This window comes from Novosphingobium sp. YAF33, assembly GCF_052113265.1.
Classification (GTDB): Bacteria; Pseudomonadota; Alphaproteobacteria; order Sphingomonadales; family Sphingomonadaceae; genus Novosphingobium.
Genome location: NZ_JBFRCW010000001.1, coordinates 676,786 through 731,514, shown reverse-complemented (window position 1 = coordinate 731,514; position 54,729 = coordinate 676,786). Strand labels below are relative to the sequence as shown.

Below are 54,729 nucleotides of genomic sequence, written 5' to 3'. Positions count from 1 at the left end.
ATGGGTAGCCCCATGGCTTCGGCATGGCTGCGTGCCGAAGCCACGTTCTCGGCCGCTGCATCCACGCCCGTCACGGCCGCGCCCAGGCGGGCGAGCGGTTCGCAAAGCAGGCCGGCGCCGCAGCCCGCGTCTAGCGCGCGCTTGCCTGCAAGGGGCCGCAGCATGCGCGAGTCGGTGGAGAAGTGGCGGTCGATCTCGGCGCGGATGAAGGCCAGGCGTACCGGGTTCAGCTTGTGCAGCATGGCCGAGGAACCCTTGGGATCCCACCATTCCGCCGCCATCGCGCCGAAGTGAGCGGCTTCCTTCGGATCGATTGTTGCGCGAGAAGGCGTGTTCGAAGCAGTTGCATTATCCATGACTCCCCCCTAACAGCCCGGCCGACTCTTATCCACACGCGCATCTCTCCTGCGCACAACCCGAAGGGGGCAACGGCACCTTGGCACGTATCGTGATGAAATTCGGCGGCACCTCGATGGCCGGCACCGAGCGAATCCGGCGCGTGGCGGGTATCGTCAAACGCCAGCAGGAAGCGGGCCACGAAGTCGCGGTCGTCGTTTCGGCAATGGCGGGCGAGACCGATCGCCTCGTCAACTTCTGCCGCGAGGCGAATGCGCTCTACGATCCCGCCGAATACGACGTTGTCGTGGCTTCGGGCGAGCAGGTCACTTCGGGCCTGCTGGCGCTGACGCTGCAGGCGATGGGCTGCAAGGCACGCTCTTGGCTGGGTTGGCAGCTGCCGATCAAGACCGACGACGCCCATGCCAAGGCCCGTATCGAGGAATTCGATTCGGAAGCGCTGCTGGCCTCGATGGCGGCGGGCGAGATTGCGGTGATCCCCGGTTTCCAGGGCGTTTCGCCGGACAATCGCATCACCACGCTGGGGCGCGGCGGTTCGGACACATCGGCCGTGGCCGTGGCGGCGGCGGTCAAGGCCGACCGCTGCGACATCTACACCGATGTCGACGGCGTCTACACCACCGACCCGCGCATCGTCGCCAAGGCGCGCAAGCTGCCGCTGGTGACCTATGAGGAAATGCTCGAACTGGCCTCGGTCGGTTCGAAGGTCCTGCAGACCCGTTCCGTCTCGCTGGCCATGAAGGAAAACGTGCGGGTTCAGGTGCTGTCCTCGTTCATCGACGAGAATGCCCCGGCCGCCGATACCTTGCCCGGCACGATGATCGTGAGCGACGAGGAACTGGCCAATGCCGAACAAGAAGGAAGCGACATGGAACGCCAGCTGATCACCGGCATCGCCGCCGACAAGAACGAAGCCAAGGTTACCCTTACCCGCGTGCCGGACCGTCCGGGTGCCGTGGCCGCGATCTTCGCGCCGCTCGCGGAATCGAACATCAACGTCGACATGATCATCCAGAACGTCGCCAAGGACAAAGGCGAGACCGACGTCACCTTCACGGTGCCGCAGGCCGACCTCGTCCGCGCGCAGGCGCTTCTGGAAGAACGCAAGGAAGCCATCGGCTACTACCGCATGATCGCCGACAGCAATGTCGCGAAGATCAGCGTCGTCGGTGTCGGCATGCGCAGCCACGCCGGTGTGGCCTCGACCATGTTCAAGACCCTGGCCGACCGCGGCATCAACATCATCGCCATCTCGACCAGCGAGATCAAGGTTTCGGTCCTGATCGACACGGACGAGACCGAACTGGCCGTGCGCGTGCTGCACACCGCTTACGGGCTCGACGCCGCCGCCTGACGGGTCAGCGCGACGGCCCAGCGCCGACGGCGCACCCGATTGGGTGCGAGACATCGAACAGGAAAAGGCGGCGCGGCGAGCGCCGCCTTTTTCGTTTCAGTCTTCGGCGCGCGGCTGGACGAGTTCGAGCACATGGTCCCTGAGGTCGGCAGGCCACGGCGCGAGCGCTGCGGCCAGTTCTTCCAGCTTGTCCGCGAAGAGCAGGCGTGAGGCTTCCTCGAAGCCGGGCAGGTCGCCGCCGAGCGCGGACATCACGCGGTAGGCCCGCTCCTGCGCTGTGCGGCGCGCGGTACGTCCGCCGTCGGCCTTGCGCGCTTCATCGACGAGACGGCGCAGCGCCTGCGAGGCCCCGCCGGGCTGGCGGGACAGCCAGTCCCACTGCCGAGGCAGCAGGGTCACTTCGCGGGCGGTGACGCCCAGCCTGGGCCGGCCACGGCGCCGGGGCGCCACTTCCTGCGCAAGCGCGGGAACGCCGCGCCAGTCGAGATCGACGGCCCTGCCATCCGCATCGTCGAACACGAGCAGTCCGTCCTCGCGCCCGCGCAGCGCGGCGACGAGTTGGTCCGGGTTGCCGCGCGCTATGCGGGTCATGCCAAGAAAGGCAGTGCAGTTCCGTGTCATCGAGCCATCCTGAATGATTTTTGCCCGGGTAATTTGATTTTGCGGCCGAGTCAATTTATCCGGGTGAAAATATCGGGACTCGAGAAAGGGAAATCATGGATCGCAAGGCGGCAGTCGCGGCATATCGCCAGCGCAAACCGGAGAGGGGCATCTACGCGGTGCGCTGCGAGGCGGCGGCCCTGGTGTGGGTGGGCCGCGCGCCTGACCTTGCGACGATCGGCAACCGGATTTTCTTCAGCCTGCGCCACGGCGGTTCCCCGCACCCCGGCCTGCAGGCGGCGTGGAATGAACACGGCGCGGAATCCTTGGTCTTCGAAGTGCTGGAAGTGCTTGATAGCGAGGAAATCGGGCTCGGTTGGCAGCGGGAACTCAAGAGGCGTCATGCGGACTGGATCGTGCGGCTGGGCGCGGCGGCGATCTAGGCTCCGGCGCTCCGACATGGCGCTGGTTCGAATTCCGCAGACAAGGTCGCGGCGCGGCCGCAGGCGCGTCCTGCGGTATAGGCGCTGCCCGCGACCTCTCTTGACGGCTCCCGTCAAAGCGCCTTGGCGAGTTCGTCCCGGAATCGAGGGTCCGCCAGTCCGATCAGCAACGCGGCCCGTTCGCGCAGGCTCTTGCCGCGCAAGTTGGCAGCGCCGTGTTCGGTGACGATCCAGTGGACGTCGTTGCGGGGCGTCGTCACCGGGCCGTCGAGCCGCGGTACGATGCGGCTGACGGTGCCGCCTTTCGCCGTCGAACGGCAGGCGATGATCGAGACGCCGCCTTTCGATCCATAGGCGCCGCGCACGAAATCGAGCTGGCCGCCCGCTGCCGAGAACTGCCGCCCGCCCATGAACTCCGAATTGCAGGCGCCTTGAAGGTCGACCTGGATCGTCGCGTTGACGGAGACCACTTTGTCGTTCCGGGCGATCTCGGCGGCGTCGTTCACCACGTCGACCGGCAGCGAGTAGAGTTCGGGATTGCCGTCCATCCAGCGGTAGAACGGCGCGTCGCCCATGGCGAAAGTATAGACGCTGCGGCCGGGATGAGTGGCCTTCAGCCGGTTGGAGACGGCGCCGGCATGGACGAGCCCCGCCATCGCCGGGGTGAGCAATTCGGTATGGATGCCAAGGTCGCGTCGGCTTTCGATGCGGCGGCAGACCGCCGCGGGAAGGTTGCCGATGCCCATCTGGAGGCAGGCGCCGTCGTCGATCATGTCGGCGATGCGCGCGGCAATGGCCTCGTCCTCGGGGGCGGCCGGCGCTTCGCCAAACGATAGCAGCGGGACGGCGTTCTCGACGATGGCGGCAACCTGCGAGACGTGGAGCGGCGTCGAACAGGCCACGCGGGGCATGGCCGGGTTCACTTCGACGATCACCGTCCGGGCGCAGTGCGCGGCAACGGAGGTGTAGTCATTGGCCGCGCCGAAGCTGAAATAGCCGCTTTCGTCCATCGGCGAGACAGTGAGCACGCAGGCGTCCAGTGCGCACTCGTCGCGCAGCAGTCGGGGGGACCCGCTGAAGGCGCAGGGCACGAAATCGATGAGCGCTTCCGCCGCGGGATCGGCCTTGACGAGGGCACGCTCGACCCCGCCCATGAACAGGCAGCGCGGCCGGATCCGGTCGAGCAAGTCGCGGCGCAGGATCGTCGTTCCGGCATGGGTCTGCGACAGGAGATACCAGACCCGCAAGTCGCGCAGCGTTCCGGCTTCGGCGCGCCGGGCAAGCGCGGCGAGGATCGCGGGCGGCTCGGCGACAGCCATGCCCATGGCAAGGTCGCTGTCGCTGGCGATGGCCAGGACCGCCTCGTCGGCAGAAGTCAGTTTGGCTGCGTAGATCTGCTTGGCGTCCATGATCCCACTCTTTTTTCTATGGGTCCGGGTGTGCCATCGGCAGGAAGCAAGGGGAAGACCGGAAGCGGGGCCTGCGCGCGACATGGCCGCGTCCCGCCGGGATTGCGTCTCGTTCTGCAGAAGAAAGATCCCGCCCCCTCGGGGGAAAGGGGGCGGGATCGGGGCCGTCGCAGGGCCAAGGAGGGCCGGGCGGGGGGAACGTGCGACGGCCGGGAGGTCAGTCGGCGGTTTCGGGTACCGACGAAAGCGCGGGGTTCACGCTCATGCCCAGTGCCTTGGCGACGCCCAGGCCATAAGCCGGATGGCAGCGGGTGCAGTTGTCGATGTGGCGCTGCTTGATGAAGTCCGGCGCGTCGCCCATGGCGCGGGCGGTGTTGTCGAAAAGGCGCTGCTTCTGGTCGGCGTCGATGAGTTCGAACAGGGCGCGCGGCTGGCTGTAGTAGTCGTGATCGTCCTCGCGGAAGTCCCAGAAGTCGGCCCAAGCACCGCCAGCGCCGTCGATCTTCATGGGCGGCTCGCGGAACTCGGGTTGGCCCTGCCACTGGCCGAACGAGTTCGGGTGGTAATGCGGAAGGCCGCCATAGTTGCCGTCGACCCGGCCCTGGCCGTCGCGGTGGTTGGTGAAGACCGGGCAGCGCGCGGCGTTCACCGGAATCTGGTGGTGATTGACGCCAAGGCGGTACCGCTGCGCATCCGAATAGGCAAAGAGCCGCGCCTGGAGCATCTTGTCAGGCGAGACGCCGATGCCGGGGACAAGATTCGAGGGCGAGAAGGCGCTCTGTTCCACATCGGCGAAGAAGTTGTCCGGGTTGCGGTTCAGCTCCATCATGCCGACTTCGATCAGCGGATAGGTCTTCTGCGACCAGACTTTGGTCAGGTCGAAGGGATGGAAGCCGCAAGTTGCCGCTTCTTCCTCGGCCATGATCTGGACCATGACCTTCCACTTCGGGAAATCCCTGCGCTCGATGGCGTCGTAGAGGTCGCGCTGGTTCGATTCGCGGTCTCGCGCCACCACTTCGGCCGCCTCGGCGTCGGTCAGGTGGGCATGGCCCTGCTGGGTCTTGAAGTGGAACTTCACCCAGAACCGCTCGCCCGCCTCGTTATAGAACGAGTACGTATGGCTCGAAAAACCGTCCATGTGACGGTAGCTCTTGGGAATGCCGCGGTCGCCCATGACGTAGGTGACCTGGTGGAACGCCTCGGGCAGCAGGGTCCAGAAGTCCCAGTTGTTGGTGGCGCTGCGCATGTTGGTGCGGGGGTCGCGCTTCACGGCCTTGTTGAGGTCGGGGAACTTGCGCGGATCGCGCACGAAAAACACCGGCGTGTTGTTGCCGACCATGTCCCAGTTGCCTTCCTCGGTGTAGAACTTCACCGCGAAACCGCGAATGTCGCGCTCGGCATCGGCCGCGCCGCGCTCGCCCGCCACGGTCGTGAAGCGCGCGAAGATCTCGGTCTGCTTGCCCGCTTCACCCAGGAAATTCGCGCGGGTGTATCTGGAAACGTCGCCGGTGACGGTGAACGTGCCGAAAGCGCCCGAGCCCTTGGCGTGCATGCGCCGTTCGGGGATCACTTCGCGGTTGAGGTTGGCCAGCTTCTCCAGCAGCCACACGTCCTGCATCAGCAGCGGGCCGCGCGGACCGGCGGTCAGCGAGTTGGAATTGTCCACCACGGGCGCGCCGAAGGCGGTGGTGAGGGGGGTAGGAGTGAGCGAGGTCTCGCCGTGGGCAAAGGGGCACTTGCCGCCATTGGGTGGGGTCTCGGTCATGGTCTCACTCCTTGTCTCATCGAAATCGGGTCGATTTTCTCGGCTATGCGAAGGGCTTAACGCCTGCATGGAGATCGGTGAAACTATACGAAGATGTAAGTGTGATCGGTCCAGGCGATTAGTTAGAGGAAAGCGTGCATCGGCGGCGGCGCTTGTGCGCGGCCTTCCGCCCATCTATGGCGCACGCTCATTATGGAATTGCCGGCTATGGGAGCATCGATGGCCACCTCAAAGACCTCCGCACTGATGACGCGCGGACGCGAATTCTTCGGCACCGAATATGCCATCCTGTGCGGCGCCATGTCCTGGGTGTCGGAGCGTAATCTCGTGTCGGCGATCAGCAATGCGGGCGGCTTCGGCGTGATCGCCTGCGGTGCGATGAACCCCGAACTCCTCGACAAGGAGATCGCGGCCACCCGCGCGCTGACCGACAAGCCCTTCGGCGTGAACCTCATCACCATGCACCCGCAGCTGTTCGACCTGATCGCGGTCTGCGCGAAGCACAAGGTCGGCCATGTCGTGCTGGCCGGCGGCATTCCGCCCAAGGGCAGCCTGGAAGCGATCAAGGAATCGGGCGCCAAGGTCATCTGCTTCGCGCCGACGCTGGCGCTGGGCAAGAAGCTGCTGCGCTCGGGCGCGGACGCCCTGGTGATCGAGGGCATGGAAGCCGGCGGCCACATCGGCCCGGTCTCCACTTCGGTGCTGGCGCAGGAAATCCTGCCGGCGCTGGCCGAGGAGCACCTCGTCTTCGTGGCGGGCGGCATCGGCCGCGGCGAGGCCATGGCCGGCTATCTGGAGATGGGCGCTTCGGGCGTCCAGCTTGGCACGCGCTTCGCCTGCGCGAGCGAATCCATCGCCCATCCGGCGTTCAAGAAGGCCTTCTTCCGCGCCTCTGCCCGCGACGCCGTGACCTCCGTCCAGGTCGATCCGCGCCTGCCGGTGATCCCGGTGCGCGCGCTCAAGAACAAGGGCACCGAGGAGTTCACCGCCAAGCAGATCGAAGTCGCCAAGCGCCTTGACGCCGGCGAGGTCGACATGGGCGAAGCCCAGCTGGCGATCGAGCACTTCTGGGCGGGCGCCCTGCGCCGTGCGGTGATCGACGGCGACGTCGAGAGCGGCTCGGTGATGGCCGGCCAGTCGGTGGGCATGGTCAGCAAGGAAGAGCCGGTGACGGAGATCATTGCCGCGCTCATGGCCGAGTCCGAGGCCGCGCTTTCCAACCGTTCCGCCTGAGGACCGGGTCGATGGCCGAACCGCTGATTTTGGCATTGTCCTGCGCCGACCGTCCGGGGATCGTCGCCCGCGTCACGGGCTACCTTGCCCAGACGGGCGGCAATATCATCGAGGCGCAGCAGTTCAACGACCTTGAAGAAGACAAGTTCTTCATGCGCGTGGCCTTCGATCCCGGCTCGGCCGACCGCGAGGCGTTCGGCGAGGGCTTCGGGGCGATTGCCCACGAATATGGCATGGCCTGGTCGATGACGCGCCGCGACCGGCCGCGCCGCGTGCTGCTGCTGGTCAGCAAGTTCGACCATTGCCTGGCCGACCTGCTCTATCGCCAGCGCATCGGCGAAATGCCGATGGAAGTGGTGGGGATCGTCTCCAACCACCCGCGCGAGGCGATCAATTCGCTGATGATCGGGGACTTCCCCTTCCATCACCTGCCGATCACGCGCGAAACCAAGGCTGAGCAGGAAGCACAGATCCGCGCGCTGGTGGAGGAAACCCGGGCCGAACTGGTGGTGCTGGCGCGTTACATGCAGATCCTCTCGGACGAGATGGCCGCGTTCCTCTCTGGCCGGTGCATCAACATCCACCACTCGTTCCTGCCGGGCTTCAAGGGCGCCAAGCCCTATCACCAGGCCCATGCGCGCGGCGTGAAGATGATCGGCGCCACCGCGCACTACGTGACCGGCGATCTCGACGAAGGCCCGATCATCCACCAGGATGTCGAAGCCGTGACTCACGCGGACACGCCTGAGGACATGGTGCGCAAGGGCCGCGACATCGAGCGCCGCGTCCTGGCCGAGGCCGTGCGCCTGCACCTGGAGGACCGCGTGCTGCTGAACGGTTCCCGCACGGTGGTCTTCCGCAGCTGACCCTTGCGGCGGGGCGCGCATCGGTCGATGGTGTGTGCGTTTACGAGTCTTTGTCCGAAAATGCCCGAAGGGGCCTTTTCGTGGGCGGGTGCCGCCAAATTCGCTTTCGGCGAATTGAAACCAGGGAGAGCGGCCATGCCTGTCAGCGGCGTCGATCACGTCAATATCCTCACTGACGACCTCGAGAAGACGGCCTCGTTCTACGAGCAGGTTCTCGGCCTCACGCGGAGCGACAACCCCACGATCGCCATGGGCATCGCCGGTTACTGGATGCGCGACGGGCAGGGCAGCGCGATCGTTCACCTGGTCGACCGCACGACGGCCGGAGACCGCTACGAGGCCTATCGTCCCGGGCAGCCGACCAATGCGCTCCACCACTTTGCCCTGCGCTGCACCGGTTTTGCCGAGACTGCGGCGAAGATCGAGGAACTGGGCCTTGCCCACCGCGTGAGCGACCATCCGAAGCTGGGGCTGCGGCAGATATTCCTGGTCGATCCCAATGCGGTGAACCTGGAACTCAATTTCCCGGGCGATTGAATCTGTCCCGCCCGGCGTAGCAAATGCTCGCCTTCCCGGTCCCGGTTGGGTAGCCTTGCCGCAACAACCTGATTTTCCAAGGACCGGAGCGCCTTTCGATGTGCGATGACTTCACGGCCGAAGCTGAAGATGGCAACCTCGCGCGCCGGGGATTGAACCGGCGCGAGTTCGCGGCGCTTGGCGCCAGCGCCGCGCTGGCAGGCTGCAGCACCAGCATCATGAAGACTCATCCCGCCAATTCCGTGCAGGAGCGGATGGTCTCGATCACGACGGCGGACGGCGTGGCCGATGCCTTCTTCGTCCATCCCGCCAAGGGCAGCCACCCCGGCGTGATCATGTGGCCGGATATCGCCGGCCTGCGCGAAGCGAAGAAGATCATGGCCCGCACTCTGGCCGCGGAAGGCTATGCGGTCCTTGTCGTGAACCCCTATTACCGCGGAGAGCCCGCCCCGGTGTTCGAGAGCTTCGCCGCATTCCGCACCCCGGAAGGGCAGGCCAAAGTCGAGCCGCTGCGTGCCGCGCTGACGCCCGAGGCGATCTCCCGCGATGCCGCCGCCTATGTCGCCTTTCTCGACGAGCAGAAAGCCGTGGACCGCAAGCGCGGCATCGGCTCGAACGGGTACTGCATGGGCGGCCCGTTCACCGTGCGCGCGGCCGCGGCCGTGCCGACGCGCGTGCGCGCGGCCGCCTCTTTCCACGGGGCGGGGCTGGTGACCGACAAGGCGGACAGTCCGCACCGCCTTCTGGCGCGGACCCAGGCCTCGTTCCTCTTCGCCATCGCCCGCAACGACGATGCCAAGCAGCCGGCGCAGAAGTCCGAGCTGAAGCAGGCCGCCGCGGCCGCGGGCCGCCCGGCGGAAGTCGAAGTCTATCCAGCCGATCACGGCTGGTGCGTGCCCGATTCCCCGGCGTGGGACCCGGATGCCGCGGACAAGGCCTGGCAGCGGATGCTGGCGCTCTACGCCACGCTGTGAAGCGGCGGCTCCATGGGCGGATGTCCAGATCGTCATTTGCCCGTTAACGCCGGGTTACAATAGGCGCGTCCACGGTGTAGGAAGCGCTCGGGCCGCTTGGCCCGCTTAAGGGATTTGTACCTAGAAAATGGCCAATGATTCCGGCCGGCGCCGCTCCACCAGCGGGCCTTCCTCTTCTGCCAAGAAAAAACCCCTCTGGCGCCGAATCGTTCGCGGCGTGTTGATATGGGGCTGCGCGCTTGTCGTCCTGGGCGTGATATTCCTGGGCACCGCCGTCGTCTTCACGATGAGCGAGCTGCCGGAATACAACGCGCTCAAGAGCAGCCAGAACGGGCAGATGATCGTGGTCCGCGCGCGTGACGGCACCGAACTCGTCTCGCTCGGGCCGAGCTATGGCAAGTGGCTGAGCTACGACCAGATTCCCGAAGTGATGAAAGGCGCCATGGTTTCCGTGGAAGACCGCCGCTTCCATGAACATATCGGCGTCGACGCGCTGGGCCTGCTGCGCGCCGTCTACGTTTCGACCACGACCGGCGGCCGGGCCAAGGCAACCTCGACGATCACCCAGCAGCTGGCGCGCAACGTCTTCCTGAACAACAGCCGCTCCTTCACGCGCAAGGCGCGCGAAGCGGTGCTGGCGCTGGCGCTGGAGCGCAAGTTCAACAAGGACCAGATCCTCGAACTCTACCTCAACAAGGTCTATTTCGGCGGCGGGGCCTATGGCATCGACGCGGCCAGCCGCAAGTTCTTCGGCCACCCGGCCACCGAGCTTTCCACCGGCGAGGCGGCGATCATCGCCGGCCTGGTGAAGGCGCCTTCCAACTATTCGCCGACCGCGGATGTGGAAGCGGCGAAGGATCGCGGCGAAGTGGTGCTGGGCCTCATGGTCAAGAACGGCGCCATCAGCCAGAGCGAGGCAGACCAGGCCGACATCGCCGATGTGAAGGTGGTGAAGGAAAAGGGCCAGAACGCGGTCCGCTATTTCACGGACTGGGCGCTGCCCCAGCTCGACATGCTGCTGCCCGACACCAACGAGCCGATCGAGGTCTGGACCACGCTCGACCCGAAGATGCAGCAGGCCGCGACGAGCGCGATCACCGCCAATGCCCCCAAGGGCGCACAAGGCGCGCTGGTCAGCCTGGACCGCGACGGCGCGGTGCTGGCGATGGTCGGCGGCACGGACTACGTGAATTCGAACTATAACCGCGCCACCACCGCGCTGCGCCAGCCCGGCTCGGCGTGGAAGCTGTTCGTCTACCTTTCGGCGCTGGAAGCGGGCTACACCCCCGACGACCGCGTGGTGGACGAACCGGTGACGATCGACGGCTGGAGCCCGCAGAACGATGGCCGCAACTTCGCCGGCCAGATCGATATCCGCACCGCCTTCGCCTATTCGAAGAACACCGTGGCCGCGCAGCTCGGCAACGAAGTGGGCTTCGGCACCGTCGCCTCCATGGCGCGCCGCTTCGGCGTGACCACCCCGATCAACACCAAGCCGGCGATGGTCCTGGGCACATCCGAGGTCCACGTCATCGACATGACCCGCGCCTTCGCGGCGATCTCGGCAGGCGGCACTTCGGTGGAGCCTTATGGCATCGTCAAGGTGACGGCAGCCTCGGGCGACGTGCTCTACGAACACAAGTCCGCGCGCGGACAAGTCCTGGTGCCGCCCAATGTCGCGGCGGGCATTACCGACCTGCTGCAGACCACGGTCGCCACCGGTACCGGCCGCGCCGCGCAGATCGGCCGTCCCGTCGCCGGCAAGACCGGCACCACCAGCTCGAACAAGGACGGCTGGTTCCTCGGTTTCTCCAGCGGGATCACCACCGGCGTATGGATGGGCCGTGACGATGCCCGTCCGGTGCCCGGCCTTTCGGGCGGCCATGCCCCGGCGCGCGCCTTCTCGGACTACATGAAGGTGGCGGTGGCCAAGCGTCCGGTCGAGCAGTTCCAGACGGAAGTGAAGCTTCCCGAATGGCAGCTCGAACCTGACGACGAAGCCATGCAGGGCAATCCCAATGACTATTACTACGTCGATGAGAACGGCAACATCGTGCGCCCGGAAGACGGCGCCGGCGGCCAGGTTCCGGGCGCGCCGGGACCGGATGGCCAGCCGCGCTACGAGGATGGCTCGGTAGGACCCGGCGCCGGCCCCGGCCAGCCGCAGATGCCGGACTACGGCCCCGGCCAGACCCCGCCGGCAGCGAACGAGGACTTCCTCGACCGCGCCACCGGCCGCTCGCGCAGCGACGATCCGGGGCTTCGTGCCGGGCAGGGCCTGGGCAATGCTCCGGGGCAGCGGCAGACGGCGCCCGGCGCGCGGCCCGTACCCGCCGGCCCGCGGCCCACGGCGACCCGCACGCCGGGCGACTGACCCCGCTTCCCGTAAGAACGAAAGAGCCCGCCGCGCGTTTCGGCGGGCTTTTTTGTGGCTGCGATGTCTGCCCACCGGCTCACGGCATGTCGCTGGAAGGAAGATGGAGCGCGGGCCTCATAAAGCCCTGCCATCCGCTGCAGCGTGCCCACCGGATCTGACGCTGCCCTTCCTTCCCCGAACGAAGCGCCCGAAGGCTAGCGCGTCCTGCCCAAGAAAAAGCCCGCCGGATCGCTCCGGCGGGCTTTTCTGTTTTCGGCGGGGCCGGGTCTCAGCGCAGGCGCACCGGGACGTAAGCGGCGGGCTGGCCGCGCGGCTGGACCCGCAGCAGGATCGCGCTGCGACCGTCGGCCTTGGCGGCCTTGATCGCGTTTTCCAGGTCCGCCTGGGTGGTCACCGGGGCATTGTTGGCCGAGAGGATGATGAAGCCGCGGGCAAAGCCCTTCTGGCCGGCATCCGAGCTGGGATCGACGCCGACGATCACCAGGCCGCGGGTGCCTTCCGCCGCGCCGATCTGGCGGGCGATCTGCGGCGTCAGCGGGGTGACCGAGAGGCCCAGCGACTTCTGCACCGCGCTGTCGGCCTGCTTGGGCGAATTGCCCAGCGGATCGCTGTCCTGGTCGGTGCCCGGATCGAAGGTCTGCTGAAGCTCGTCGTCGGTCGGGCGCTTGGCGACGGTGGCGGTCACCGTCATGCGGCGGCCGTCGCGGATCAGCTCGACCGGGATGCGCGTGCCGGGCGCCGTGTTGGCGACCAGGAACGACAGCGTCTGGTCGCGGGTCACTTCCTTGCCGTTCACCTTCACCACGACGTCACCCGCCTGGATGCCGGCCTTGGCGCCGGCACCATCGGGAACGACGCTCTGGATGAACTCGCCCTTGTTGTGTTCCAGGCCCATCGAATCCGCGAGGTCTTCGTTGAGCTGCTGGATCGTGACGCCGAGATAGCCGCGCTCGATCGCCTGGCCCTTCATCAGCTTCTCGACGATGGGCGAGGCGATCTCGGCCGGGATCGCGAAGCCGATGCCGACGCTGCCGCCAGTGGGCGAGAAGATCGCGTTGTTGATGCCGATCACCTGGCCCTTCATGTCGAACATGGGGCCGCCGGAGTTGCCGCGGTTGATCGAGGCGTCGGTCTGCAGGTAGCGGTCGTAGGCGCCGCCGGCGCCGGTGTTGCGATAGACGGCCGAGACGATGCCCGCCGTGACCGTGCCGCCCAGGCCGAAGGGATTGCCGATGGCGATCACCCAGTCACCCACGCGCGCCTTGGAGCTGTCTCCGAACTTGACGTAGGGCAGGGCCTTGGGGGCGGTGATCTTGAGTACGGCCAGGTCCGACGCGGCGTCCTTGCCGATCAGCTTGGCGGGATATTCCGTACCGTCAGGCATGATGACGGTGATGGATTCCACCTCGCCCTTGCCCTCGGCCGTGATCACGTGGTTGTTCGTGACGATGAAGCCGTCCGCCGACACGATGAAGCCCGAGCCGAGCGACTGCGCTTCACGCGTCTGCGGGGTGGATCCGCCGCCGCCGCCGAACAGCCCCTCGAAAGGCGTGCCCGCGAAGGGGTTGGCGCCGCCGCCCGCCACCTGCACGCGCTGGCGCGTGGAGATGTTGACCACGGCAGGCTGAAGCTGCTCGGTCAGGTCGGCAAAGCTGTCCGGCGCGCCGGCGCGGGGCACCACGCGGGCCATCTGACTGGCTTCGTTCTGGGCAACCTGGGCTCCGGCGGGGAAGCCTGTCACCAAAGTGGCGGTCGCGCCCCCCAGCAGGAGCGCTGTGGTCAGTCCATAAGCGTATCGCACGGGCTTCACGTCCTTTAATTCCTCCGTCTTGGCGGTGCAGCGTCACCATCCGCCGACTTGTTCCGATTGAACCTGTGAGAGCTTAACCGGGTTTGAATAGGCGGCCTTTCAGCGCTTCGCGCCGGTCAGGGTTCCCTGAAGTGGTTCAGATAGGCGTTGTCGGGCGAAAGCAGGATGGTCTTCCCGTTGTCGCCCTTGGCGAATGTCACCGAATAGCTCTGCATGGACCGGTAGAAATCGTAGAACTGCGGATCCTTGCCGAAGCTGTCGGCATAGATCTTGGAAGCCTGCGCTTCGGCTTCGGCCTGGATGATCTGGGCATCCTTCTGGCCCTGCGCGGCGATCGTACGCGATTCCTCGGTACGGGCTGCCTGCATGCGGGTGAAGGCGCTTTCCAGCGCGCCCTCGGGAAGGTCAGCGCGCTTGATCCGCACGTCGACGACCTGAGCGCCATATTCGCGGGCCTCGCGATCGAGCCCGTCGCGGATGTTCTCCATGGCCTTGCCGCGCTCGGCCGTGAGCAGCGATTCGAACGTGCGCTTGCCCAGTTCCTGGCGCAGGACCGAGGAAAGGATCGGCTCCAGCTGCTGCGTGACGTTTTCGGTCGTGCCGGCGGTTTCGACCATCTTCACCGGATCGATGATGCGGTAGCGGGCATAAGCATCGACGTTCAGGCGGAGCTGGTCGGTGGAGAGCACCTGCTGCTGCTGCATGTCCACCGAGAGCAGGCGCTTGTCGATGCGGATCACGCGGTCGACGAGGGGGATGCGGAAATGCACGCCCGCCCCGGTCTGCCCGTAGTCGGCCTTGGGCTTGAAGGGGTTGTAGACGGTGATCGGCCGGCCGGTGCGAACCACCACGGCCTGCTCGGTTTCGGGCACCACAATCATGCTCATCATGAGCGCGACCACGGCCACGCCGCCCAGCATGAGGGGAAGCTTGAAGTCCTGCCAGAAGCTGTTCATCACTGGCCTCCCTTGGTGGCGGGGGTCGCGGAAGCGGCGGCAGGGCCGGCGGGCACGGTCACGACGGTTTCGTCGCTGGCGGGCGGGCGGCGCCGGACTTCGGGCAGGGGAAGGTAGGACGTCATGTTCTTGGAATCGCTGACGACCACGTCGTTGTCGCGCAGCACGCCCTCCATCGTTTCGTAATACATGCGGCGGCGCGTCACTTCGGGCGCCAGCTTGTACTGTTCGTAGACCTTGTCGAACGAAGCCGCGGCGCCTTGCGCGCGGGCCAGGGTCTGCTGCGCCCAGGCGCGGGCCTTGGAGCGGTCGCGGTCGGCTTCCTGCTGGGCGACGTTGACCTGGTCGAAGGCCTCGCGGGTCTTGGCCGGCGGATCGGCCTTCTTCACTTCCACGCCCTGGATCGAGACGCCGGAGCGGTAATAGTCGAGGATGCGCTGGGTGCGTTCGCGCACGTCCTGCTCCACGGTGGCACGGCCGGCGCCCGAGAGCGCCTGGTTCAGCGTGACTTGCGCGATCGAGGCGCGCATCGCCGCTTCGGCCACTTCGCGCACCGTCTCTTCCGGGTCGGCGAGACGATAGCTGTAGTCCTTCAGGTTCTTGATGTTCCAGCGGACCAGGTAGCTGAGGTCGACCAGGTTCTTGTCGCTGGTCAGCATCAGCTTCTCGCCGTCGCCGTCGGGGATCGAATAGACCTTGAAGCTGCGCACGTCACTGACGTCCACGGCCTCGATCGGCCAGGGCAGGCTCAGCGAGAGGCCGGAATCGATGGTCCGCGAATAGCCGCCCAGCCGGGTGACGATGCCCTGGTCCTTGGGGCCGAGCATGTGGACGCTGCTCATGGCCAGCAGCGCGACCACGGCCACGCCGATGCCGAGCGGCAGCCACGACTTGCCGTCGGCGCGGCGCGGAATGTTGGGAAAGCCGCCGCCGGGACCGAACCCGCCGCCGCCACCGCCGCTGGTGCGGCGCGGTTCACGCGGGCGGAATATGTCGTCGAGACCGGCGGAGCGACGCGGCGGGGTATCGCCACTGGGAAGCCAGGGATTGCGCGGGCCCTTCTTGTCGGCCGGACGGTCGGATGGGCGGGGCGGGGTGTCGCCGCGCGGACCTTTCGCCGCTTCGCCTTCGTCAGGGGCGCCCTCATCGGAGCCGCCGTCGTGGCCTTCGCCGGAACTGCCGGCCGGACCGTCGCCGGATCCGCCTTCGGACCCCTCCCGCGGGCCGTCGCCCGAGTTCCCGCCGTCACCGCCCCAGGGGCTTTGACGCCCGCTCATGGCAAGACCTTCGGGCGAGATTGCATCACCAATAGCTTTCATGCCCTTATCTATAGGTGCGCTATTCGCACAAAAACAGTGCCTCTCTTGCCCTTTTTCGCCCAGTGCTCCACCTGAACCGCAAATTCCCCCAAGCTTTGGAAAAGGATGAGATGACAAGTCCGGACGCCGATCGACTGAAAGCGCTCCTGCCGGCCGAGGTCGCCCAACGCGTCCAGTCGCTGCGGCTGGCCGAGGGCACGGCCAGCGTCGTGATCGATGCCACCGGCCTTTCGGTGCAGGACCGTGCCGGGCTGGAAGCCCGCGTCGCAGAGGCGCTGCAGGGCGCTCCCGGCGTTGCCGACGTGCGCGTGGCGGTGATGGCGGACAAGCCCTCGCGGCGCATCCTGGCGGTGGGATCGGGCAAGGGCGGGGTCGGCAAGTCCACCCTGGCCGCCAACCTTGCGGTCGCGCTGTCCCGCATGGGCCGCAAGGTCGGCCTGGTGGACGCGGATATCTACGGTCCTTCGCAGGCCCGGTTGCTCGGCACCGAGGGGCAGCGGCCCGTGGCCCATGAAAGCCGGCTGGTGCCGGTGGCCAGCGCGTTCGGCGTGCCGGTGCTGTCGATGGCCAATCTGCTGGAGCCCGGCCAGGCGATCGCCTGGCGCGGGCCGATGGTGGCCGGGGCGCTGACCCAATTGCTGGAAGGCCACTGGGACAATGCCGAGATCGTCGTCGTCGACCTGCCGCCCGGCACCGGCGACGTCCAGCTGACGATGCTGCAGAAGTTCAAGCCCGCCGGCGCAGTGATCGTCTCTACGCCGCAGGACTTGGCCCTGATGGACGCGACCCGCGCGATCGAGCTGTTCGAAAAGAGCGGCGTGCCCATCGTCGGGGTGGTGGAGAACATGGCGGGCTATGCCTGCCCCCATTGCGGCGAAGTGAGCGATCCCTTCGGTGCGGGCGGGGCCGAAGCGGCCGCGCGGGACATGGGCCAGGCCTTCCTGGGCCGCATCCCGCTCGACATCGTCATCCGCCGCGACAGCGATGCAGGCACGCCCCCGGCGGCCGGAAACGGACCGCAGGCGGAGGCGTTCGCCGCGCTTGCCGCGCGCGTTTCGGATTGGCTGGACAGCCACTGATGGCCTGGCCGCGCCTCTCTGTTTCCGGGGGGCATGCTTCCGAGGGTTCGGTGTCCGGCGCGCGGATCTCGCGCCGGGGGATCCTGATCGGCGCGCTCGCGGGCGGCGGGCTGGCGGTGGGCTACCTGCTGCGCCCCCGCCGCTTTCCGCTGCCGCTCGAACCCGGCCGCGACGAATATGCCTTTGGCGCCTGGATCAAGATCGCGGCGGACGGCGTGGTCAGCGTGGCGGTGCCGCAAGTGGAGATGGGGCAGGGTGTCACGACGCTGCTGCCGCAGATCGTCGCGCACGAACTCGGCGCGGACTGGCGGCAGGTGGCGGTCGAACCCGCGCCGGTCAGCGCGCTTTATGCCAATGCCGTGCTGGCCGCGAAGTGGGCGCCCTTGTGGATGCCCGCCATGCCCGCGCTGGCCGAGGCGCCGGACAGCTTCGCCGCGCGGCGCTGGGCCGAGGATCACCGCTTCAACGCCACGGCAGACGGTACCGCGGTCGCCGCCTATGAAGGCCCCGCCCGCGCCGCTGCCGCTTCGGCCCGCGCCTTGCTGGTCCAGGCCGCTGCCGCGCGCTGGAACGTCGCGCCCGAGGCGTGCGAAGTGTCCGGCGGCCTCGTCCTGCACGAGGGCAAGCGCCTGAATTTCGGACCATTGGCAGCGGAAGCGGCGACTTTCTCGCCGCCTGACCCGCCCCCGCTGCGGGCCGAGGCCATGGCCGAGAAGCCCGGCGAATTCCTGCCCGGCGCCCCCTTGCGCTACCCGCGGCTCGACCTTCCCTCGAAAGTGGACGGATCGTGGACTTTTGCCGGCGACGTCCGCCTGCCGGACATGGTCCGCGCCGCGATCCGCCAGGCGCCGATCGGGAAGGCAAGTCTCTCGGGCCTGGACGATGGTGCGGGCAAGGACCTGCACGGCTTCCTCCGTTTCGTCAAAGGGCCGGACTGGGTGGCGGCGCTGGCCGAGGACTGGTGGACGGCCGAGACGGCGCTGACCCGCGCCAGCCCCCGTTTTCGCGTCGCCCGGGGCAGCGACAGCGGCGATGTCGACAGTGCGTTGGACGAGGCGATGGCGATGGGCTCGCCCAGCCGCCTCCATATGGCGGGCGATGCGGCGGCCATCGCGGGCGCGCTGCCGGTCCAGATCCGCTACGAGGTCGCTCCCGCCGTCCATGCCACGATCGAGACGGCCAGCGCGACCGCGCGCTACGAGAATGGGCGCCTCGAACTCTGGATCGGCACCCAGGCGCCTGAGGCCGCCCGCGTGGCTGCGGCCGGTGCGCTGGGTCTGCAGGCGGCCGATGTCGTGCTCTATCCGATGCCGATCGGTGGCAGCTTCGACCGGCGCCTGGAATGCGCCCATGCCGCGCAAGTCGCGGTTCTGGCCCGCGAGGCCCGGCGGCCGGTTCAGCTTACTTTCTCGCGGCGGCAGGAGCATTTCACCACCATGCCGCGGGCGCCGGCCGTTGCGGTCATGGCTGCCCGCCCCGATGCGGAAGGGCGGCCGACCGGCTGGCGCGCAAGGATCGCCGCGCCGGCCACCGCGCGCGCGTTCGGTCGGCGCTTCTTCTCGGGAGAGTCCGCGTTCGATGCGCTGGACGCCGTTGCCGAGGCTGCCGATCCGATGGCGGTGGAAGGGGCGGTTCCGGCCTATGCGGTACCGAACCTGGCCGTCGACCACATTCCGGCCGCGATCGGCCTGCCGACCGGCCGGATGCGCGGCAATGCCCATGGTTACACCGCGTTCTTCAACGAGAGCTTCGTGGACGAACTGGCGCACCGGGCCGGGCGCGAGCCGCTGTCGTTCCGCATGGCGATGCTGGGGCATGACCCGCGCCTGGCCGAATGCCTCCAGCGCGCGGCGGGCCTGGCGCAGTGGGGCGGCGGCGGGGACAACAGCGGGCAGGGCATCGCCTGCCACGTCATCGGCGAGGGCCGGATCGCCGTGGTCGCCAGCGCCCGGCGCGACGAGAACGGCGTGCGCGTGGACCGGCTGAGCGCCGTGGCGGACATCGGCCGCATCGTGAACTACGATGTGGCCCGCCAACAGGTCGAGGGCGGGCTCGTCTTCGGCCTGGGCCTCGCGCTGGGATGCAGCCCGAACTATGCGGGCGGCCGGCCCGATGGGGAGCGCCTGTCCGACCTTGCCTTGCCGACCCTTGCCGATTGCCCGGCGATTGAGGTCGACTTCATCGAGAGCACGGAAGACCCCGCCGATCCGGGCGAACTGGGGGTTGCCGTGGTTGCCCCTGCGGTGGCCAATGCTCTCTTTTCGGCGACGGGGCTCCGCTTCCGCCGCCTTCCGCTCTTTGCCGAGGATATGTAATGGCCACCAGAGACCGGCAATCGGCCGAACCGTGCCGCGCCGAACAGGCCGATGGCGGGATCGGCGTGCTCCTCGTGAACCTCGGCACGCCGGATGCGCCCACTGCCCCGGCGGTGCGGCGTTACCTGGCCGAATTTTTGTCCGATCCGCGCGTCGTGGAGATCCCGGCCATCGCCTGGAAGCCGATCCTCCACGGCATCGTCCTGCGCACCCGTCCGGCCAAGTCCGCCCATGCCTATCAGCAGGTCTGGACTCCCGACGGCTCCCCGCTGGCCGCGATCACCCGGGCCCAGGCCGGGCGGTTGCAGGAGCGGCTGGGTGCGCGCGCGCGCGTGGACTGGGCCATGCGCTACGGCAATCCGTCCTTGCCCTCGCGGCTTGAGGCGATGACGCAGGCCGGCTGCGAGCGCATCCTGATCGCGCCGCTCTATCCGCAATATTCCGGTGCGACCACGGCCTCGGTCATGGACAAGCTGGGCGAGGCGCTGGGCACCATGCGGGCGCAGCCCGCGATCCGCACCCTGCCGCCCTATTTCGACGACCCCGCCTATATCGATGCCCTGGAGGCCGACCTGCTGGGCCAGGTGGAGGCGTTGGACTTCCGGCCCGAAGTGCTGTTGCTCTCTTTCCATGGCATGCCGCAGCGCACGGCCGACCTGGGCGATCCCTACTATCCCCACTGCCTCGAAACCGCCCGCCTGCTCACCGAGCGTCTGGCCCGGCGCCGTCCGGACTTGCGGATCGAGACGAGCTTCCAGTCCCGCTTCGGCCGCGCCCGGTGGCTGGAACCCTCGACCGAAGACGTGCTGGCGGCCGAGGCGAAGGCCGGAACACGGCGCCTTGCGATAGCAGCGCCCGGCTTTTCGGCAGACTGCGTGGAAACGCTGGAGGAACTGGCGATTCGCGGGCGCGAAGTCTTCGAGGGAGCGGGCGGGGAGACGATGGCCGTGCTCGGCTGCCTGAACGACGGGGCCGCGGGCATGGACATGCTCGAAGCCCTCGTCAGGCGCGAGCTATCCGGCTGGTAACAAGGATTTAACCTTAGTTCGCGTTGACTCCCCCGGGCTTCGACCTACCCGTTGTCGGCAGGTTTCGGAGCGGGGGCGAACGAAGATGCGGGATAGGGACTTCGCCGATTTCACCTATGGCGGGCAGCAGGACGCATCCGGCGGCCGGGCGGTCTCGCTGGCGATCTTCGCGGACCGACCGCATCTGCGCGCGACCATGCGTGAGGATGCCGTGGGCGCCGGGCTTGATGTTGCCGTGGCCGCCCCTCTCGATGCGCTTCTCGGCAATGCAGGAAAGCCGCGGGCCGACGTGGTCCTGCTCGATTGTCCCCTGGTCGATGCCGCTACGATGGCGGCGCTCGCCCGGCTGGACATGCAGGCGGCCGGCGGGGGTACGCGGCTGATCGTCTCGACTTCGGTGGACGCGCTCGACGACGTCTTTGCCTGCATGGACATGTCGGCACCGCTGCTGCTGGTCGATCCCAACCGCGCCGAGCGGGTGATCGCGCTGGGGCAGGTCCTGGCCGGTTTTCCCGCCGCGCGCCTGAGGGAACTGTCCGAAGACGACCGGCTGATGCTGCTGCGCCTTACCGAACAAGTGGGCCAGATCGCCGGTCATATCGACCGCCTGGCCCCGCGCGAGGCCGAATCGCCTTTCGCGAGATCGTCCGGTTCGGCGGGCGTCGTCACCGCGCCGCGCGGCGCGGCGCCGGCAGGCCAATCGCCACGCGACATGGCGGCAGGACGCGCGATCCCCCTTGCCGGCACGGCGGCGCTGCCCGAGGCCCGGTCGATCCGCCGCGTGATCCGCCAGCGCCAGCTGCGTTCGCGCTTCATCGAAGGCGAGTTCTTCGCGGACCCCGCCTGGGACATGCTGCTCGATCTCGCGGCGGCGCGGGTGGAGGGCAAGCAAGTCTCCGTCACCTCGCTCTGCATCGCCTCGGGCGTTCCGCCCACTACGGCGCTGCGCTGGATCGGGGCGCTCGTCCAGGCCAACCTGTTCCAGCGCGTCTGCGACGAAAACGACCGCCGCCGCGCCTTCATCGAACTCACGGGCGATGCCGCGGACCGTCTGGCCGCCTACTTCGGCGAGATCGCCTCGATGGGCGCGCTCCCGGTCTGAGGCCGCGGCTTTCGTTGTTTCGAAGGATGTCGGGAAGTGGTGCCGCTTACAGGATTCGAACCTGTGACCCCATCATTACGAATGATGTGCTCTACCAACTGAGCTAAAGCGGCTTGCCTTGGTGGGTTCGGGTTGAAAGCCGTACCGGGGCAGGGGGCGCCTTTACCGAGCGGCGCAAGATCGCGCAAGGGGCTTTGCGGCCAAAGGCGATGAACTTTTTCGAATTCTTTCCGGTTACAGGCCGTAGCGCAGCTTGATGGCTCGATATCGCTCCAGCAGCATGACGGCGCGGGCTGCGGGATCGGCTTTTGCCGTGGATTTCGGCAGGTGGTTCGCAAGCTCCGCGGCCTTTACCAGATGCGTGCGGAAGGTGGCGGGCTGCTGGCTCATCAGGTTGCGGTAAGTGAGGTTGCCGTCCGAAAACCCCTGGGTGTCGAGCCAGTTGTGGAGGCCGGGGTCCCGATGCGCGAGTATCAGGCGGACGACGCCGTCTTCGTCGACTGCCGTTCGCGCCGGGGTGTAGCTGACCGGGCGGTGGAGGAAGTCCATCGATCCCATCAGCGCGCCGCCCATGCCGAACAGCCAGAAGCCTTCGTGAAAGTCCATCTCGACGATCAGTGCTTCGTCGGGTTCGAGGTGCCAGACCATGTGCGCGGCCATGCGCCCGCGCTTGGCGTCGCTGGCGTCGTTGGCGGCCTTGTCCGCCGGGAACATGTTGAGGCTGGCCGGGTCGCAGACTCCGCGTGAGGTGAGCCAGGCGTGTTCGGGCCAGTCGCGCATCAGGCCGGTGACGAACTGGCCCGCCCAGTCCATCGCCTCGGTCATCTGCGGGGGAGTGGGCAGGGGGCGGGGGGAGTCCATGCCGATCCGTTCGATGGATAGCGTGGTCGGCGTTTCGCCCCAGGCGTCGAAGGCTTCGCGGATGAACAGCTTGCGCGTGCCGGGCGTGGTGGGGAGCCAGTTCCTGTCTTGCTGCGGGCCGCCGATGGTCACTTCGAAGCGGCCATCGGCGTCGGTTTCGATCTGGTGGCCGAACAGGTTGGCTTCGGGAATGTCGCCGAAGGGTTCGTGCAGGCTGGGCCAGTCGGTGCCGGGGATCTTGTCCGGGCGTGCGCCTTGCACCGTGACGTTGAGCCAGCGGGCGGTGCCGCGTTTGCCGCTGAGGCGGTAGACGTGGTCGCCGGAGATCCATGCCTGCCGGTAGGTGAAGTCGGCCAGGTCGCCGCCCAGTTTCATCGTCGGCGTGGTGAACGGGTGGATCTGCGGGAAGGCCGGATCGCGCGTTTCCAGCGCAAGGTCGAAGGCCTGGCCGAGGTTCTGGGTGAGGAAGCGGAAGGCATCGGCGCGTTGGAGCGGGTTTGCCGGGTTGGCGTCCTTGAAGGCGGATCGGCCGGCGTGCTTCAGCTGTTCGCAGAAGGTGTCCCATGCGGTCTTGAGGGCTGCGTCGTCGGGTCCGTCGCCATAGGCCATCGTGTCATGCTCCCAGCTTGGTGAGGAGGTCGGAAAGGGTGCGCGCCGCGCGGGTGCAGGCTTTGGCGGGGCCTTCCGCCTCGATACGCGGGCCGAGCAGTTCGAGGTCGAACAGGCCGGTGTAGCCGAGGTCCAGCACGTCGCGCAGGATCGCTTCCAGTGGCACCGCGCCGTCTCCGGGCACGGCGCGGCAGGGCGTGGTGCGGTCGCCGGGGACATGGTCGCTCACTTGCACGAGGCCGGTGTGCGGCAAGGCTTCGGCCAGCTTCTCACGCAAGTCCGCCTCGTACCAGCAGGCGTGGAGGTCGACGCAGAGGCCGATCTGCGCGAGCCGCGCGAGGCGCAAGGCGTCGGGCAGGGTGTGGGCGATGTGGATGTCCACCGTCAGCGGCGAGGCGTTTTCGACCAGGAGCGCGACGCCTTGTCGCGCGGCGTGTTCGCGGCAGGGGGCGAGCAGGTCCGCGAAGCGCTCGGCGGCCTGTTCCCAGAGCAGCGCGCCGCGTCCACCGGTGATGAGGTAGATCGACGGCGCGCCGAGTTCGGCGGCCATGTCGATCACTTTCATCAGCCCATCGGCAGCGCCTTCGGTATGGCTTGCTAGGTCGGGCTGGAGCGCGAAGGGATGGTTGATGCAGCCGATCCGGACTGTGCCATGCTGCACCGCCTCGCGCGCAGCACGAAGCTCGCTCGCTTGCATCAGTCGCGGCGAAACGAGCGTGGCATGCTGCACCCCGATCTCATAGCAGAAGTCGAGGAAGGGGCCGGTCTCCCGGTCCATCATCGCCACTTGGTGCAGGCTGACGCGGGGGTGCATCAGCGCTGCTCGATCTCTACGCCGAATCGGGCGCGGAAGGGGGCGAACTCTGAGTTCAGCGCGTCGATGTCATAGCCGGCATCGACCAGCACTTGCGTCGAGTAGTGGAACTTGCCGTGGCGGTCGCCCTTGTTCTCCGCGAGGTAGCGCCGCATCGCATCTTCCGCTTCTGGCGTGAAGGGGCGGCCGGCGAAGGCGTAGTAATCGCGGATCACGCCAATCGGATTGGTGACGAAATCGCGATAGCGCACATGGTGGATGCGCGGGTCGTTTGCCAGCGGGTGGGCCATCGTATTGCCGATCGACCAGCGCACGCGCTCCAGATGGGCGCGGGCTTCCTTCACCAGATCGATCTTGCCGACCACGCCATCCATGATGTCCGCCATCATCATCGTCGAACTGGCGGCGACCATCACCGGGTCGCGGTGCAGCCAGACCAGCGAGGCATCGGGATAGGTGTCGAAGAAGGCGTCCAGCCGCGTGGTGTGGAAGCCCTTCAGCACCCAGTGGCGCGGCGGGCGCCGGTATTGCAGCGCTTGCAGCATGGCCTTGTGGATGCGGTATTGCGCGGGCGGATCGGTGGGCAGGCCGAAGGAGAGGTTCTGCATCGGCACGCGCCACCAGGCGGTGGGGGTCATCACCCGGAAGTCGAAGGCCCAGGTGCGCTCGTCTTCGGGCAGACCATTGCCCAGCATGTCGTTGTACGGGTGGCAGTGCAGCCAGCGCGGCATCTTGGCGTTGATCTCGCGCCATTCGGCATCGGCCTGTGCGATGCGGGGATCGGTGCCCTCGACGGTGCCCGGCGGTGGCGAGGGGTGCATCACCTCCCAGAACCGCAGCGCCCGTGCGCCGGGATCGACCGCAAGCAGGGCGTGCATCAAGGTCGTGCCCGAACGCGGTTCGCCGCTGACGAACATGGGGCGGTCGATCACTTCCTCGGCCAGCGGGAAGCGCTTGCGGTCTTCGAAGAAGCGCAAACGGTCTGTCAGCAGCCAGAGCACGTTCTCCGCTGCTGCTGCGCGTCCTGCCGCGTCCATGGCGATGCCGTGGATGTGGTCCACGGCGAGGGCGAAGCGTTCGGGAAAGCCATCATCCGCCCAGTCGGACAGGCCGGTGCGCTGCTGCGCTTCTCGCAGCAATTGCTGCGCGTTGAGGTGGCTCATGTCAGCCCTCCACCAGACGCGCGATTTCGTCCTCGGTTTCGCGGACTTTGGCGGCGCTACTGGCGGAGAACTTCATGCCGCCCATCGCGCCATATTCCATCAGCTTGTAGACGCGCATCCCGGCATCCGCGAAGCCCTTGATCTTCCGTGCCACTTCCTTGGGTGTGCCGGTGGGAAGCACGTCGCGGATCGCCTGCGGGTTCATCTCCTCGCAGAATTTCACCATTTTCTCACGGCTGAGGCGCACCGGATCGAAGTCCATGATGCCGCGCCAATCCGGGCCCATCGGGTGTTCGTAGCCGAATTGCGCAAGGTCCTTCGCGGTCATCATCAGGATGATCGACTTCACCATCGGGGCGCGCAGCATTTCGTCGATTTCGTCAGGCTCGCCGATCAGGCACATCTGGGTGATCGCGGGGGTGAAGTGGCTCATGTCGCGCCCCGCCGCGTCGCCTGCGTCGAGGATGACCTTCAGCTTCGCCGCATAGTCCTCCGGCGTCCACGATCCGGCCGGCCACCAGCCATCCGCCTCGCGTCCGGTGATCGAGAGCATGCGCGGACCCGCCGCGCCCAGCCAGATCGGCGGCGCCTTGCCCTCGTAGAACTCGGTATCCATCCGCGCGTGGTGGAGATGGAAGAACTGCCCTTCGAAATCGACCGGGCCGTCCGCATGCCACAGCAGCTTGATGACCTTGATCGCTTCTTCCAGCCGCCCCACCGGCTTGTCGAAATCGAAGCCGTAGGGGACGGTGTTTTCCAACTCGCCCGAACCGAGGCCCAGGATAAAGCGGCCCTTTGACAAGTGGCTGATCGTCAGCGCCGTCTGCGCCAGCAACGAGGGGTGGCGGCGCACGGTATCGACCACGGTGGTCGCCAGCGGCGTATTCTTCGTCAGCACGGCGGTGGCAGCGGCGACGGCCAGCCCGTCGAGATGGCGGTGCGGACTGGGCGATGCTTTGGCGAGATCGGTGAACTCCGGCGTCCAGATCGAATCGGGCCAGAAGCTGACCATGTGATCGGGCAGCCAGATCGAGTGATAGCGGCCCGAATCGTAGTCCTGCGCCATGTCGATGCCCAGCGGCAGGGTGGTTCGCAGGAAGGCTGCGGGCTGCACTTTCATGATGTGATCCTCTCAGGCCGCGTCCGCCAATCGTTGGGGTGATGGTTCGGCGCCGCTCGTTGTCTCCATGGCCGCTTGTGGGTTAGCCCTCGGCTCAGGCACATTCCCATTTGGGGATCACGGACATGCTGCAAGGAGAGGACGCGGCGCTGCTGGTGCCGCTGATCGAGGGACTGGTGGAAGACCCGCCCTGGCGGCGCTTCCTCGATGCCTTGCGGGCGCGCGTTGCAGCGGACTATGCCAGCCTCGTGTTCCGGCCTCTGCCGATGGGTACGCCAGAGGCGCGCGTGATCCACCTCTACTCCGGCCAGCCTTCTCCCCCCCCGATCTCGCGGCTCTATCGGGAGAGCCTCTATCTGCGCGACCCGATGCCCTATCACGCCATGCAGGAGGGCCGGACCCATGCGCTGCACGAATTGCTGCGTTTCGGCGACCCCAAGCACGATGCCTATCTCGACMAGCTGCTCGCGCCTTCGGGCATGAACCATATGCGGATGATCCGCTTTGCCGAGGCGGGCGGCGTGAACGGCTGGATCACGATCACCCGGCGCGACGGGGAGTTCTCGGAGGAGGTCGACGGCCTGCTCGAAGACCTGGCCCCGCATCTGCGCGCCGCGCTCGGCAGCTTCGTGGCGCTGGAGCGCGAGCGCATGGGTGCGGAGATCGAGCGCGAGGCAGTGCGGCGGATGAACTTCGGTTGGGTGACGCTCGACGGGGAGGGGCGGGTTCTGGATGCCGATCCGCTGGGCGCGCGGATGCTGGCGGGCTCGAACGGCCTGACGCGAACGCGCGATGGGCGGCTCAGCGCGCATGATGCCAGGCTGCGGCGGCAACTCTCCGAAGCGGTCGGCGAACTGGCGCGTGACCCGGACGCCCGGCCGCGTGCGCTGGTGCTCTGCCGGGAGCCTTGGCTCGACCTGCTGCTCGTGCCCTCCGGCCGGCGCATGGGCACGACGCGGGCGGCGCCGGCAGTGCTTTGCTACCTGCACGCCGATCACTGGTCTTCGGCCGACCGTTGCGGGCAGCTTGCACAATTGTTCGACCTCACCGCCAGCGAGGCGCGGTTGGCCCTGGCTTTGAGCCGGGGGCTGTCGATCGCCGAGGCCGGGCCGGAAGTGGGGCTTACGGTGGAGTCGGCGCGGACCTACTCCAAGCGTATCTACGCGAAAACCGGAGCGCGGGGGCAGGCGGATCTGGTGCGGTTCATCCATCGCAGTGTGCTGGCGATTGCTTGAAGGAAGCAGAGGGAAGCCTTGGGGCATGGACCCCTGCGTCTTTCCATGCCTCTTCTCAACTTGGATACATTCCCCGCACCTCGCAGTAGCGATTTGAACAGTTGTTCAGCATTTTCCGTTGACTTCGCCCGGAGCCCTTGCCAGCAAATGGATACGAAGCGGCCGACAGGTGCCGCGCGAACGAGTGGAGAAGGCATGTCGGGCCAGCTTGCAGGAAAGGTCGCGCTCGTTACCGGCGCGTCGTCAGGGATCGGGGAGGCCGCGGCGCTTTGCCTGGCCGAGGCGGGGGCAACGGTCGCCGTCTGTGCGCGCCGGGTGGAGCGGCTCTCCGGGCTGGTCGCCCAGATCGAGGCGGCGGGCGGCAAGGCGCTGGCGATCCCCGGTGACATGACCCTGGAAGACGACGCGCGCGGGGCGGTGGAGAAGACCGTCGAAGCGTTCGGGCGGATCGACATTCTCATCAACTCGGCCGGAATCATGGAAGCGGGCGGGATCGAGAACTGCGATACCGCGATCTACCGCCGGGTGATCGACATCAACCTGATGGGCACCGTCTACACCAGCGCCGCCGCCGTGCCGCACATGCTGGAGCAGGGCGTGGGCGACATCATCACCATCTCCTCGCTCGCCGGGCGCAAGGGCGGTCCGATGACCAGCGCCTATTCGGCCAGCAAGCACGCCGTGAACATGATGACCGACGGGATGCGGCAGGAACTGGGCGGCCGGAACATCCGCGTCACCACGCTGATGCCCGGCGCGACCGAGACCGAAGTGGCGGATTCGATCTCCGACCCGCAGTGGCGCACCGCGATCAAGGCCCATGTCAGCAAGGAAGGCGCCGTGAAGCCGCGCGATATCGGCGAGGCTCTGGTCTTCATCCTCGCCATGCCGCGCCGGACGAACATCTCCGAAATCTCGATCCGCCCGACCATCGATACCAGCGCCTGAGGGAGAATGAACATGGCTGGAAGGCTTCAGGATAAAGTCTGCATCGTCACCGGTGCCGGTTCGGGCATGGGCAAGGCGATGGCCGAGCTGTTCCACGCGCAAGGCGCCAGGCTGGTGCTCGCGGACATTTCGGGCAAGCAGGACGAAGTGGCGGCCGCGCTCGGCGGCGACGCCGTGGGCGTGCAGTGCGACGTCTCCGACGAGGCGCAAGTGCAGGCGATGATCGCCGCGGCCGAGGACCGCTTCGGGCGGCTCGACGTGCTCTGCAACAATGCCGGATTCGGCGGGCCGATGGCGCCGCTGCACACCCAGTCGCTGGAGACCTGGGACCGGGTTCACGCCACCAACTTGCGCGGCGCGTTTCTGGGCATGAAGTACGGCATCACGTCCATGCTCAAGACGGGCGGCGGGGCGATCGTGAATACGACATCGGCCTCGGGCGTGGTCGGATGGAAGCATCATTCGGTCTACGGCGCGGCCAAGGCGGGCGTGAACCAGCTCACGAAAACAGCGGCGCTGGATTATTCGGACCAGGGCATCCGGATAAACGCCATAGCGCCGGGCACGATGTGGACCGGGCTGGTCGAGGCATCGCGCACCCATGCCGAGCCGCCGGCCGAGTTTCCGGTGCTCGCGGGCATTCCGATGGGGCGCTGGGGCCTGGCGAAGGACATCGCCCAGGCCGCGCTCTACCTCGCCAGCGACGAATCGGCTTACGTGACCGGCGTGGTCCTGCCGGTGGACGGCGGATATTGCATCGGGTTTTCGGGCATGGGGGCAGAGCGCCCCGGCATCGCCAGCGCCAATCCGGGCTGAGTGCGAAAACGGGGCGCCCCAGAGGCGCGGCGCCGGCCACTCGATCCGCCAGACCTCGGCGAGGAGGTCACCCCCTTGCGATAACTTCCCCCCCGGGATTATCGCTCTGGGCGAATGTGGGCCGGCGCCGCGATCCGGTCGGGGCCGGATTGGAAACCGTACAAAGCCGGCGGCAGCCGCCATGGGCTGAATTCAGCCGATAGTGGTCAGGCTGCCGCCGAGTTATGAAATTTGCCTGCCGGTAGAGCCTTGCCGTGGGGTCGCATCACGGGTCGGCCGGTTCGCGGCAGTGTCCGGGCCAGATGCGTTGCCACTTCCGATTCGAACAAGATGGTTATGACAGCTTCTCGCCAACCGCGCCGTGAGGCAGATCACGCTCCGTTTTCGTCCCGGCCGTAACGCCAGCCGGCAACAGGATTGCCTGCCGATGGCAAGCCGCCTAGCAACGCGGCCATGACCGTTTCAGAGATCGCCCGGGTAGACCCTTTCCACGCCATGGCCATCGGCCGCCTCGCTTACGAACTGGCGGGCGAAGGGCGGGACGTGATCCACATGGAATATGGCCAGCCTTCTACCGGAGCGCCGGCGGCCGCCATCGCCGCGGCCCACCGCGTGCTGGACAGCGACCCCGGCGGCTATTGGGAAAGCACGGCTCTGCTGGAGCGCATCGCCCGGCACTACCGCGAGGCTTATGACGTCGGGATCGACCGCGAGCAGGTGATCCTGACTTGCGGCGCCTCGCCCGCATTCGTGCTGGCGCTTTCCAGTCTCTTCGTGCCCGGCGCGCGGGTCGCCCTGGCCCGGCCCGGCTATGTTGCTTACCGCAATACGCTGAAGACGCTTTACCTCGAACCGGTGGAGATGGCCTGCGGACCGGCCGAGCGCTATCAAGTGACGGCCGCGGCACTGGATGCGCTGGACCCCGCGCCGGACGGGCTGATCCTGGCCAGCCCGGCCAACCCCACGGGAACCGTGATCGCGCCCGAGGAACTCGCGGCCATCGCGGAGGTCTGCCGCCGTAAGAACATCCGCGTCGTCTCCGATGAAATCTACCATGGCCTGGCCTATGGCGCGCCGGCGCAGTCGACGCTGCAGCATCTGCCGGAAGCGGTGGTGGTAAACAGTTTCTCCAAGTATTACTCGATGGCGGGCTGGCGCCTTGGCTGGCTGGTGGTGCCGCCCGAAGTCGTCGCCCCGGCGCGCGCGCGGATGAACAACCTGTTCCTCACGCCCTCGGTCCTGGCCCAGCACGCGGGCCTGATCGCCATGGACGAGACCGCCGAACTGGAAGGCCATGTCGAGGGCTATGCCCGCAATCGCGAACTGCTGCTGGCCGCGCTGCCCAGCCTCGGCCTCGACCGGATCGCCCCGCCCGACGGCGCGTTCTACATCTACGCCGACATCGGCCATCTGACCGAGGACAGCTTGGCCTTCTGCCAGCAATTGCTGCGCGACACCGGAGTCGCCACGGCTCCGGGGATCGACTTCGACCCGGTCGACGGGCACCGCTTCATCCGCTTCAGCTTCGCGGTCTCGACCGCCCTGGTGCAAGAGGCAATCGCGCGCATGGTGCCGTGGTTCGCGAGCAGGGCGGAAGCGCGTTCGGCCTGAGGCCATTCAGGCGGGGCAATCGCCGATCCGCGCCCCCGTCACCCGCCTGCGATACCGTTGCTTGAAATTAGAACCCTCGCCCAAGATCGAGACGGCCGTGTCCATCGTCTCGGCGCCTACCTTGCCGTGTACGTCGTAGCTCAGGGAATACATGCCGGCTGCGCAAGTCTTGCCGCCGGTCACTTTGCCGCTTTTGATCTTCACGGTCGAACGCGTGCACAATCCGTCTTCGGCAAGGCCGGTGGCGGCGGCCAGAAGTCGCTCCAGCGCATCGTCATGCTCGCCCGCTGCAATGCAGACGGTATAGGTCTTTCCAGGCCTCAGCTGAAATTCCCGGGGGGGCTTTTCGTTGAATGTCGCGGACTCCTTGATCTGCCACAAGCCCGGCGTGACTTGCGGCCGCCCGCCGATGACGACGATCTCCGCAGCCGGCGCTTCGCTGGGCACGGCGGTCGGCGTCGATGGCGGCAGGCGCGGAACGGTCGCGGCGAGATCGACCGGCTCGCTCTCGGCCGGATCCCAGCGCGGCGGCCGATAGGCAACCGAGGCGATCCGCTCGGCCAGGCAGGCCTTGGCCGGGACTGCGTCACGGAAGCCGTCCTTGATGCAGGCATTGAGCACGGTGCAGACGAAGCGATCGATGTCGGCATCGCCGCTGGAAATCATGACATCGCAGCGCTTCATGTGCGCGCCCCATAGCGCATAGTTCAGTTTTACGCGGCGTATCTTCCGGCCAATCACGACGATGTCTTCGCCCGAGGGAATCGCGGCGGCGGCAGGCTCGGGCGTTTGCGCGCGCGAATGGGCGAACAGTGCCGCACATGCGAGCCCCGCAGCGGCAAGACAGGCCAGAGCGCGTCGCACGTCGATCCTCCCTCCCTCCCCGCGAGGTCGTGCCCCGCTTCGGCACTCGAATTCCGTGCGCGGCGTTAGTCCCGCCGGGCGAAGATCATCGCAGTGTCCGTACCGCCGTGGTCCTCGTAGCGAACCACCATTTTCTCGAACCCATTCTCGTGAAACAGACGCAGCACCGCATCCAGCGGATACTCGTTCATCTGCATGACCGGCGTATCGGCAGCCCGGCCGTCGATCAGGTTCATCACCGCTTGCCCACCGGGAACCGCATGGCGAATACGGTAGCGCAGTTCGCGCCACTTGCCGTGATTGCGTTTCGTGGACAGCTGGATGAGGCACCCCCCGCCCGGTCGTACTCGGCCGAGCAACTGGCCGAGCAGGTTCATGCCGCGGTCCACGGGGATATGCTGAAGCACGATACAGCTGTTGACGAAATCGTACGTGCCCTCAACCCGTGAGAGCGCATCGTCGGAAAGAACGTAGTCGATCTGCCGCCCGGCGCTGTTGCGACGCGCTTCCTCCAGCATGGCGGGGGCTATATCGAGCCCCGTCACGGTTTCGAAGTGATCGGACAGCGGAATTGTCAGCCGTCCCACCCCGCACCCGAAGTCCAGCGCGCGCTGGCGCGGTAGCGGGCCGAAATGCGCTTCGAACTGGGTGAGCCAATGCGCCACGAAGGCCTGCCCGCTTTCGAAGAAATTCTGCCGATGATCCTCGATGCGGTCGCTGCGAAAACGCGCATCGGTGAGAACTGCATAATAAGGGTCGCGTTCACCCCATAGACGCCAATTGTGATCGCTGTCAGCCATCGTATCTCTTTAGTATCGCTGGTCTTCACTGCCAAACGGGAAGGCGTGATTTCAAAGTTTTAATGTGGAGATCCGGCGAGATCCGCCGGATCCGGAAGTCTTTTCGGGGCGCTGTCAGGCATCGCCCCTGCGAACGCGCTGCGATTGACCGCGGACGCGCCTCGGCGCTTCTCTTGCTGTGAAAAGAAGGGTGGAGGGGAACGATGGCCACATTCGTGCTGGTTCATGGCGGCGGCCATGGTGGGTGGTGTTACAAGCTGGTCGCCCAGCGGCTGCGGGCCATGGGGCATGAGGTGCATGCTCCTTCCTTGAGCGGTCTGGCGGATCGTGCGCATGTGCTCAGCCAGGCGATCGACCTGGATACGCACATCGATGACGTGGCCGGCTTGCTGGAGTTCGAGGATCTGACGCAGGCCATTCTCGTGGGGCACAGTTATGGCGGCATGGTCATTACCGGGGCCGCGGACCGCAAGCCGGAGCGGGTCGGGCACCGGGTCTATCTCGATGCCGCTTATCCGCGCGATGGCGAATCGCTTTACGAACATGCCCATGAGCAGATCCACATGGCCCGGCAGGGTCTGCACGACGTGGGCGGCGTGCCGATGGTCATGGCGCCGATGCCGGGCTTCGCGGCGTTCTTCGGGGTGACCGATCCCGAACTCGGCGCCTGGACCGATGCCAGGCTGACGGCGCAGCCCTGGAAGTGCTTCGAGCAGAAGATCGTCTTCCGCAACGAGGCGGCCATGCGGGCGATCCCGGAAAGCCACCTGATCTGCACATCGACCATTCCCGGCCGCGACATGAAGCTGCTCGATGCGCGGTCTCACGGGCGCGTGTGGGATATCGACACCGGGCATGACCTCATGCTGACCGAGCCGAAATGGGTCGCAGAACGCCTTGATGCCATCGCCCAGGGCACCTGACTCGATTGCTCTTGGGCAGGCTTCCGAAAGCAAGCCCTTGAATCTGCTGGTCGCACGTGCAGAAGATTTAACCGCGATTAGCGTTTCAGGAATGGCCCCGCCCCTGTAGCAGGATGGCACGCGCCCTTGATCCGACCCGGCGCGCGGATTGACAGTCCGCGCCGGTTGGGGACTTTGGCGTACCAAGCAACAACACGGTGGCGAGTCCCTTGACCCAGCACGTATGCAGTACGGAAGTGTGGATCGCGCGCCTGCGCGACTTCTTGCACGATTGTGCGGGCAGTGCGCCCTCCGAGGAACACGACCGTATTCGCGAGGGTCTGTTGCTGTTCCTCCACGATCCTGCGCGAGGGGAGAAACGGCTTGGCGCTGGCCAGAAACCCGAGCCGAAGTCGGCGCACAAGCTGGACCCCGCCGCGATCGAGGCCATGTTGGCTTGCGGCGCCACCGAGAGTGCAGTCCTGGCGCTGATCGGTCCCAACGATACTTTCATGCTTTCGCGCGGGCTGAACGGAACCTGCCTCGCTACCCTGGTGATGGCGGATGGCTCCGAAGAGATGATCTGCGAGGCGGCGACGCTGTCGCTGGCGCTTCTGGCGGCTTATGTCTCCAAGCTGCTGACCGGAATGGAGCGCCGAGACACGGAAGCGGCGCCCGTCACGCTGCCTTCGGGGGTACGCCTCCACTAAGCCGGGCCAAGGGCCGATTTTTCCGGAACAGGCGGCGCAGATGTGCGAACGGGGCGGCGCTCCGCACGGTCGCACGTCGAGCGGAGGCGCCGCCAGTTCGGGTTCATTCGCGTTCCCGCGAACGCTTCGGGCCGGGAGGGGAATACGGCCGGGTTTGCCGAAGCGCGCGGGGCCGGCGCTGTTGGAGTGGCGTGCCGGCGCGAGCGTTGTGACACGGGATCGCTTAAGCATTGGTAGGGCGGCCCTTAGGGTCATGTCCGTGTCCGCTCGCCCGTCAGTTCACCAGCGAAGCCTCTATGGCGATGCGGATCGCGTCGGACGTGTGGTTGGCGCCCAGCTTGTTCAGCATGTTGGCGCGGTGGATTTCCACGGTGCGCGGACTGATCGAGAGCCGTTCGCCGATCAGCCGGTTCGAAAGGCCGCTGGCGACGCCGCCCAGCACTTCACGTTCCCGCCGGGTCAGGCGATCGATCCGGGCGCGGGCCATGACTTCGCGCAGCTTGGCATTGCCGACATGCTCGGCGCGGTCGATCGCGCGCGCCAGCGTGGCGTTGAGTTCCTCCGCGGCGATGGGCCAGGCGATATAGTCGATCGCGCCGTCAAGCACGGCCTGGACTATGCGGTTGGCGTGGGGATGTTCGCTGAAGGCGATGATCGGGAACCACTCGCCATGACGGGCCATGTTGTCGATCAGGTCGTCGATCACGCCGGGCTCGTCGTGGATGAGGATGACCCCGGAGCGGGGCCAGGCGCTGGCGATCTCGGAAATATTCTCGAAGGGTTCGACATGTATCTGCCCGGTCGAGAGGGCATGACTGATGGCGGCGCGTCTTCGCAGATCGTTGTCGATCAGGATGAGATTGGAAATCCGCTCCATGCGTATTCTCCCTTTTCGGCTTGTGCCTAGGGGGATATCGCATGATCGCTTTCATGCGCGCTGGACCTGCTCCAAAATCGACCTATGATCCGCCTCCCGGCAACGAGACGCGCGGGGCACTGCGGGTTTCGGCAACCGAAACGGCAACATTTCCCGTGCCGTGAACCGTCAGCGCTGGGCGAGCAGGGCCTGTCCGATCTCGGCGAAGTCGGCGCGCAGGGCCGCAAGGCTGCGGGCGTCGAAAGCGATGGCGCTGTCCAGCACGGTGCGGCGCGCGGCGTCGTAAAGCTGGTTGAGCGCAGCGGCCACCTCGCTCTCGCCCGAGACGCCGAGATGCAGGGCGGTGATCGCCGTGAGCGCGCGCGTCAGCGAGCGGCTCTTGAGCCCGTTGTCGCCGTTGCGGTCGGCATGGATGGCGGTGCCCAGCGCGGCCACGAGGTGTTCGTAGCACAAGTGGACCAGTTCCGCCGGCCCGGCCCCGCTGACGCGCGCATCGAAGTCTACCCGGCGATAGGCTTCGACCGGGGAAAGCTGGCGCCGCATCTCAACTGCTCTTGTTCCACTGGGCGATCTGGTTCTGCAGCATCGTCAATGTCGATTTCGACACGCCGATCCGCGCTTCGGAGACGGAGAACTGCGAGGAGAGGCGGGCGCGGAGCTTCTCCTGCTGTTCCGCCAGACTGCTCCGGTCATCGGAAATCTGCGCGAGCAACTTGGTATAGCGCGAGATCGAGCCGCCCAGAGAGCTGGTATCGGTGCTGGACGTCGCGGCGCGATAGATCTTGTCATAGCTGGCGTAGACCCCGTGGAGGCCGTTGGTGAACATGGCCGTCACGCCTTCGGGATCGGCGGCGATGGCCGTGTTCAGCCGATCGGTATCGAGCGCGAAAGTGCCGTCGCGCTGGGTCTTGAGGCCGATGTCGGCCAGGGTCTTCGCCGCGCCGGTGGCATTCGGCATGATGGTCGATCCGGCCAGGCCCGAAAGCGCGCGCTTCAGGGCGCGCGCGCCGCCGTCGTTGGCGAGATCGCCGCCGATCGCGGTGGCCGTATTGAGCGCGGACATCACCTCGTTCAGCGCGTCGGTGAAGTCCTGCATGGCGCCCGCGATCGAGGTGGCGGGATTGGCGAAGCTCACCGTGGTCGGCGCGCCGATATTGGTGGCGGCAAGCAGGAGCTTCACGCCCGGAATGGCGTCGCTGACGGTGTTGGATCTGGCCGTCATCGCCAGGCCGTCGACCTTGAACGCAGCATCCTGCGCGGCAGCGAGAAGCTGGGCCTGGCCCGGAGCGGAGCCGGTGGCGGGGCTCCAGGCCAGCTTCGAGAGGCCGGGATTGGCGGGGTCCTCGCTCGCTTCCAGCATGAAGCCGTTGGCGGCGCCTTCCTGTCCCTTCAGCACGAGTTGCGCGCCGTCCACGGTCTGGGCGACATAGGCGCTGATGCCGGCGTTCGCGGCGTTGATGGCCTTGGCCACGTCGGCAAGCGAGGCGCCTGCCGCGATCGTCACAGCGACCGCCGCATGGCTGCTATCCGCCGTGAACGCGCTGCCGGAGACGGTGCCGAAGCGCAAGGTGAGCGTGCCCGCGCCGACTTTGTCCGTGGCGGCCGGATAGGCCTTGCTCGCCAGTTGCTGGCCCCGGGCGAGTTGGGTGACTTCCAGCGAATAGGTGCCTTTTGGCGTCGAGGTGCCGGTGAGGCTGGCCGCGCCTACCGCGGCATTGGCAAGGCTGGGCGTGCGCGCCAGGTCTCCCGAGCGCACCAGCGTCCCTAGCGAGGTATCGAGCGAAAGCAGCATGGACTTGATGTTGGAGGCCGTGGAAATCTGGGTGCCCAGCTTGTCCGAGCGGGCTGTCAGGCGGTCGTTCCGGCTGGCGAACTGGGCATTGGCCAGATTGTTGGCCAGGGCTGCCATGTCCACGCCGCTGCCGCCGCCAAGCGCGGTCACCAGCGAGGAACTGGTCAGCGACGAAGTCGCGGCGGTCGATGCGGTGGTGGTAGCCATGGGTCGGAGAACGGCAGGGGTGGGCATTCGTTAAGGGGCGGCTCGGGAGAATTTCTCAGCCCTGGCGGGGATCGGGATGCCCTTCGGCATCGAAGCGGACGGTGAGAGGCACGGAGACTTGCGGCGCGCGGCGATGCTCCCCGCGCCGAAGGGCCAGCACGAAGGCGAGGATCGCGGCAATCGCCACATAGTGGTCTTCGCGGATCATCTGCCTCTCGCGCGTGGTGAAATAGACCGATCGGGCGAGCGCGGGGTAGGAGAGCACCGGCAGGGAGAACTCCGGCGCCATCTGCCGCATCGCCTGCGCCCGATCGCCGCGACCCTTGGCGATGACCAGCGGGGCAGGCGCCATGGCGGGGTCGTAGGCAAGGGCGACGGCGAAATGCGCCGGGTTGGTGATGATGAACTGGGCATCCTTCATCGCCGGGACCAGCCCGCCCATGGCGATCTTGCGTTGCCGCTCCTTTATGGCCGCCTTCTTTTCGGGCGAGCCTTCGCTTTCCTTCTGCTCGTCTCGCACGTCCTGAAGGGTCATCCGCAGGCGCATCATTCGGCGCACGAGCTGCACCGGCAGGTCGACGAGGGCGATCACGAACAGCCCGGCGGAGAGCCAGAAGAGAAGCTGGACCAGTGCGTCCCAGGCATAGGCCAGCTCTGCGAAAAGGTTGCCCCGCCCGAGCCGTGCGAAAGCCTCCAGCCGCCCTTCGGCCCAGGTCCAGGCGATCGTTCCGAGCAGAGCGACCTTGGCGATGCCTTTCGCCATCTCGATCAGGCCGGTCAGGCCGAACATGCGCTTGAGGCCGGACATCGGGTTGATCCGCGAGCCCTTCGGCGCCAGGTTGCCCCCGAGCCAGCGCCCTTCGCCGAACCCGAGCTGAGAGACCAGCGAGGCGAGGACGACCGCCAGGCCCAGCACCAGGATCGGCGGAAGCCCGGCCAGGAGCGCACCCATCAGCAGGCGGCCGGGGGTGAAGTCGTCCAGCGCGGACTTGTCCCAGGTGAAGCCGGCGCGCAGCACTTCCGCCAGCATGTTCAGCACCCAGGGACCCGCCAGCGACAGCCATGCCGCGCCGATCGCCACCGAGGCCGCCGTCGCCAGTTCACGCGAGCGGATCACGTCGCCGCGTTTTGCCGCCTCGCGCTTGCGCTTCTCGGAAGGCGCGAAGCTCTTTTCGCCTTCCTGTTCGCTCATGGCGCGCTGCCACCGCCGGATTGCAGGAGTTCGGCCGTCTGTTCGACGGCGTCGGCCGAAAGACGCACCACGAGGTCGGTCAGCACCGGGGCGCCCACCAGCAACGCGGCGATACCGCCAAGCACGCCTGCCGGAAGCCCTAGCGAGAACAAGTTGAGCGAAGGCGCCGAGCGGCCGAGCACGCCGGTGACGATCTGCACGACCAGCAGGATCAGGCAGGCGGGCAGCGCGATGGTCACGCCCGTGGCGAACATGCGGCCCGCGAACCCGGCAATCGCGGCGAGGCGCTCGGCCCCGAGCCAGGTGTGCCCCGGCGGGAAAGCACGGTAGCTGTCGACGATCAGTGCGAACCATTGCAGATGGGCGCCCAGCGCCAGGAAGACCAGCGAGAGCACCACCGCGAAATACTGCCCGAGTGCGGGAGACTGCGCGCCGGAATTGGGGTCTACCGCGGTGGCGACGTTCATGCCCATCGCGCCGCCGATCAGCTCTGCCGCCAGGATCGGCGCGGCGAAGGAAAGCTGGAGCACGAAGCCCAGCGCCAGGCCGACAAGCACTTCGCCGAGGACGCAAAGCACCCCGGCGGCGGAGAACAGCGCGGCCGGTGCGGCGACGTTCGTCCAGGCGCAGACCAGCACGGCCAGCGATCCCGCGCCGATCACGCGGACTTGCGGCGGTACGCCGGCGATGCCGAAGAGCGGGGCCGCGACCAGGGCCGCCCCGATGCGCGTCATCACGAAGACCAGCCGCCAGAATTCGGTCTCCAGCGGCCCGAACCCGAAGTCCAGCTGGATCACGGCGCGGCCTGCTCGGCCAGTCCGGTGCGGGCGATCTGCGCGAAGACTTCCTGTGCGAACTCGCCGACGAGGGTCATCATCGAACCGCCGAAAACCACCAGCACCACGGCGGTGACGGCCAGTTTCGGCACGAACGTCAGCGTCTGTTCGTTCACCGAAGTCGCGGCCTGGACCACGCCCACCGCCAGCCCCACCGCCAAGGACGCCAGCAGGACCGGCGCGGCGACGAGTGCCGTCACCCAGAGCATGCGGTCGGCCAGCGAGAGCAGGGCGGTGATGTCTTCCATCGCCTAGCCGAAGCTCGCCGCCAGCGAACCCATCAGCAGGGCCCAGCCGTCGATCATCACGAAGAGCAGCAGCTTGAATGGCAGGGAGACCACCATGGGGCTCATCATCATCATGCCCAGGCTCATCAGCACCGAAGACACCACCAGGTCGATCACCAGGAAGGGCAGGAACAGCATGAAGCCGATCTGGAAGGCCGTCTTGAGTTCGCTGGTGACGAAGGCGGGAAGCAGGATAGAGAAGGGCACGTCTTCGCTCCTGCCGAAGCGGGCCGGCCCGTTGCCGTTCCGGGCGGCCATGTCGGCGAACATCATGAGGTCCCGCTCGCGGGTCTGGCGGATCATGAAGGCATGGAAGGCGCGTCCCCCCGCCGCGATTCCCTGCTCGGCATTGATCCGGCCGGCGGCGTAAGGCGCAACGGCATCGGCGTTCACCCTTTCAAGCGTGGGCGCCATGACGAAAAGCGAGAGAAACAGGGCCAGTCCGATCAGCACCTGGTTGGGCGGGGACTGCTGCAGACCCAGCGCCTGCCGCAGGATGGCCAGCACCACCAGGATGCGGGTGAAGCTGGTCATCATCAGGATCAGGCTGGGCAGGATCGTCAGCAGCCCCATGACCAGCAGGAGCTGCAGGGACATGCTCAGTCCCCCCGAACTTCCGGCGCCGCCCGCTCCACTGCCTCCCAAGGAACCCAAAGCGCGGTCCAGTGCGCCGGGTATCGCCTCCTGCGCATGGGCGGCGAGCGGCACGAAAAGAGCCGCGAGCAGGCAGGTGGCGAACAGGCGCTTCATGGCTCCGCGGTCCCGGCGGCAACGATGGCGTCGAAATCCGGACGCGCGGGGGCTTCCGCCAGGCGCGTGAGGCCGTGGCGTGTGGCTGCCACCAGGATTTCCCGGTCGTGGAAGGCGATCACCGCCAGGCGCTGGGTGGGCGAGAGCATCAGCGTCTCCACGATCCGCAAGGACCGGCTGCCGGCGTTCAGCCCCGCCCGCTCCTGCATCTTGCGGGCCAGGATCAGGCAGCCCCAGGCCAGCAGCCCGATGAGCGGCAGCAGGACGACCAGCTTGGCCAGATACCAGAGCATCAGGCCGCGCCTTCCTCGCCGTCGGGCAGGGCCGGGGACAGGGCATCTTCCGCCGACCCGCCCTCGGCGCCCTCCAGCCCCGCGATCTCCACGATCCTCAGGCCGAAGCGGCCGTTGTGAGACACCACTTCGCCGCGCGCGATCGGCTTGCCGTTGACCAGCACGTCGAGCAGCTCGTCGGTCAGCCGGTCCAGCACGACCAGGCTTTCCGGGCCGAGCGAGAGCACGTCCTTCAGCTTCATCTGGGTCCGGCCCAGTTCCACGGTCAGGCGCACGTCGACGTCGCGAAGAAAATCGAGGCCGCGGGGATGGATGCTCATCGTCGGTCGTTGTCCCTGTTGTCTGGAAAGCGGGGTGAAGGCGTCAGAACGCGTGCGTGACCTGGACCGCGACCCGGTCGTCGATTTCCCCGATCGTGCCGCTGGCCAGCGTGCGGCCACCGATCTGGAGCGGAACGCTGCGCGCCACCGCCACCGGCAGGATCTCGCCCGGGCGCAAGTTGGACAGGCGCGCCATGCCGAGCCGCATGTCGACAAGCACGGCCGTCACTTCGAGCGGCATGGAGGCGAAGGGCTCCTCGGCCGGTCCGGGATGCACGAAGCGCCGCCGCCGCGGGGGTCCGTGGCGGGGCGTCGTGGTGGCGGCGGCCAGCGTGGTGGTCGGCAGAGCGAGAGTGAGCGACCAGGCCGACAGGCCCGGCTCCTCGATGTCCAGCGACAGTGTCAGCAGGTCGGCATGGGCGGGGAAAGGGTCGAGCTGGCGCAGGCTGACATCGCGGCGCAGCGGACGGACGCGGTGCTCCTCGCCGCCCTGGCCGTCGAGCGCGAAACTGAGCGCTTCGGCCACGCAAGTCTCGATGTGGGCGAGCAGGAGTTCGGCGGAAAGCGGGAAGCTTTCGGGCAGGGGATCGGGCACTTCACCGGGGCCGCCGAAGGCTCGGTCCACCAGCCGGAAGACCGGCGCGGCTTCGAAGATCGCCAGGAGGGGCAGGCCGGAGACGCCCATGCCCATCAGCGTATGCGCCGCCAGCCCCGCGATCCCGGCCTCGACCGTCGCCAGCGTGGCAGCCACCGGCATGGCGGCGCGCACCAGCGGCGCCTCGCCGCCCGACAGCCGGGCAAGGCCCACGGCAAGCGCACGCGTCAGCCTTTCCCCGATCAGGGAGAACGCCGGAACCAGATCCGCGGTCGAGGGACCCGTTCCCAGCAGTTCGCTGCAGTGATGTGCCGGGGGATGTGCCGGGGGACGGGCCGGGGAGCGGGCTGCATGCCCGCGGGACGAGTCTGGAGCCGCCATTACCGCTGCCTTCCTGGATGATGTCTCACTGGATGATGAAAGTGCGGAAGTAGACGCCGTCGACGCCGCCGAACCCTTCCTTGCGGATCAGCACGTTGTTGATCGCGGCGGTCAGCCGTTTCTCCAGCCGGTCCTTGCCCGGCATCGTGTAGACGTCGTTCTCGGGCGTATCGGCCAGGATTTCGAGCAGGGCGGAGCGGATCGCCAGTTCGTGCTTCTTCAGCCAGATGACCACGCGCCCATCCCGCCGCGTGGAGCAGGCCAGGCTCAGCTGGACGAGGGCGTCCGAATCCTTGAGGTTGGAGGTGAAATCCTCGCTGAAGGTGAAGTAGGCCGTGCGATAGGGATCGCCGCCGTCGCCTTCGACCTCGGGCGGCGCAGCGCCCTCTTCACCCTCGGCCTTGGGCATATAGGGATCGTCCTCGCCCTTGCGGACCAGCTTGGGCTGGTTGTCCTCGCGGCTGGAGGCATGGCCCCCGATCATCCCGCTCATCATGAGCGCCGCCACGCCGCCGCCGCCCACCACCAGCATGCCCGCGGCGATGAGCACGAGAGTCAACTTGCCCCTGCGCCTGGTTCCTGCCTTGCCGCTCGCCTCGGCGGTGCCGTCCTGCGCTGCTTTTTCGCTCACTGTACGCAATCCCCCCTTGGTGCCGGATCAGGCATAGATGCCGCTGCGGTCGCCATCGCGCGGCTCGGGCCGGGACGATCGATGGTGGTGTGCCTGCCGTTCGCGCGAGGAGCCCTGCTGGCCGCCCGCGCCCTGACGCTCCCCTGCACCGCCGCGATCGGCGCCGGACGCCTGCTGACGCGGATCGCCGCCGCCGCCACTGGCGGCATTGCCCGAAGCTGCGGGCTGGTGTTGCCCGGCCGGTTGGCCGCTATCGCGCGGCGGGTCTCCGGCCGCTCCGTTCTGCGCGCCACCGGCAAGAGAGCCGGCAAGCGAGGCGGCCAGAGCGGCCTGAACCGAGCCGTTGAAGCCGGGCGAAGCGCTGGCCATGGTCACGGAGAGCCCTCTGTCCTCGTGGCGGAACTCCAGCGAGACCGGCCCGAACTGCGCATGGTTGAGAGCGGTGCGGACGAGATGCGGGCTGGCCGCCTCGCGCGCTTCGGACAGGCGGCCGACTAGCGTGGCAAAGTCCTGAGGCGCTTCCGTGGGTCGCGACGGACCCGGGCTGTCGATCGGGGCGGGGACAGGGGACGACTGCAGGACGGGGGCAGGCATTTGCGACGATGGGAACGCGGCATCCTGCACCGCTGCAGTTAGCGCAGGGCGGGGGGCTTCCGGCGCGGGCTTGCTCGGACCGGATGCGATCTCGGTCGATACCGCCGGCAACACCGGTGTCTCGGTGCCGCGCGAGGAGGCGCCTGCCATTCCGGTGAAAGGCGGGAGTGGCGGCGTTCCGGGGGGCTGCGCTTCCCGGCTTGCGGAGACGGCCAGGGGTTGAGCGTAAGCGGACGGTGTCGGGCTCGTTGTCACGGGTCTCTGCCCCGGAGCAACCTCCAGCACTTCCGCTGCGACGACGGTGATCGGCGCCAGGGCAATGCTGGCGGTATCGAGGGCGGCAGGCGGCGTTGCGGCGGCCGGGGAGGGAGCCGGGGCGACAGCCGGGGGCAAGGGCATGCGGGGCTGCGGAAGCCTCGCCGCGATGATCGTCGCCTCGCCGCGCGGTGCGGCGGCGGCGGAGCCAGCGGCAGTCGAAGCCGGAACCATCGTCGGCGGCATCGGCGGCGCGACAAACGCTGCGGTCAGTTCGGTGAGGGTTGCGGGGAGCAGCGGCGGCGCGGCCCGATCCTCGCTCTCGGCGGTGGTGCCATCCTTTGCGCCGGGTTCGGTGGCAGGGGGCTCTGCTTCGCCGTCCGGCAGGATCTTGCCGCCCGGTTTGCCGACATTGCCGCCCGGCAGGACGGTCCCGGCCACCCGCTTCATGGCCGCTTCGACCCCGGCCGCGATGCTGGCAACCATCTCCGACGCCGGTTCCACCGCAGCCACGAGGCCGCCCGCCGCGCCGAGTAGGGCGGCGAAGCCCCCCGTTTCGGCGGCCTTGGCGGAACTCGGCGTGCTTCCGGATGGGGCCGGGGCGACTGTCGGTGCCGATGCCGGGGCGCCGACTGGTGCCGGGCCAGATACCGGGCCGGAAAACTGGATCATGCCTTGCAGGTTCCTCGTGTCGAGCGTTCGAAAAGATGGCGGGAATTGCTATTCAAGAGCCGTGCCAGATGGCTTGCGGCCGCCCAGGGCCGGGGTTTCGCCGGCCTTGGCGATGGTTCGTTCCTGATGGGCTGCGCGGTCCTCGATGGCGGCGCGGCGGCGCTCGGCTTCGGCCAGGAGCAACTGCTTGGCATCGGCGATCGACTGCGCCCGCAAGGCGTCGCCCTCGGTCGTGCGGCGGATGGCCTGAAGCCCGCCGACGAAGCGCCCGACCTGGTGCAGCGCCGCCCCATCGGTCATTTCACGGCGGCCGCCGTAGTCGTCCGCCATGCGGCGGGTACGCTCGGACAAGTCGCGCAGCTTCGAAAGGGTGCTTTCGGCCTGCGCCGCTTCTATGGCGGCGGTCTGCTTGGCAATGGCGCGGATTTTTTCGAGGCGGCGCAGCCGGACGAGGCGCTTGCGTTCTTCCTTCACGGTCAGCCTCCAAGCAGGGCCGCGAGCTGCGCGGCGCTGCGCCCCAGGTCGACGATGTCGCCCTGGGGCTGGCCGAGGAAGGCGGCCAGCCGCTCGTGCATGGCGATGGCGCGATCGAGCTGCGGGTCGGCGCCCGCGCGGTAGGCTCCCATCAGCACGAGGTCGCGATTGGCCTCGTAACTCGCTGTCAGTGCGCGGAACTGGCGGGCAAGCTGCTGGTGTTCGGGCGGCACGATGTCGTTCATGACCCGGCTGAGCGAGGCGGCGATGTCCACCGCGGGATATTGCCCGCGCTGCGCCAGATCGCGCGAGAGGACGATGTGCCCATCGAGGATCGAGCGGGCGGTGTCGACCACCGGGTCGTCCTGGTTGTCGCCATCCGCGAGCACGGTGTAGAGCCCCGTGACCGATCCGCCCGAAGCTGCCGAATTGCCCGCCCGCTCCACCAGCTTGGTGATCGTGGCGAGGGCGGAGGGCGGGTATCCGCGCGCCGCTCCGGGCTCGCCAAGCAGAAGGCCGATCTCGCGCGCGGCATGGGCGACGCGGGTGAGGCTGTCCATGATGAGCAGCACGCGGCGGCCGCGCGCACGGAAGTGCTCGGCCATCGACGTGGCGAGCATGGCCCCGCGCAGGCGAAGATTGGGCGCGTGATCGGCGGGCACGGCGACCACCACCGTCTTGTCCTTCTTCGCGGCGTTCATGTGCCGCTCCACGAAGTCCGACACTTCGCGCGCGCGCTCGCCGATCAGGCCGACGATGACGATATCGGCCGAGGCGCCGCGCGCGATCATGTCGATCAGCACGGATTTGCCGACGCCCGATCCGGCCATCACGCCGATGCGCTGGCCGACCCCGAAGGTGGTGAGGGCATTGAGGGCGCGCACCCCGGTGTCGAAGGGCAGGCGCACCGGGCTGCGATCGAGCGCGGATGTCCGCACTCCGCCCGAGGGCCATTCCATGCGGCTGTGGATCGAGAAGCCCCCGTCGATCGGCAGACCCTCGCCATCGACGGCGCGGCCGAGGAAGGCCTCTCCGACCGGGAGCAGGCCGGGCCGTCCTTCCGCCCAGACCCGCGCGCCGGGGCGCAGCAGGATCATGTCGCCCAGAAGCATCATCATCGTCCTACCGTTGCGGAAGCCGATCACTTCGGCCGCCAGCGACTGGCCCGGCGCATGCGACACGCGGCACATCGCGCCGACCGGCACGGAAAGCCCGCTGACTTCCAGCAGCCCGCCGTCGCAGGCGGCCACCAGCCCGAAGCGGCGCGGGCCGAGATCGAGCGGCCCGGCGGCAAGATCGGCAAGGATCGGTTCCCAGAGCTTCAGCATCGGCCGGCGGACCCTTTCAGCAGCGGTGCAAGGCCTCGGCAATCGCGCGGCGCCAGTTGGCGGGACCGTCCTCGACCCCCCCGGTCGCCGTTTCGATGCGGACAGTACCGCGTTCGAGCGAGGTGTCGGGCTGGACCTGCCACTCGGCGGAAAGCCGCGGCGACACCAGTTTGAGATCTTCGGGGTGAAGGCGGATCAGCCGCTCGTCCTCGGCGCGGGAAAGCATCGAGACTGCCACGCCGACGCGGCGCAGCAGCGCTTCCGGCTCGATCGCAAGGGGCGCGACGGCCGCTTCGCAGAGCGCGGCCACGGTATCGCGCAGGCGCAGGCGGAGTTCCTCCTCCAGCACTTCGTCCAGGCGCGCAAAGGCGAGCGAAAGGCCATCCCGCGCGGCATCTTCGGCCTCCGCGCGCTGCTGCGCTTCCCGGGCGGCCTGCTCGTGACCCATGGCAAAGCCGTGGCTGAAGGCCTCTCCGACAGGATCCGCCGCCTCGACCGGGACCACCGTGGGCGGCGGCTCCGGCTCGGAAGGGCCGAGGTGCAAGGTGCCGCCGAAGCGCAAGTCGGGCTGGAAGCCGGCGGGCTGCGCAAGCGCGTCGATCAGCCGCTTGCCGGGGCGGCGGACGAAGAAGCCGAGGTCAGACATAGTCGTCGTCCCCCGAACCGAAGGCGATGGCGCCGTCGGCCGCCAGGCGGCGGGCTATGGCCACGACTTCCTTCTGCGCGGCGACGACATCGGCCAGGCGGGTGCGCCCGCGCGCGACGATCTCGTCCTTCACGCCGTCGGCGGCGCGGCTGGACATGGCGCGGAAGAACAGCTCGCGCTCCTCCTCGCTCACGCCCTTGAGCGCGTCGATCAGCGTGTCGTTGGGGACGTCGCGCAGCAATGTGCCCATCGACTTGGCATCGAGTACGAAGAGGTGCTCGAACTTGAACATCTCCTCCTCGATGCGGCGGGCGAGGACCTTGTCGCGGCGGGTGAGTTCGCCCAGCACGCGCTTTTCGACGACTTTGCCGACGCCGTTGATGATTTCCGCCGCCTCGCGCGCGCCGCCGATGGCGAGCGGGCGCTGGCCGTGGCACTCGGCGATGCGGCGGGCCAGCAGTTCCTCCAGCATCAGGATCGCCTGCGGGGATACCGGCCCCAGGGTGGCGATGCGGTGGACGATCTCTGGCTGTTCCGGGGGCGGCAGCGCATGGAGCACGGCAGCGGCCACCTCGGGATCGAGCTGCACCAGCAACACGGCGATCGCCTGCGGATGTTCGCCGCGCACCAGCGGCACCAGCGAATCCGGGGTCAGCCAGCGCGCCAGTTCGAGCGTGGAGTGCAGAGGCGCGGCGGGCAGGATGCGGCGCATCACGTTGTCCGCCTTCACTTCGCCCACCGCGCGCGTGATCATGCCCCGCACTTGGCCGACCCGGTCGTGCGCGACGAGACCGAGCGCCTCGGTCTTGGCGACGAAGCCGGCGATGGCCTCGGCGATCACCTCGGGGCCGATCTCCCCCAGCGCGCACATCTTTTCGCCAAGGCGGCGAAGTTCGTCCGGTTCGAGTTCGGAAAGGATGCGGCTCGTCTGGTCCTCGTCGAGCAGCATCATCATGATCGCTGCGCTGTCAGGCGCGCGCAGGGGGGCGGTCTCGCTCATCAGGCGGCCTTGGCCCGTGCCTTGTCGGAGGCGGTTTCCGCGGCGGGCTCGTTGATCATCTGGCGGAGCGCGGCCACGGCATTGTCCGGCCTTTCGGTGACCAGGCGCTGGGCCAGATTGACCTGTCGGGAGAGCAGGTCGGCGCGGCGCAAGTCGATATCGAGGCCGTCCGCGCCGGGAATCTCGGGGCGGAGCGGCAGGCTGCCGGCCGGTACCAGCGCTTCGAGGCTGCGTTCCGCGATGGGGCCGAGGGCGTCGGACCCGTCCTCCGCCTCGCCGTCTTCGCCAAGCTTGCTGTTCTTGCGGCCCTTGCGCTTCTTCGGCACGGGCTTGTCGCCCCGCATGGCGCGGATCAGGGGGCGCACGCCCAGCAGCAGGACCATCAGCACCGCCAGCAAGGCCGCGCCGTTGCGCACCACCATGGCGAACCACGGCGCCTCGTAGAACGGTGTGGCGCTTTCGCCCACCGGCTCGAACTTGCGCATGACCACTTTCACCTGGTCGCCGCGCTGCGGGTCGGCGCCGACGGCGGCGCTGACCAGCGACTGGATATCCTGCACGTCCTGCGCCCGCGCGCCCTTCATGGCATCGGCCTTGATCGCCACGGCCACGGAGATGCGCTTGATGCCGCCCGGCCGGGTATTGGCCACCGAGACCTGCCGCCCCAGTTCGTATGTCCGGCTGGACGAGGTCTCGCCGTTGGTTGGTGGGGTGGCCGTAGGGCTGGGCTGGGTGCCCCGCGGCGGGCCGGGGCGCGCCTGCGTGGCGGGCGGGGGGGTGTTGGAGAGCACGCCGGGAACGCCCGCGGCAGGGCCGGAGCCGGTCGATTGCGACTGTTCCTGCGTTTCGCTGCGCACGGCGCCGTCCTTGTCGTAGCTTTCGCGCGCGGAAGTCACGTCGTCCATGTCGAGCGCGACTTGCGCCTCGGTGGTGAAGTTGTCAGGGCCGAGCACCGGCGCCAGCAGGCCCGAAACCTGTTCGCGGATCTTCGATTCCAGCCGCGATTGCAGGTCGATCCGGTCCGCTTCCGCGCCGCCGCCCTGCGAGAGCAACTGCCCGTGCTGGTCCACCACTTTCACCGCGTCCGGCGAAAGCCCCGGCACCGAACTGGCGACCAGATTCACGATCGCGGAGACCTGGCTTGCGGAAAGCTGGCGGCCCGCCTTGAGGCGCACCATGACCGAGGCGGTCGGCGCCACGTTGTCACGCACGAAGACCGACTTTTCACCCGCCGCCACATGGACGCGGACCGATTCCACTCCGTCGATCTCGCCGATGGTCAGTTGCAGGTCGTGCTCGCGGGCGGAGCGCAGGCGCTCGCCCTCCAGCGTGCGACTGGCGCCCATCGGCAGTTTGTCCAGCATCTGGTCGCCACTTTCGGGAGCGGCCAGGGCGCCGTCCGAAGCGACCAGCATGCGGGCCTTGTAGAAATCGCCCTCGCCCACGGTGAGCGCGCCGGTCTGGTTGTCGATGCGGTAGCCGATCCCGGCCTGTTCGAGCGCGGCGGCAACGCCCGCCCGGTCGGAATCGTCCAGCTGTGCATAGAGCACGCGCTGCGGCGAGGGGGCGAGAGTCGCCCAGGCCAGCAAGGCGCCGCCTATCGCGGCCAGGCCGATGAAGGCGGGCAGCATTTTCTTCACGCCCGGCTGCGCGGTGAAGGTGCCGAGGCGGGTCAGCACCGATCCACCGGACCGATCGGTGAAGGGCGCGAAGAGGGAGCCGGTCGCGGGAAGCTGTGCGGTGCCGGCATAAGTCGCGGGGGCGGGAACGAGGTCGGCCATTTCGGATCAGACTCCCATCCGCATGATGTCCTGGTACGCGGACAGCAGCTTGTTGCGGACCTGCATGGTCGCCTCGAAGGCGACGCCGGCTTCCTGCCGCGCGAGCATGACTTTCGCCACGTCGGTCACTTCGCCTTTCTGGTAGGCGTCGGTCACGCCTTCGGCGCGGGCCTGCACGGCGTTGACGCCGTCCAGCGCGGACTTGAGCGTGTCGACGAAACCCTGTCCGGCGGGCTGTACTTGCGGGCCGCCGACGGCATTCGCCGTTCCGCTGCCTTGTGCGGCGTGGATCTGCTGGAGCAGATCGCTGCGTTGGATGATCTGCTGGCGCATCGCCATGATCTGCTGGATGCCGCCCCCGCTGCCGGGCAGCGCAGCGCCGGAAAGGCCGGGGACCGTGCTCATCGCAGGCCTCCCACCGCGCCGCGCGGAGTGTTGGGGCCAAGGTCGATCCCGGCTTCGCGCAGCGAGGCGAGGCGGTAGCGCAAGGTCCGCTCGGAAATGCCGAGTTCACGGGCGGCGCGTACCCGGTTGCCGCCGCAGGCTTCCAGCGTTTCCACGATGGCGCGGGCCTCGGAGTTCTGGACGATGCTGGCGAGCTTGCGGTTGCCGTCGATGTCGAAGGGCTCGGTACCGGGCAGGGCGCCATGATGCAGCGCGGGCATGGCGGAAGGCAGCAGCCGGGCGGGGCTGTCGAAAGCGATGTGTTCGGGGGCGATCATGGTCTTTCCGTGGGCAAGGAGCATCGCGCGGCGGATGACGTTTTCCAGTTCGCGCACATTGCCGGGCCAGGAGTGGAGCTTGAGCATCGCCAGCGCCGCATCGTTCAGGCAGGGCACGCGCGCCGGATCCGGGGCGTGGCGCAGGGCCATGGCGAAGGCCAGCGGGGCGATGTCATCCGGGCGCTCCCGCAAGGGCCGCAAGGTGAGGGGGAAAACGTTGAGCCGGTAGTAGAGGTCGGCGCGGAAGCGGCCCTCGGCGACTTCGGTGGGCAAGTCGCGGTTGGCGCAGGCGATCACGCGCAAGTCCACCTTGATCGGCCGGGTCGCGCCGATCGGCACGACTTCCTGCTCCTGCAACGCGCGCAGCAGCTTGGCCTGGAGCGGCAGCGGCAGTTCGGCGATCTCGTCGAGCAGCAGCGTGCCGCCGTCGGCCGCGCGCATGAAGCCTTCGCTGGCCTGGGTGGCGCCGGTGAAGGCGCCCTTCTGGTGACCGAACAGCATGGCCTCCAGCATGGTTTCCGGCATGGCGGCGCAGTTGACGGCGATGAAGGGGCCGTCGCGCCGCGGGCTGCGGGCATGGATGAAGCGGCTGAGCACTTCCTTGCCGGTGCCGGTCGGTCCGTTGACGAGCACGGGAATGTCGCTGTTCGCCAGGCGGTCGGCCAGGGCGAAGACCGAAAGGCTTTCGGGATCGGCCGCGATCGGATCGTCCGGGCCGGCCATGGCCGCCAGCAGCATCGCCAGCGATGCCTCGCCGATGGGGTCGGCATAGACGACATCGGTGAGGGCTGCGGTCTTGCGGGACAGGACCGGCTGGATACCGCGCGAGAGCCGCACCACGCGTTCGCGCGCGGGAGCGGCGACCGGGCCGGACCCGATCGTCTCGTCCGCCGCATCGCGCAGGGCGATTGCCGAACAATCGAACAGCGATCCGGCAATGGCGGCAGCGCGATGGGCAAGCGGCCCGTGGCGCCGGTTGAATTCCGTGTCGAAAACCAGTTCGACCATGTTTCTCGTCCCCGTGGGATTAATGCATTGGCGGGGATCGATATGCGTGCGTAACGGCGAATCTTTGGGAAATTTAAGGCCCCGTAGCGACCCCTAGTGAAGGTAAATTTCGGCGCAGCTCCGTGGGTTTGCAGGGACGAGCCGTGCCGGATGCGGGCTTAAATTCGCCCTCGACCTGCCGGTCTTTGTCTCGACAGCCGCGCCGGATGGGCCGGCAGAGGCTGTTTCCTCATCGGGACACTCAACGGGAGCCACAACCATGTCTGTCATCAACACCAACATCAGCGCGATTCGCGCTGCGAATGCCTCGACCTCCGCCAACAAGATGCTCGGCACCGCCATGGAGCGCCTGTCGACCGGCAAGCGCATCAATTCGGCCAAGGACGATGCCGCCGGCCTCGCCATCTCCACCTCGATGACCGCGCAAGTCCGCGGCATGAGCCAGGGCATCCGCAACGCCAACGACGGCATCTCGCTGGCGCAGACCGCCGAAGGCGCGCTGTCGGAAGTGTCGAACATGCTTCAGCGCGTGCGCGAACTGGCGATCCAGTCGTCCTCGGGCACGTACCAGGACAGCGACCGCGATGCCATGCAGTCGGAAGTGACGGCGCTGACCAGCCAGATCGGCGACATCCTTTCCGACACCACTTTCAACGGCAACACGCTGTTCTCGACCACGTCGGGCACCGATGTCACGTTCGACATCCAGACCGGCGCCAATTCGGGCGAGACGATCACGCTGACCTCTTCCGCGATCAACGGCACCAATATCAATGCCTCGGCGCTGGACGTATCGAGCGACTCGGCCGCTTCGGACACGATCGATAACGTCGACCTTGCCCTTGCGGACGTGAACAAGACGCGCGCCTCGCTCGGCGCGGGGCAGAACCGTCTCGAATCGGCGGTCAACAACCTGACCAACAACGTCACCAACCTGTCCGACGCGAAGTCGCGCATCGAGGATGCCGACTATTCGACGGAAACCACGCAGATGGCCAAGGCGCAGATCCTCAGCCAGGCCTCGACAGCAATGATCGCGCAGGCCAACCAGAGCCAGCAGAACGTGCTGTCGCTGCTGCGCTAAGCACGCAGGACAAGCCGGCGGCCCTCAGCGGGCTCGCTGCAGGGCCCGGCGCAACCCCCACGCGCCGGGCCCGTTTGCGTGCGTGAGCCATCAGCGAACATGGCAGGGAAACGGCGCGGAAACAGGCGGTTCATAAAGACCCTGGTTCCCGTTCCCGAAACCCGGACCGATCATGCGCCGCTTTCTTGCCTGCTCCCTTGCCGTCGCTGTGTTCCCGGCGCTTGCCGCCCCTGCCGCGGCTGAAACGCGCGAGGACGAACAGGTCTGGGTCAATCTTACGGCAATGGGGCCGATTGCCGGCGACATGGTCTATTTTGCCGAAGTTCAGCCGCGCATGGGCGACGGCGCTTCACGGCTGGACCAGCTTCTCCTGCGCGGCGCGATAGGGCTGAAACTGTCCCCGGCGGTCACGCTCTACCAGGGTTATGCCCATATCGTCGTGCCGGTGGATGGCGGCCGCGACGTGAACGAGGAGCGCAGCTTCCAGCAGTTGGGCTGGCTCATGGGCAAGCCCTGGGGCGGCGAACTCTCGTCGCGCACCCGTTTCGAACAGCGCTGGCGTTCGGACGGCGGCGACACGGGCTGGCGCCTGCGCGAGATGCTGCGTTACGAAAAGCCGCTGAAGCCGGGCACCAATACCGTCAACGCGCTGGTCTATGCCGAAGGGTTCCTGGCGCTGAACGACACCGACGGGGGCGCGCGCGGCGGGTTCGACCAGTTGCGCTCCTTCGTCGGCGTGGAACTCGGCGTGAAGGACGCAACGACCGTGGAACTGGGCTATCTCAACCAGGTGATCGACCAGACTCGCGGACGGACGCGGGTGAACCACGTCGCTTCGGTCTCGCTGTTCTTCCGGCACTGAGCGGGCTTCCGCCGGGACAGCGGACGGCTTGCCTATGTCCCAGCCCCATCGCCCTGGCATAAGCGCATGACAGAACGGGCGGAAGTCTCGCGACCCCCGCCCGTTTTTTGTTCTTCGCGGTGTTTCGCTCAGGCGGCCTGCGCCGCCTGCGCGATCTCTTCCGGTGCTTCGTTGCGGATCAGGTAGTCGAAGGCCGAGAGGGCCGCCTTCGAACCTTCGCCCATGGCGATGATGATCTGCTTGTAAGGCACCGTGGTCACGTCGCCCGCCGCGAAAATGCCGGGCAGGTTGGTGGCCGCCTTGTCGTCGATCACGATCTCGCCGCGACCCGTCAGTTCCACGCCGGAGTCCTTGAGCCATTCGGTATTGGGCACCAGTCCGATCTGGACGAACACGCCTTCCAGCTCGACCTTGTGCTCTTCGCCGGTCTCGCGGTTCTTGTAGACCAGGGCATTGACCTTCTCGCCGTCGCCTTCGACCTCGGTGGTCTGGGCGCTGGTGAGGATCACCACGTTCTTCATCGACTTCAGCTTGTCGACCAGGACCTGGTCGGCGCGCAGTTGCGAGTCGAATTCGATCAGGGTGACGTGGCCGACGATATTGGCCAGGTCGATCGCGGCTTCCACGCCGGAGTTGCCGCCGCCGATCACCGCCACGCGCTTGCCCTTGAACAGCGGGCCGTCGCAGTGCGGGCAATAGGCCACGCCCTTGTTCTTGTACTCCGCCTCGCCGGGCACGCCCAGGTTGCGCCAGCGGGCACCGGTGGTCAGCACCAGCGAACGGGCCTTGAGCGAGGCGCCGTTGGCGAAGACCACTTCGTGATAGCCGCCGAGTTCCCTGGCCGGGATCAGCTTTTCGGCGCGCTGCAGGTTCATCACGTCGATATCGTATTCAGCGACATGCGATTCCAGCGCGGCGGCCAGCTTGGGGCCTTCGGTATAGGGAACCGAGATGAAGTTCTCGATGCCCATGGTGTCCTGCACCTGGCCGCCGAAGCGTTCGGCGACCACGCCGGTCGAGAAGCCCTTGCGCGCGGTATAGATCGCGGCCGAGGCCCCGGCGGGGCCGCCGCCGACCACGAGCACTTCGAAAGGCTTCTTGCCCGCCAGCATAGCGGCGGCCTTGGCATCGGCGCCGGTGTCGAGCTTGGCGAGGATCTCCTCGATGCTCATCTTGCCCGAACCCCACATCTTGCCGTTCAGGAAGACGGCGGGGACCGCCATGACGCCGCGCTCGTCGACTTCCGCCTGGAACGTGCCGCCCTCGATCAGGGTGGCGTTCACATGCGGGTTGTTGAGCGCGAGCAGGGTCAGTGCCTGAACCACGTCGGGGCAGTTGTGGCAGGAGAGCGAGAAGTACATCTCGAACTCGTGCTCGCCCTCGATGGCGCGGGCGATTTCGAGTGCCTCGTCGGAAACCTTGGGCGGATGGCCGCCGGCCCAGAGCAGGGCGAGGACCAGCGAGGTGAATTCATGGCCGAGCGGCAGACCTGCGAAGCGGACCCAGGCGCCTGCGTCGCTCGCGCGGCGGATGATGAAACTGGGGCGGCGCTTGTCGTCGCCGTCGAACGTGGCGGTGACCTTGTCCGAGAGCGAGGCGATCACGGTCAGCAGCTCGCGGGTATCGGTGGACTTTGCGTCATCGCCAAGGGAGGCGACGAGCTCGATCGGCTCGCGCAGCATGCCGAGATATTGCGAGAGCTGTTGCTTCAGGTTGGCGTCGAGCATGGTCTTTGCGTCCTTTGGAAATGCGTTGGGAAAAAGGGGCGGCCGGGGCTTCGGTTCCGCGTGGCCGCGCCGTGAGGGCGCGGCACCGGGAGAGGGAAGCCCCGGGCCGCGCACCTTCACGCGACCCTAAGGGTGTCGCGGATAGTCTTAGAGCTTGCCGACGAGGTCGAGCGAGGGAGCAAGCGTTTCAGCGCCTTCTTCCCACTTGGCCGGGCAGACCTGGCCGGGGTGCTCGCGCCAGTACTTGGCGGCCTTGATCTTGCGGACGAGTTCGACCGCGTTGCGGCCCACGCCCTCGGGGGTGATTTCGACCAGCTGGATCACGCCGTCCGGATCGACCACGAAGGTGGCGCGGTCGGCCAGGCCAACGCCTTCGCGCAGCACGCCGAAGTTGTTGGTCAGGGCGTGGTTCTGGTCACCGAGGAACGCGTACTTGAT

The 54,729-nt window shown here is 67.5% G+C and carries 53 protein-coding genes and 1 tRNA gene (2 of these 54 cut by a window edge); 19 read left to right on the top strand and 35 right to left on the bottom strand.

The features are described from left to right. Positions 1–356, bottom strand: partial view of a bifunctional 2-polyprenyl-6-hydroxyphenol methylase/3-demethylubiquinol 3-O-methyltransferase UbiG gene (gene ubiG / locus AB4Z00_RS03395; protein WP_134094595.1) — the 5' portion only. The gene continues 394 nt to the left of window position 1, outside the view; the window shows 356 of its 750 coding nt (coding positions 1–356); it begins with the start codon at positions 354–356; its stop codon lies off the left edge, out of view. An 80-nt stretch (positions 357–436) separates the two neighbouring features. Here ubiG and AB4Z00_RS03390 point away from each other — a divergent pair, with 80 nt between their 5' ends. After that, positions 437–1,711, top strand: coding sequence for an aspartate kinase (locus tag AB4Z00_RS03390; protein WP_132264929.1), 1,275 nt, complete (start codon positions 437–439; stop codon positions 1,709–1,711). A gap of 96 nt (positions 1,712–1,807) precedes the next feature. Here AB4Z00_RS03390 and AB4Z00_RS03385 read toward each other — a convergent pair whose 3' ends face one another. Further along, positions 1,808–2,332 carry a DUF2239 family protein gene (locus AB4Z00_RS03385; protein ID WP_442044952.1) on the bottom strand — a complete coding sequence of 175 codons (525 nt, stop codon included), beginning with the start codon at positions 2,330–2,332 and terminating at the stop codon, positions 1,808–1,810. A 95-nt stretch (positions 2,333–2,427) separates the two neighbouring features. On the opposite strand from AB4Z00_RS03385, the gene AB4Z00_RS03380 reads away from it, so the two are divergent. Then, positions 2,428–2,754: a GIY-YIG nuclease family protein gene (locus tag AB4Z00_RS03380; RefSeq protein ID WP_442044951.1), complete on the top strand. Its 327-nt coding sequence runs from the start codon at positions 2,428–2,430 to the stop codon at positions 2,752–2,754. A gap of 113 nt (positions 2,755–2,867) precedes the next feature. On the opposite strand, the gene AB4Z00_RS03375 is transcribed toward AB4Z00_RS03380, so the two are convergent. Together AB4Z00_RS03375 and AB4Z00_RS03370 are read right to left on the bottom strand one after the other, a co-directional pair. Then, a complete protein-coding gene (locus AB4Z00_RS03375; RefSeq protein ID WP_442044950.1) occupies positions 2,868–4,163 on the bottom strand; it encodes an acetyl-CoA hydrolase/transferase family protein in 1,296 nt (431 codons plus the stop codon). 217 nt (positions 4,164–4,380) lie between these two features. After that, positions 4,381–5,928 (bottom strand): catalase, encoded by a 1,548-nt coding sequence (locus tag AB4Z00_RS03370; RefSeq protein ID WP_442044949.1) that lies wholly within the window; start codon positions 5,926–5,928, stop codon positions 4,381–4,383. 219 nt (positions 5,929–6,147) lie between these two features. Between AB4Z00_RS03370 and AB4Z00_RS03365 the strand changes: the two genes are divergently transcribed. The 5 genes from AB4Z00_RS03365 to AB4Z00_RS03345 all read left to right on the top strand — a co-directional run bounded on the left by AB4Z00_RS03365 (position 6,148) and on the right by AB4Z00_RS03345 (position 11,912). Further along, a complete protein-coding gene (locus AB4Z00_RS03365) occupies positions 6,148–7,161 on the top strand; it encodes an NAD(P)H-dependent flavin oxidoreductase (protein ID WP_132264938.1) in 1,014 nt (337 codons plus the stop codon). A gap of 11 nt (positions 7,162–7,172) precedes the next feature. Further along, a complete protein-coding gene (gene purU / locus AB4Z00_RS03360) occupies positions 7,173–8,027 on the top strand; it encodes a formyltetrahydrofolate deformylase (protein WP_132264940.1) in 855 nt (284 codons plus the stop codon). A gap of 135 nt (positions 8,028–8,162) precedes the next feature. After that, positions 8,163–8,564, top strand: coding sequence for a VOC family protein (locus AB4Z00_RS03355; RefSeq protein ID WP_132264942.1), 402 nt, complete (start codon positions 8,163–8,165; stop codon positions 8,562–8,564). Between the two features lie 98 nt (positions 8,565–8,662). Beyond that, positions 8,663–9,538, top strand: coding sequence for a dienelactone hydrolase family protein (locus tag AB4Z00_RS03350; RefSeq protein WP_314464832.1), 876 nt, complete (start codon positions 8,663–8,665; stop codon positions 9,536–9,538). A gap of 127 nt (positions 9,539–9,665) precedes the next feature. Beyond that, positions 9,666–11,912 carry a transglycosylase domain-containing protein gene (locus tag AB4Z00_RS03345; RefSeq protein WP_134094588.1) on the top strand — a complete coding sequence of 749 codons (2,247 nt, stop codon included), beginning with the start codon at positions 9,666–9,668 and terminating at the stop codon, positions 11,910–11,912. A gap of 271 nt (positions 11,913–12,183) precedes the next feature. Here AB4Z00_RS03345 and AB4Z00_RS03340 read toward each other — a convergent pair whose 3' ends face one another. The 3 genes from AB4Z00_RS03340 to hflK all read right to left on the bottom strand — a co-directional run bounded on the left by AB4Z00_RS03340 (position 12,184) and on the right by hflK (position 15,958). Next, positions 12,184–13,716: a Do family serine endopeptidase gene (locus AB4Z00_RS03340; protein WP_442045069.1), complete on the bottom strand. Its 1,533-nt coding sequence runs from the start codon at positions 13,714–13,716 to the stop codon at positions 12,184–12,186. A 125-nt stretch (positions 13,717–13,841) separates the two neighbouring features. Further along, positions 13,842–14,681 carry a protease modulator HflC gene (gene hflC / locus AB4Z00_RS03335; protein WP_132264948.1) on the bottom strand — a complete coding sequence of 280 codons (840 nt, stop codon included), beginning with the start codon at positions 14,679–14,681 and terminating at the stop codon, positions 13,842–13,844. Then, on the bottom strand, positions 14,681–15,958 hold the full coding sequence (gene hflK / locus AB4Z00_RS03330; RefSeq protein WP_442045068.1) for a protease modulator HflK: 1,278 nt from the start codon (positions 15,956–15,958) through the stop codon (positions 14,681–14,683). Before hflK ends, hflC begins: the two co-directional genes overlap by 1 nt. Before the next feature lie 152 nt (positions 15,959–16,110). Between hflK and AB4Z00_RS03325 the strand changes: the two genes are divergently transcribed. The 4 genes from AB4Z00_RS03325 to AB4Z00_RS03310 all read left to right on the top strand — a co-directional run bounded on the left by AB4Z00_RS03325 (position 16,111) and on the right by AB4Z00_RS03310 (position 21,524). Continuing rightward, positions 16,111–17,079 carry an Mrp/NBP35 family ATP-binding protein gene (locus tag AB4Z00_RS03325; protein WP_132264952.1) on the top strand — a complete coding sequence of 323 codons (969 nt, stop codon included), beginning with the start codon at positions 16,111–16,113 and terminating at the stop codon, positions 17,077–17,079. Further along, on the top strand, positions 17,079–19,394 hold the full coding sequence (locus AB4Z00_RS03320) for a molybdopterin cofactor-binding domain-containing protein (protein WP_442044948.1): 2,316 nt from the start codon (positions 17,079–17,081) through the stop codon (positions 19,392–19,394). Before AB4Z00_RS03325 ends, AB4Z00_RS03320 begins: the two co-directional genes overlap by 1 nt. Continuing rightward, entirely contained in the window at positions 19,394–20,422 is a 1,029-nt protein-coding gene (gene hemH / locus AB4Z00_RS03315; protein ID WP_442044947.1) for a ferrochelatase, read from the top strand. Before AB4Z00_RS03320 ends, hemH begins: the two co-directional genes overlap by 1 nt. An 85-nt stretch (positions 20,423–20,507) precedes the next feature. After that, complete coding sequence (locus AB4Z00_RS03310; protein WP_442044946.1) at positions 20,508–21,524, top strand: MarR family transcriptional regulator; 1,017 nt, start codon at positions 20,508–20,510, stop codon at positions 21,522–21,524. Positions 21,525–21,561: 37 nt separating this feature from the next. On the opposite strand, the gene AB4Z00_RS03305 is transcribed toward AB4Z00_RS03310, so the two are convergent. The 5 genes from AB4Z00_RS03305 to AB4Z00_RS03285 form a co-directional block, all read right to left on the bottom strand. After that, positions 21,562–21,637 (bottom strand) — tRNA-Thr (locus tag AB4Z00_RS03305). 121 nt (positions 21,638–21,758) lie between these two features. Then, the gene (locus AB4Z00_RS03300; RefSeq protein ID WP_442044945.1) at positions 21,759–22,994 is read right to left on the bottom strand and encodes a DUF1214 domain-containing protein; all 1,236 of its coding nucleotides are present in this window, start codon (positions 22,992–22,994) and stop codon (positions 21,759–21,761) included. Positions 22,995–22,998: 4 nt separating this feature from the next. After that, entirely contained in the window at positions 22,999–23,808 is an 810-nt protein-coding gene (locus tag AB4Z00_RS03295) for a sugar phosphate isomerase/epimerase family protein (RefSeq protein WP_442044944.1), read from the bottom strand. Further along, complete coding sequence (locus tag AB4Z00_RS03290) at positions 23,808–24,971, bottom strand: sulfotransferase family protein (RefSeq protein ID WP_442044943.1); 1,164 nt, start codon at positions 24,969–24,971, stop codon at positions 23,808–23,810. Before AB4Z00_RS03290 ends, AB4Z00_RS03295 begins: the two co-directional genes overlap by 1 nt. Position 24,972: 1 nt before the next feature. Beyond that, positions 24,973–26,091, bottom strand: coding sequence for an LLM class flavin-dependent oxidoreductase (locus tag AB4Z00_RS03285; protein ID WP_442044942.1), 1,119 nt, complete (start codon positions 26,089–26,091; stop codon positions 24,973–24,975). A gap of 125 nt (positions 26,092–26,216) precedes the next feature. Here AB4Z00_RS03285 and AB4Z00_RS03280 point away from each other — a divergent pair, with 125 nt between their 5' ends. From AB4Z00_RS03280 to AB4Z00_RS03265, 4 genes are all read left to right on the top strand, one after another. Beyond that, positions 26,217–27,326, top strand: a complete 1,110-nt coding sequence (locus tag AB4Z00_RS03280) for a helix-turn-helix transcriptional regulator (protein ID WP_442044941.1) — start codon at positions 26,217–26,219, stop codon at positions 27,324–27,326. 195 nt (positions 27,327–27,521) lie between these two features. After that, positions 27,522–28,274: an SDR family oxidoreductase gene (locus tag AB4Z00_RS03275; protein ID WP_442044940.1), complete on the top strand. Its 753-nt coding sequence runs from the start codon at positions 27,522–27,524 to the stop codon at positions 28,272–28,274. A 12-nt stretch (positions 28,275–28,286) separates the two neighbouring features. After that, positions 28,287–29,090: an SDR family NAD(P)-dependent oxidoreductase gene (locus tag AB4Z00_RS03270; RefSeq protein WP_442044939.1), complete on the top strand. Its 804-nt coding sequence runs from the start codon at positions 28,287–28,289 to the stop codon at positions 29,088–29,090. Positions 29,091–29,543: 453 nt separating this feature from the next. Next, a complete protein-coding gene (locus tag AB4Z00_RS03265; protein WP_132268231.1) occupies positions 29,544–30,701 on the top strand; it encodes a pyridoxal phosphate-dependent aminotransferase in 1,158 nt (385 codons plus the stop codon). 6 nt (positions 30,702–30,707) lie between these two features. Here the strand turns inward: AB4Z00_RS03265 and AB4Z00_RS03260 are convergent, their stop codons facing one another. Both AB4Z00_RS03260 and AB4Z00_RS03255 read right to left on the bottom strand, forming a co-directional pair. Continuing rightward, positions 30,708–31,565, bottom strand: a complete 858-nt coding sequence (locus AB4Z00_RS03260; protein ID WP_442044938.1) for a DUF3617 family protein — start codon at positions 31,563–31,565, stop codon at positions 30,708–30,710. 65 nt (positions 31,566–31,630) lie between these two features. Then, positions 31,631–32,365: a class I SAM-dependent methyltransferase gene (locus AB4Z00_RS03255; protein WP_442044937.1), complete on the bottom strand. Its 735-nt coding sequence runs from the start codon at positions 32,363–32,365 to the stop codon at positions 31,631–31,633. Between the two features lie 203 nt (positions 32,366–32,568). Here AB4Z00_RS03255 and AB4Z00_RS03250 point away from each other — a divergent pair, with 203 nt between their 5' ends. Beyond that, on the top strand, positions 32,569–33,288 hold the full coding sequence (locus AB4Z00_RS03250) for an alpha/beta fold hydrolase (protein ID WP_442044936.1): 720 nt from the start codon (positions 32,569–32,571) through the stop codon (positions 33,286–33,288). Positions 33,289–33,497: 209 nt separating this feature from the next. Then, complete coding sequence (locus AB4Z00_RS03245; RefSeq protein WP_314464211.1) at positions 33,498–33,977, top strand: hypothetical protein; 480 nt, start codon at positions 33,498–33,500, stop codon at positions 33,975–33,977. Positions 33,978–34,251: 274 nt separating this feature from the next. Here the strand turns inward: AB4Z00_RS03245 and AB4Z00_RS03240 are convergent, their stop codons facing one another. The 19 genes from AB4Z00_RS03240 to AB4Z00_RS03150 all read right to left on the bottom strand — a co-directional run bounded on the left by AB4Z00_RS03240 (position 34,252) and on the right by AB4Z00_RS03150 (position 50,618). Beyond that, positions 34,252–34,854: a response regulator transcription factor gene (locus AB4Z00_RS03240; RefSeq protein WP_132268237.1), complete on the bottom strand. Its 603-nt coding sequence runs from the start codon at positions 34,852–34,854 to the stop codon at positions 34,252–34,254. A 168-nt stretch (positions 34,855–35,022) separates the two neighbouring features. Beyond that, on the bottom strand, positions 35,023–35,397 hold the full coding sequence (locus AB4Z00_RS03235; protein WP_132268239.1) for a flagellar export chaperone FliS: 375 nt from the start codon (positions 35,395–35,397) through the stop codon (positions 35,023–35,025). 1 nt (position 35,398) lies between these two features. Beyond that, positions 35,399–36,853: a flagellar filament capping protein FliD gene (gene fliD / locus AB4Z00_RS03230; RefSeq protein WP_442044935.1), complete on the bottom strand. Its 1,455-nt coding sequence runs from the start codon at positions 36,851–36,853 to the stop codon at positions 35,399–35,401. 55 nt (positions 36,854–36,908) lie between these two features. Further along, positions 36,909–38,045: an EscU/YscU/HrcU family type III secretion system export apparatus switch protein gene (locus tag AB4Z00_RS03225; RefSeq protein WP_442044934.1), complete on the bottom strand. Its 1,137-nt coding sequence runs from the start codon at positions 38,043–38,045 to the stop codon at positions 36,909–36,911. Further along, on the bottom strand, positions 38,042–38,842 hold the full coding sequence (fliR, locus tag AB4Z00_RS03220; RefSeq protein ID WP_442044933.1) for a flagellar biosynthetic protein FliR: 801 nt from the start codon (positions 38,840–38,842) through the stop codon (positions 38,042–38,044). Before fliR ends, AB4Z00_RS03225 begins: the two co-directional genes overlap by 4 nt. After that, the gene (locus tag AB4Z00_RS03215) at positions 38,839–39,129 is read right to left on the bottom strand and encodes a flagellar biosynthetic protein FliQ (protein WP_132268246.1); all 291 of its coding nucleotides are present in this window, start codon (positions 39,127–39,129) and stop codon (positions 38,839–38,841) included. Before AB4Z00_RS03215 ends, fliR begins: the two co-directional genes overlap by 4 nt. A 3-nt stretch (positions 39,130–39,132) precedes the next feature. Next, positions 39,133–39,918, bottom strand: a complete 786-nt coding sequence (gene fliP / locus AB4Z00_RS03210) for a flagellar type III secretion system pore protein FliP (RefSeq protein WP_442044932.1) — start codon at positions 39,916–39,918, stop codon at positions 39,133–39,135. Further along, positions 39,915–40,211 (bottom strand): FliO/MopB family protein, encoded by a 297-nt coding sequence (locus tag AB4Z00_RS03205; RefSeq protein ID WP_132268250.1) that lies wholly within the window; start codon positions 40,209–40,211, stop codon positions 39,915–39,917. The genes fliP and AB4Z00_RS03205 overlap by 4 nt, the downstream gene beginning before the upstream one ends. Further along, positions 40,211–40,531, bottom strand: a complete 321-nt coding sequence (gene fliN / locus AB4Z00_RS03200) for a flagellar motor switch protein FliN (protein WP_132268252.1) — start codon at positions 40,529–40,531, stop codon at positions 40,211–40,213. The genes AB4Z00_RS03205 and fliN overlap by 1 nt, the downstream gene beginning before the upstream one ends. 43 nt (positions 40,532–40,574) lie before the next feature. Continuing rightward, complete coding sequence (locus tag AB4Z00_RS03195; RefSeq protein WP_442044931.1) at positions 40,575–41,507, bottom strand: FliM/FliN family flagellar motor switch protein; 933 nt, start codon at positions 41,505–41,507, stop codon at positions 40,575–40,577. 25 nt (positions 41,508–41,532) lie between these two features. Further along, entirely contained in the window at positions 41,533–42,138 is a 606-nt protein-coding gene (locus AB4Z00_RS03190) for a flagellar basal body-associated FliL family protein (protein ID WP_132268255.1), read from the bottom strand. A gap of 27 nt (positions 42,139–42,165) precedes the next feature. After that, positions 42,166–43,659, bottom strand: a complete 1,494-nt coding sequence (locus AB4Z00_RS03185; RefSeq protein ID WP_442044930.1) for a hypothetical protein — start codon at positions 43,657–43,659, stop codon at positions 42,166–42,168. A gap of 48 nt (positions 43,660–43,707) precedes the next feature. Next, positions 43,708–44,133, bottom strand: coding sequence for a hypothetical protein (locus AB4Z00_RS03180; RefSeq protein ID WP_314464191.1), 426 nt, complete (start codon positions 44,131–44,133; stop codon positions 43,708–43,710). A 2-nt stretch (positions 44,134–44,135) separates the two neighbouring features. Beyond that, a complete protein-coding gene (locus AB4Z00_RS03175; protein WP_442044929.1) occupies positions 44,136–45,461 on the bottom strand; it encodes a FliI/YscN family ATPase in 1,326 nt (441 codons plus the stop codon). A gap of 16 nt (positions 45,462–45,477) precedes the next feature. Next, a complete protein-coding gene (locus AB4Z00_RS03170; protein WP_314464189.1) occupies positions 45,478–46,107 on the bottom strand; it encodes a FliH/SctL family protein in 630 nt (209 codons plus the stop codon). Next, positions 46,100–47,107, bottom strand: coding sequence for a flagellar motor switch protein FliG (gene fliG / locus AB4Z00_RS03165; protein WP_442044928.1), 1,008 nt, complete (start codon positions 47,105–47,107; stop codon positions 46,100–46,102). The genes AB4Z00_RS03170 and fliG overlap by 8 nt, the downstream gene beginning before the upstream one ends. After that, positions 47,107–48,888 carry a flagellar basal-body MS-ring/collar protein FliF gene (gene fliF / locus AB4Z00_RS03160; protein WP_442044927.1) on the bottom strand — a complete coding sequence of 594 codons (1,782 nt, stop codon included), beginning with the start codon at positions 48,886–48,888 and terminating at the stop codon, positions 47,107–47,109. Before fliF ends, fliG begins: the two co-directional genes overlap by 1 nt. Positions 48,889–48,894: 6 nt before the next feature. Further along, positions 48,895–49,293, bottom strand: coding sequence for a flagellar hook-basal body complex protein FliE (gene fliE, locus AB4Z00_RS03155; protein WP_442044926.1), 399 nt, complete (start codon positions 49,291–49,293; stop codon positions 48,895–48,897). Next, on the bottom strand, positions 49,290–50,618 hold the full coding sequence (locus tag AB4Z00_RS03150; protein ID WP_442044925.1) for a sigma-54 interaction domain-containing protein: 1,329 nt from the start codon (positions 50,616–50,618) through the stop codon (positions 49,290–49,292). The genes fliE and AB4Z00_RS03150 overlap by 4 nt, the downstream gene beginning before the upstream one ends. Positions 50,619–50,877: 259 nt before the next feature. On the opposite strand from AB4Z00_RS03150, the gene AB4Z00_RS03145 reads away from it, so the two are divergent. Together AB4Z00_RS03145 and AB4Z00_RS03140 are read left to right on the top strand one after the other, a co-directional pair. Beyond that, positions 50,878–51,702 carry a flagellin N-terminal helical domain-containing protein gene (locus AB4Z00_RS03145; RefSeq protein WP_442044924.1) on the top strand — a complete coding sequence of 275 codons (825 nt, stop codon included), beginning with the start codon at positions 50,878–50,880 and terminating at the stop codon, positions 51,700–51,702. A gap of 172 nt (positions 51,703–51,874) precedes the next feature. Next, positions 51,875–52,564: a DUF2490 domain-containing protein gene (locus AB4Z00_RS03140; RefSeq protein WP_442044923.1), complete on the top strand. Its 690-nt coding sequence runs from the start codon at positions 51,875–51,877 to the stop codon at positions 52,562–52,564. 128 nt (positions 52,565–52,692) lie between these two features. Here the strand turns inward: AB4Z00_RS03140 and ahpF are convergent, their stop codons facing one another. Beyond that, positions 52,693–54,291, bottom strand: a complete 1,599-nt coding sequence (gene ahpF, locus AB4Z00_RS03135) for an alkyl hydroperoxide reductase subunit F (RefSeq protein ID WP_442044922.1) — start codon at positions 54,289–54,291, stop codon at positions 52,693–52,695. 147 nt (positions 54,292–54,438) lie between these two features. Then, positions 54,439–54,729, bottom strand: partial view of an alkyl hydroperoxide reductase subunit C gene (gene ahpC / locus AB4Z00_RS03130; protein WP_442044921.1) — the 3' portion only. It continues 276 nt past the right edge of the window; only the last 291 of its 567 coding nucleotides appear in the window; the start codon falls outside the window, past its right edge; it ends in the stop codon at positions 54,439–54,441.

Excerpts from the sequence above, each read along its gene's own strand:
- AB4Z00_RS03385 (WP_442044952.1), bottom strand. The coding sequence starts at position 2,332 with ATGACACGGAACTGCACTGCCTTTCTTGGCATGACCCGCATAGCGCGC.
- AB4Z00_RS03380 (WP_442044951.1), top strand. The coding sequence starts at position 2,428 with ATGGATCGCAAGGCGGCAGTCGCGGCATATCGCCAGCGCAAACCGGAG.
- AB4Z00_RS03375 (WP_442044950.1), bottom strand. The coding sequence starts at position 4,163 with ATGGACGCCAAGCAGATCTACGCAGCCAAACTGACTTCTGCCGACGAG.
- AB4Z00_RS03370 (WP_442044949.1), bottom strand. The coding sequence starts at position 5,928 with ATGACCGAGACCCCACCCAATGGCGGCAAGTGCCCCTTTGCCCACGGC.
- AB4Z00_RS03365 (WP_132264938.1), top strand. The coding sequence starts at position 6,148 with ATGGCCACCTCAAAGACCTCCGCACTGATGACGCGCGGACGCGAATTC.
- purU (WP_132264940.1), top strand. The coding sequence starts at position 7,173 with ATGGCCGAACCGCTGATTTTGGCATTGTCCTGCGCCGACCGTCCGGGG.
- AB4Z00_RS03355 (WP_132264942.1), top strand. The coding sequence starts at position 8,163 with ATGCCTGTCAGCGGCGTCGATCACGTCAATATCCTCACTGACGACCTC.
- AB4Z00_RS03350 (WP_314464832.1), top strand. The coding sequence starts at position 8,663 with ATGTGCGATGACTTCACGGCCGAAGCTGAAGATGGCAACCTCGCGCGC.
- AB4Z00_RS03345 (WP_134094588.1), top strand. The coding sequence starts at position 9,666 with ATGGCCAATGATTCCGGCCGGCGCCGCTCCACCAGCGGGCCTTCCTCT.
- hflC (WP_132264948.1), bottom strand. The coding sequence starts at position 14,681 with ATGAACAGCTTCTGGCAGGACTTCAAGCTTCCCCTCATGCTGGGCGGC.
- hflK (WP_442045068.1), bottom strand. The coding sequence starts at position 15,958 with ATGAGCGGGCGTCAAAGCCCCTGGGGCGGTGACGGCGGGAACTCGGGC.
- AB4Z00_RS03325 (WP_132264952.1), top strand. The coding sequence starts at position 16,111 with ATGACAAGTCCGGACGCCGATCGACTGAAAGCGCTCCTGCCGGCCGAG.
- AB4Z00_RS03320 (WP_442044948.1), top strand. The coding sequence starts at position 17,079 with ATGGCCTGGCCGCGCCTCTCTGTTTCCGGGGGGCATGCTTCCGAGGGT.
- hemH (WP_442044947.1), top strand. The coding sequence starts at position 19,394 with ATGGCCACCAGAGACCGGCAATCGGCCGAACCGTGCCGCGCCGAACAG.
- AB4Z00_RS03310 (WP_442044946.1), top strand. The coding sequence starts at position 20,508 with ATGCGGGATAGGGACTTCGCCGATTTCACCTATGGCGGGCAGCAGGAC.
- AB4Z00_RS03300 (WP_442044945.1), bottom strand. The coding sequence starts at position 22,994 with ATGGCCTATGGCGACGGACCCGACGACGCAGCCCTCAAGACCGCATGG.
- AB4Z00_RS03295 (WP_442044944.1), bottom strand. The coding sequence starts at position 23,808 with ATGCACCCCCGCGTCAGCCTGCACCAAGTGGCGATGATGGACCGGGAG.
- AB4Z00_RS03290 (WP_442044943.1), bottom strand. The coding sequence starts at position 24,971 with ATGAGCCACCTCAACGCGCAGCAATTGCTGCGAGAAGCGCAGCAGCGC.
- AB4Z00_RS03285 (WP_442044942.1), bottom strand. The coding sequence starts at position 26,091 with ATGAAAGTGCAGCCCGCAGCCTTCCTGCGAACCACCCTGCCGCTGGGC.
- AB4Z00_RS03275 (WP_442044940.1), top strand. The coding sequence starts at position 27,522 with ATGTCGGGCCAGCTTGCAGGAAAGGTCGCGCTCGTTACCGGCGCGTCG.
- AB4Z00_RS03270 (WP_442044939.1), top strand. The coding sequence starts at position 28,287 with ATGGCTGGAAGGCTTCAGGATAAAGTCTGCATCGTCACCGGTGCCGGT.
- AB4Z00_RS03265 (WP_132268231.1), top strand. The coding sequence starts at position 29,544 with ATGACCGTTTCAGAGATCGCCCGGGTAGACCCTTTCCACGCCATGGCC.
- AB4Z00_RS03255 (WP_442044937.1), bottom strand. The coding sequence starts at position 32,365 with ATGGCTGACAGCGATCACAATTGGCGTCTATGGGGTGAACGCGACCCT.
- AB4Z00_RS03250 (WP_442044936.1), top strand. The coding sequence starts at position 32,569 with ATGGCCACATTCGTGCTGGTTCATGGCGGCGGCCATGGTGGGTGGTGT.
- AB4Z00_RS03240 (WP_132268237.1), bottom strand. The coding sequence starts at position 34,854 with ATGGAGCGGATTTCCAATCTCATCCTGATCGACAACGATCTGCGAAGA.
- AB4Z00_RS03235 (WP_132268239.1), bottom strand. The coding sequence starts at position 35,397 with ATGCGGCGCCAGCTTTCCCCGGTCGAAGCCTATCGCCGGGTAGACTTC.
- fliD (WP_442044935.1), bottom strand. The coding sequence starts at position 36,853 with ATGGCTACCACCACCGCATCGACCGCCGCGACTTCGTCGCTGACCAGT.
- AB4Z00_RS03225 (WP_442044934.1), bottom strand. The coding sequence starts at position 38,045 with ATGAGCGAACAGGAAGGCGAAAAGAGCTTCGCGCCTTCCGAGAAGCGC.
- AB4Z00_RS03215 (WP_132268246.1), bottom strand. The coding sequence starts at position 39,129 with ATGGAAGACATCACCGCCCTGCTCTCGCTGGCCGACCGCATGCTCTGG.
- fliP (WP_442044932.1), bottom strand. The coding sequence starts at position 39,918 with ATGAAGCGCCTGTTCGCCACCTGCCTGCTCGCGGCTCTTTTCGTGCCG.
- AB4Z00_RS03205 (WP_132268250.1), bottom strand. The coding sequence starts at position 40,211 with ATGCTCTGGTATCTGGCCAAGCTGGTCGTCCTGCTGCCGCTCATCGGG.
- fliN (WP_132268252.1), bottom strand. The coding sequence starts at position 40,531 with ATGAGCATCCATCCCCGCGGCCTCGATTTTCTTCGCGACGTCGACGTG.
- AB4Z00_RS03195 (WP_442044931.1), bottom strand. The coding sequence starts at position 41,507 with ATGGCGGCTCCAGACTCGTCCCGCGGGCATGCAGCCCGCTCCCCGGCC.
- AB4Z00_RS03185 (WP_442044930.1), bottom strand. The coding sequence starts at position 43,659 with ATGATCCAGTTTTCCGGCCCGGTATCTGGCCCGGCACCAGTCGGCGCC.
- AB4Z00_RS03175 (WP_442044929.1), bottom strand. The coding sequence starts at position 45,461 with ATGCTGAAGCTCTGGGAACCGATCCTTGCCGATCTTGCCGCCGGGCCG.
- AB4Z00_RS03170 (WP_314464189.1), bottom strand. The coding sequence starts at position 46,107 with ATGTCTGACCTCGGCTTCTTCGTCCGCCGCCCCGGCAAGCGGCTGATC.
- fliG (WP_442044928.1), bottom strand. The coding sequence starts at position 47,107 with ATGAGCGAGACCGCCCCCCTGCGCGCGCCTGACAGCGCAGCGATCATG.
- fliF (WP_442044927.1), bottom strand. The coding sequence starts at position 48,888 with ATGGCCGACCTCGTTCCCGCCCCCGCGACTTATGCCGGCACCGCACAG.
- fliE (WP_442044926.1), bottom strand. The coding sequence starts at position 49,293 with ATGAGCACGGTCCCCGGCCTTTCCGGCGCTGCGCTGCCCGGCAGCGGG.
- AB4Z00_RS03150 (WP_442044925.1), bottom strand. The coding sequence starts at position 50,618 with ATGGTCGAACTGGTTTTCGACACGGAATTCAACCGGCGCCACGGGCCG.
- AB4Z00_RS03145 (WP_442044924.1), top strand. The coding sequence starts at position 50,878 with ATGTCTGTCATCAACACCAACATCAGCGCGATTCGCGCTGCGAATGCC.
- AB4Z00_RS03140 (WP_442044923.1), top strand. The coding sequence starts at position 51,875 with ATGCGCCGCTTTCTTGCCTGCTCCCTTGCCGTCGCTGTGTTCCCGGCG.
- ahpF (WP_442044922.1), bottom strand. The coding sequence starts at position 54,291 with ATGCTCGACGCCAACCTGAAGCAACAGCTCTCGCAATATCTCGGCATG.